We start from the raw sequence: 56622 nt of genomic DNA on the forward strand, positions 1-56622 counted from the left end.
GTCCCCCTCCCCACCCTCAGCCCCCCGGACGAGCCCCCCCAGGCCCGCCGTCGTGACCTCACAGCCCGGGGCCCTGTGGACCCGCGGCCCGTCAGGTCCCTCCGGCGTGTCAGGCGGAGTCCCGTCGGACCAGCGTGGTCGGGGTGATCACGGACGCCGGGGCCTCGTCGCCAGGCCGGTCCAGCAGCCGCATCAGGAGCCGCACCATCAGCCGTCCCATCCCCTCGATGTCCTGCCGCACGGTCGTCAGCGGAGGGTCGGTGACCCCCGTCACGGCGGCCATGTCGTCGAACCCGACCACGGCCACGTCCTGCGGCACCCGCGCGCCCCGCTCGCGCAGCGTGCGCAGCGCGCCCGCCGCCATCAGGTCGTTGGCCACGAAGACCCCGTCCAGGCCGGGACACCGGTCCAGCAGGCCGGCCATCGCGCGGGCGCCGCTCTCCTCGGTGAAGTCGCCCTGCCACAACAGCTCTTCGGGTGCGTCGACCAGCACGTCCCGGTACCCGTCGATGCGGTCGAGGGCGGCGATCTTGTCGCGCGGACCGGCGATGTGGGCGATCCGGCGGCGACCCAGCGACACCAGGTGACGCACCGCCTCGCGCGCGCCCCCGCGGTTGTCGCAGTCGACGAACGGCGCGACGGGCCCGGACCCGGGGGCGGGGCGGCCGCCGAAGACCGCCGGGATCCTGGTACGGGCTATCAGGGACGCCAGTTGGTCGTCCTTGTGCAGCGAGAAGGCCAGCGCGCCGTCCACGTGACCGCCCTCCAGGTAGCGGGCGATCCGCTCGTGCTCGCCGGCGCCCTCCACCCACAGCAGCACCAACTGGGCACTGTGCGCGCTCAGTTCGCGGCTGATGCCGCGGATCTGCTGCTCGAAGAACGGGTCGGAGAAGACCCGGAACTCGGGTTCCGCGATGATCACCGCGACCGCGCCGGTGCGCCGGGTCACCAGCGACCGGGCGGCGTGGTTGGGGACGTACCCCAGCTCCTCCACGGCCTTGCGGACCTTGTCGACGAGCGGCGGCCGCACCCCCACGGCCCCGTTGACCACGCGGGAGACCGTCGCCCGGGACACCCCGGCCCGCTCCGCGACCGCCTCGAGCGTCGGGCGGGGTCCCATGGTCTGCTCGGACAACGGTGCGCTCCTTGTCTGCGTCCGCGGGCTCCTTCGCCCGATGCCGCGCCGGTCACCCGGCGCGGACCAGGATAGGCGCTCCCGGTCCTCCCGCTGAGAGCGCTTGCACGACCGGCCGCCGAACCGTGACCCGGGGCGCCGGCATCCGGTCGCCCGGCCTTCACCGCCGCCCGTTGTCCGACCCGGGTGGCATGCTCCGCCGCCATGGACATACGACAGTTCTGGCACCTCGTCGAGACGGCCCGCGACCAGGCGCCCGACCCGGGCGACGGTGAAAACGTCGCCCGCCGGGCGGGCGCGGCGCTGGCCGCCCACCCCGCCGAGGCGATCGTCGCGGCGTCGCAGACCCTGTGGGACCTGATGGCCGTCTCCTACACGAATCCTCTGTGGGCCGCCGCCTATCTGATCAACGGCGGATGCTCCGACGACGGTTTCGACTACTTCCGGGGCTGGCTGATCGTCCAGGGACGCGAGACCTTCGAGCGCGTGGTCGCCGACCCCGACGCCCTGGCGGAGCTCCCGGCCGTGCGGAGAGCAGCGGCCGCCGGACACGACCTGTGGTGCGAGAACACGCTCGGCATCGCCTGGGACGCGCACATCGCGGCGACCGGCCGCGAGCTCCCCGACGACGCGTTCACCATCCGCTACCAGCGGCTGGACCCCGCCTGGAACTTCGATTTCGGCGACCACGCCGAGATGACGCGCCGGCTCCCCCGCCTGGCCGCCCTGTACCGGGAGTGAACGCAGGCGCCCCACCCCGCGGTCGCAGCGGCCGACCGGCACCGCCCGATCAGCCGTGCGTCTCGCGGAGTTCGATCTTGCGGACCTTGCCGGAGACCGTCATCGGGAAGGCGTCCAGCACCGCGAGGCGGCTGGGGACCTTGTAGTGGGCGAGCCGGCCCTCGCAGAAGGAGCGCACGTCCTCCAGGGCCGGCGGGTCCGCCGGGTCGCGAGGGATCACGCAGGCGAGCACCTCCTCGCCGTACCGCTCGTGCGGCACCCCGACGACCTGGACGTCCGCGATCTTCGGATGGCGGTAGAGGAACTCCTCGATCTCCCGGGGGTAGATGTTCTCGCCGCCCCTGATGATCATGTCCTTGATGCGGCCGACGATCTCCACGTACCCGTCCTCGCGCATCACCGCGAGGTCCCCGGTGTGCATCCAGCGGGCGGAGTCGATGGCCTCGGCGGTCCGCGCGGGGTCGTTCCAGTAGCCGAGCATCACGCTGTAGCCGCGGGTGCGCAGTTCGCCCGGCACGCCGCGTTCCACGGTCACCCCGGTCGCCGGGTCGACGATCTTCACCTCGATGTGCGGGAGCGCCCGGCCGACGGTGGCGGTGCGGTGCTCGAGATCGTCGTCCCTCCGCGTCTGGAGGGACACCGGCGAGGTCTCCGTCATGCCGTAGCAGATGGAGACCTCGGCCATGTGCATCTCGGCGACCACCCGCTTCATCACCTCCACCGGGCAGGGCGAGCCGGCCATGATGCCGGTGCGGAGGCTGGAGAGGTCGTAGGAGGCGAAGTCGGGCAGAGCCAGCTCGGCGATGAACATGGTGGGCACCCCGTAGAGGGAGGTGCAGCGCTCGGCCTCGACGGCGCGCAGGGTGGCCGCCGCGTCGAAGGAGGGCGCGGGGATCACCATGCAGGCGCCGTGCGAGGTGGCCGCCAGATTTCCCATGACCATGCCGAAGCAGTGGTAGAAGGGGACCGGGATGCAGATCCGGTCCTGCTCGTCGTACCCGACGGTGCGGCCCACCCAGTACCCGTTGTTGAGGATGTTGTGGTGCGAGAGGGTCGCGCCCTTGGGGAAGCCGGTGGTCCCGGAGGTGTACTGGATGTTCACCGGGTCGTCGCAGCTGAGCCCGGCCGCGATCTCGTCGAGCCGTTCCTCGGGCACCGAGGCGGCGCCGGCCGTCAGGGCGTCCCAGGAGGGGTCGCCGATGAAGACGGTCTCCCGCAGGGCCGAACAGCGGCCCCGGACCTCCTCGACCATGGCCCGGTAGTCGCTGGTGCGGTGGGCGAGCGAGGAGACCAGCACGCTCACGCCGGACTGTTCCAGCACGTACTCCAGCTCGTGCGTGCGGTAGGCCGGGTTGATGTTGACCATGATCGCGCCGATCCGGGCGGTCGCGAACTGGACGAGCACCCACTCCGGGCAGTTGACCGCCCAGATGCCGACGCGGTCCCCCGTCGTGACGCCCAGGGCCAGCAGTCCGCGGGCCACCTCGTCGACGGCTGCGCCGAACTGCGCGTAGGTCCACCGGCGTCCGGAGGCCACGTCGACCAGCGCCTCCCTGTCCGGATGGGCGGCGATCGTCCGGGCCAGGTCGGCGCCGATCGTGTCGCCGAGCAGCGGGGTGGCGCCGGTGCCGTGGGTGTACGACAGCGCGGCCGGGGTCCGCGTGGTCATGGCGTCCTCCAGGAACGGGTTCCGGCACCATTGCCGGACGGCTCCCCGCCATCGTGTAATCCGTGACACGGATCCCGCCACCCCCGAACGGGGGTAGCCAAGCGGGAGCGACGACGAAGGGCGGAGAGAGTGGCGCGGACGAACGGGACGGACCGTGCGGACGCCGGGCACGGTGGGGGCGCCGCGGACCGCGCCGCCGCGGCGGCGATCCGCACCGCGCTGACCCGCCTGGGCCGCACCAGCGGGCTGCCCGTCGTCTTCGGCGGGCTGGTGGAGTCGACGGGGCCGCGGATCCGGATCAGCGAGCTCAGCGGGACCCGCACCCCGGCACTGCGCGCCCTGGCCGTCTCCACCGGCACCGGCCTCGGCGGCAGGGCGGCCGTACTGCAACGCCCGTGCGCGGTCGCCGACTACGCGGCGTCCCGGCGGATCAGCCACGAGTACGACGCCGCCGTCGCGGCGGAGGGGCTCCGTTCGGTGCTCGCGGTGCCCGTGGTGGTGCGCCGCCGGGTGCGGGGCGTCCTGTACGGCGCCCTGCGCACCGCCGAGCCGCTGGGCGACCGCGCGCTGGGCGCGGCGGTGGAGGCCGCGCGCCGGGCGGCGCGGGGGCTGACCGCCGCCGAGGACGCGGGGGCGGCCGACGAGGGGGCGGGGCGGCCGCCCACCGGCCTGGCGGAGCCGCAGCGTGCGGACGAGGCCGACGGCCCGCTGCGGGAGCGGGCCAGGCAGGCGTACGCGGCGCTGCGGGCGCTGGCCCCGCACGTCGACGATCCTGCGGTGCGGGCCGGCCTCGACGAGGTGTGCGCACTGCTCGGCCCCGGTGGTGCGGGCGACGGCGGGCCGGTGCCACCGGTCGGCGCGCCGGTCGGCCTCACGCCGCGTGAACTCGACGTGCTGGCCTGCGTGGCGGTCGGCGACACCAACGCGGCCGCGGCCCGGCGGCTGGGGCTGCGGCAGGAGACCGTCAAGGCCTACCTGGGCTCCGCCGCCCGGAAGCTGGGGGCGCGAGGGCGGTGGGCCGCGGTGACGGCCGCCCGGCGGGCGGGGCTGATGCCCTGAGCCGTCCCGCTGCCGGGGCAGGCGTGCGGAAGGGCGCCCGTCCGCGTGTCCGCGGGGGGGCGCCCTCACTGTGCGGGGCTCAGGTCCCGGACCGCCGGTGAGATGCCGGCGGTCCGGGTCCGTCGGTCACGGTCCGTCAGGCGGCGGACCGCACGTGCCGGCACGGGGTGGCCCGGTCCGCCCCGTACCCGTCGTGGTGGCCCGGCTTGCCGTGGCCGCCCTTGCAGGGCTTGCCGTGACCGTGGCCGGGCCCGCAGTGCTTGCCCTCGCAGGGCTTGCGCTCGACCTGGACGGTCGCCGAGTCGCTGTCCGAGCGGACGCCCCCGGCGGCCACGGCGATCGCCGTGTTGGTGATCCGGCCGGCCTTCGCGTCCGCCACGGTGACCCGGTGGGTGCCGGTGCAGGTCATCTCCTGGCCCGGCGCCAGCGTGGTCGAGGGGCAGGTCACCCGGCCGAGGCGGTCGTCCTGGACGGCCACGCCCGTGAGCGGGGTGTCGCCGGTGTTCTCGACGACGTACTCGTAGGTGATGACGTCGCCGACCCGGTAGGTGCGGTCGTCGTCCACCCGCTTGTCGAGCCGCAGCCCGGACTCGCCACCGCCGCCGGCGACCGTGATCCGCGCGCTGTCCTCCTCGGAGCGGAACTGCTGCCCGCCGAAGGTGCCGGTCGCCGATGCGGTGTTGGTGACCGACCCGGCCTCGGCGTCGGACTCGCTGACCCGGTAGGAACCGGTGCAGGTCACCTCCTCGCCGGGCTCCAGGGTGGTGGGCCGGCATGCGATCCCCACGACCCGGTCGTCGGTGACCTGCACGTCGGTCAGCGTGGTCTCGCCCGTGTTCCGCACGACGTACTCGTAGTCGACGAGGTCGCCGACCTGGTAGGTCCGCTCCTCGTCGACCCGCTTGTCGATGGTCAGCGAGGAACGCTGGCCGACGACCTCGACCTTCTCGGTGGCGGGGTCGGACTCGACCGGGGTGGTGCCGGAGGTGCCGAAGGCCCGCGCCACGTTGACGACGAAGCCGTTCGCCGCGTCCTCGGGGGTGACGGTGTAGGTGCCGCGGCAGGTGGTGGCCTCGCCCGACGCCAGCGTCGTGTCGTCACAGGTCACCGGGTCAACCCGGTCGTCCTGCACCCGGACTCCGGTGATCTGCGTGTCACCGGTGTTGGTCACCGTGTACTCGTAGGTGACCGTCTCGCCGACGCGGTACTCACCGGCGCCCTCCACCTCCTTGACGATGGCCAGCCCGGGTGCGCCAGGAGTGAGGATCTGGATCGTCGCGCTGTCGGGCTCCGAGTCCGTCTCCCTGCCGCCGGACCGGCCCCGGGCGAAGGCGAGGTTGACGACCCTGCCGTCGGCGACGTCCTCCTGCCTGACGGTGTACGTCGCCCGGCAGATCGTGAACGCGTCCGGCGCCAGCGTGGTGTCGTCGCACTCGATGCCCGTGACGACGTCGTCGACGACGGCGAGGTCGGTGACCGCCACGTCACCGGCGTTGGTCACCCGGTACTCGTAGGCGACCGGGTCGCCCACCTCGTAGGCGCGGGAGTCGTCGACGGACTTGTCCAGCAGCAGCAGCAGCTCGTTGGCGACACCGACCGTCACGCGGTCCTCGTCCGACTCGACAGGCCGGCCGTCGGCCTGCCCCACGGCGGTGGCCACGTTCTCCACGTACCCTCTGTCGGCGTCTTCCGGCTGCACCGTGTAGGTACCGGTGCACTCGGTGGTGTCACCGTCCTGACCCTCCGGGGCGAGCGTCACGGCGGCGCACTCGATGTCCGTGACGCGGTCGTCCCTGATCGTGAGCCCGGTGATCGCCACCGGTCCGGTGTTGCTCACCGTGTACCGGTACTCGACCTTCTCACCGACCCGGTAGGCGACGTTGCCGTTGGCGGTCTTCTCGATCCGCAGACCCGGGCCACGCTGGACCGGCAGGGTGACCTCGGCCGGCGGGGCCTCGACCTCGGTGCCGTTCGACCTGCCCACGGCGTCGGCCACGTTGCGGACCTGGCCCGCCCTGGCGTCCGCGTCGGTCACCGCGTACGTCCCGGTGCAGGTCATCGACTCGCCGACGGCGAGCGTGGTCTTCGGGCAGGCGATCCTCGTGACGTGGTCGTCCGTCACCGTGACACCGGTCAGCGGGGTGTTGCCGCTGTTGGTGACCACGTACTGGTAGGGAACCTGCTGGCCCGGCTCCAGGGGCAACGGGACCTCGGGCTCCTTGGCCACCTGCTTGACCAGGTTGAGCCGCGGCAGCTGGGCCGCCGCGTGCACGCTCACGTTGCGGATCAGGTGCACGTCGGTCCACAGGCCCGTCGAGGCGGCGAAACCGAACTTGTAGCTGGAGGGCACCGGCTGCGGGGCCGGCGCGGTCAGCACCTGCTGGAGGTCGTCCACACCTCCGTCGAAGTCGATCCAGACGGTCACCACCGGATCGGGCCCGGGCGAGACCTCCACCCGCACGGTGCGACGCGACGGCTCCAGCAGCGCCTCGGCCTCCTCGGGGGTGGCGTCGGCGGGGATGTTCGTGGTCGGCCCGTGCAGGTTGCCCGGCAGGGTGCTGGGCCAGGGGCCGGTGGTGCTGTCCAGGTTCTGCGCGGTGGAGGTGAGGAAGCAGTAGCCCTCCGTGCCGTTGCCGGGGCCGCGCAGGGTGACCTTGTTGGGCTCGGACTCGCGGATGTGGGTGCCGGCCGGTGAGCGGGTGTCGCAGCCGTTGCCCCGGTGCTCCCAGTCGCCGAAGAAGTTGCCGAGAACGTCGAGACCGACACCCAGGTACCCGTGGTTGACGCCGGGCAGGAAGGGGTTCGCCGGGTTGTCGTCGGGCAGCTTCTGCGCGTACCCGAGGCTGCCGCCGAAGGCGCCGGGGGCGGTCAGCTCGGCGGCGCCGTCGATCAGGAAGAAGGAGATTCCGTCGGCGGGCCGGGCCGTGGTGCTGCCGTACTGCCACTGGTCGAAGGTGACCACCACGCCCTGGTTGGCAGGCAGGGCGTGGTTGTACAGCACGGCGGCGGACTGGTCGCGGTCCGCGGTGGTGAGGCGGAGGTAGCCGTGCGGATCGGCGCCGTTCGGCGGCAGCGGGCCCGCCCCGCCCGGCGGACAGCCCGTCAGCTCGTGCGGGCCCGTCGGCGGAGGGGCCGGCGCCTCCGGCGCTCCGGTCAGGCACGCGGGGCCGTAGCCGATGAACTCGGGGTCGGCCGTGGCATGGGTGAACGTCTCGTCGACCAGCGGGACACCGACCGGCTGCGCCTGGGCCACGGAGTTCATCCCGAGCCCGGTGGCCACCATGCCCGCCACGCCCAGTGCACACCCCACGCGGCGGCGGGTGCCACGACGCGCGGATGGCAGTCTGAAAAATGATCTCATGCTCGGAACATACGGCTATGACCGGTTTCGCGCCCTTCCGGTGCGCCGACAGGGAAGCGACACGCCGTCAGGTCGGGTGTCGGTGCTGCATCCGGGCGCTCACCTTCGTGTCGCACCGTCACCTGCTTGACTTCGGACGTGGCGCCGCGTCCGGCCTCCGTCGTCAGCGCCACGTCCGCCGCCTCAGAGCGCCGGCACGAAGGGGATGCCCGCCGGCTTCGCCTTCTCCAGGTGGGAGAGGTAACTGCTGTCCTTCAGGCCGAAGTTGGCGCTGCCCCAGTTCGCCTGGGCGAGCTTGTCGCGCAGTCCGGCCGGGTAGCCGCTCCAGCCGACGAGCGCCGGGTACTGCCAGGCGCCCCGGTGGTTCTCCGGCGGCTCGTCGTTCGCGGTGGCGGCCCGGAAGCAGTGCGTGCTGATGCCGTCCTTGTGGTAGACGACCTTGGGGTGGGCGCCCTCCCAGGGGATGCGGTCCCGGCCGTGCACGGTGAAGTCGCCGTGGTTCGAGGTGGCCACGTAGCGGGCGGTGTCGGTGGCCTGCTCGACCCAGACCACGATGTGCTCCCAGTCGTGCCGGTGGCCGCCGATGCTGGTGCCGGCGAGGGCCTGGTCCTTCTCGAAGTAGAGGCCGTAGAGCACCGCGCACCAGCCGTTGTTGCAGGTGGCCCGGGAGTAGGCGTTGGTGTTGCCCAGGTCGAAGTCTTCGCGGCAGTTGCCGTTGAGGGCGCCGGTCGGGTTGAGCCCGCCGTTGAGCGAGCCGTCGGGCCCGATGGCGGGGGTGGAGTAGCAGCCGTCCGTGTCGTAGTCGAGCGCGGGCTGGAACCGCAGCTCGAGCGAGGTGGCGTTCACCGGCAGGGCGGCGGGCGGGGCGGCCTGGGCGGGGCCGGCGACGGCGAGCAGCAGCACGAGGGCGCCGCCGAGGGTGCCGAGCGCCCGGCCGGCGCGGCGGGGGCGGGCGGAGCGGGGTCTGACCGGGGAGGTGCGTCGTCCTGGCAAGGCGTTCTCCTCAACTCGTCCGCTGGAGAGGGGATGTGACGCACCCGTGGGTGCGCGACGCGTGCACGGGACACTCTGCCGGTACCGGAGCCCGCGGGGAATGACGTGCTCATGAAGAACGACCCAATTCCGCCCCCGCCGTGCCGGGATCAGGCCTGTTCCAGCACCGCCATGGCCGCGTTGTGGCCGCCGAGCGCGGAGACCGCTCCGCCGCGGACCGCGCCGGAGCCGCAGAGCAGCACCGAGGGGTGGCGGGTGGCCACGCCCCAGCGGGCGGCCGGGGTGGACAGGTCGGCGTCGTCAGCGGCCCAGGGCCAGGCCAGGTCGCCGTGGAAGATGTGGCCGCCCGGCATGGCGACGTCCGCCTCCACGTCCTGCGGGATCTTGGCCTCGACGCAGGGCCGTCCGTCGCCGTCGCGGGCGATCACTGAGTCGAGCGGGTCGAGCAGGTGCCGGTCGAGGGAGGCGACGGCGCGGCGCACCGCCTCCGCCTTGCGTTCGGCGCGGGTGGCGGGGTCGGCGAAGAGGGTGGCGGGGAGGTGGAGGCCGAAGTAGGTGAGGGTGTGGGTGCCCTCGGGGACGTCGCCCAGGATCGACGGGTCGGTGAGCGAGTGGCAGTACACCTCGCCGGGTAGCCGCCGGGGCACCCGTCCGCCCGAGGCATCGGCGTACGCGGCGGCCAGGTCGTCCCAGTCCTCGTCCAGATGGAGGGTGCCCGCGAAGGCGACGCGGGGATCGGCCCCGGACTTCAGGCGCGGCAGCCGGTCGAGGAGGAAGTTGATCTTCAGCTGGGAGCCGACCGGCTTGTCGGCGGGGTCGCGGGTCTCGCCGAGCAGCCCGTCGAGCACCCAGGGCGCGGCGTTGGAGAGGACGAACCGCGCGCGCAGGGCGGGTCCTCCGGCGATCTCGACCTCGGCGCCGTCGGCGGCGGGCCGCACGGCGGTGACCTCGGCGCCCGTCACCAGCTCGGCGCCGGCCCGCAGCGCCGCGGCGGCCAGGGCGTCGGTGACCGCGCCCATCCCGCCGACGGGGACGCGCCATTCGCCGGTGCCGTTGCCGATCAGGTGGTAGAGGAAGCAGCGGTTCTGGATCAGCCGGGGGTCGTCGAGGGCCGCGAAGGTGCCGATCAGCGCGTCGGTGGCCACCACGCCGCGGACGGTGCCGTCGGCGAACCGCCTCTCCAGCGCCTCGCCGAGGGGCCGCCGCACGATCTCCTCCCAGAGGCCGGGATCCACGCGCCCCCGCAGGTCGCTCTCGCGCGGCAGCGGCTCGGTGAGGGTGGGCGCCAGCACCTCGGCGAGGCCGCCGAGGCGGGCGTAGAAGTCGCTCCACGCCTCGTACGCGGCGTCCGACCCGGTCAGCCGGCGGAAGCTCTCGCGGGTGGCCTCGCCCTCGGGCCGTTCCACCAGCAGCCCGCCGGGCCGTCCGTCCCGCAGGACGGGGGTGTAGGAGGCGGTGGAGCGGGAGGCCAGGCCGAGCTCCAGCCCCAGGTCCCGCATGATCCGCTCGGGCATCAGCGACACGAGGTAGGAGTAGCGGGAGAGCCGGGTGGGCCGCCCGGGGAAGGCCTGCGCGGAGACGGCGGCCCCGCCGGTGCGGTCGAGGCGCTCCAGGACGGCGACGGAGAGTCCGGCCCGGGCGAGGTAGGCGGCCGCGGCGAGCCCGTTGTGGCCGCCGCCGACCACGACGACGTCGTAGGCGGTGCGGCTCGTCATGATCGATGTCATGCGCCCACCCTCCCCCACCGGGTGCCCGAGGCCCAGGCCCGTGCATGGGTGGAGCTCCTGCGGTGACCCGGTAGGTGTACGCGGAGGGCGGCCGGCCCCCTCATCGGGGGGGAACCCGGCGGCCCCGGGACACGTTCGACCACTGCGGGTACTGTGAGCGCACGCCGCAAGGGGGAAGGACCATAAGATGATCATTTTCGGTACCAAGGGCTACCTGTACCAGCTGGCCATGCTGACGCTGGTCTGCGGGAACTGCGGCAACCCCTCCGCGCACGCGCTGCGCAAGCACGTCACGAAGTTCACGCTGTTCTTCGTGCCGCTCTTCCCCCTCTCGGTGAAGTACTCGACGCAGTGCACCTTCTGCGGGGCGCAGCGGCGGCTGAGCAGCGCGGAGGCGGACCAGCTGCAGGCGGGCGCGGCGGGCGGTCAGGGCAACCCGGTCCAGGGCAGCTCCCAGCAGCAGCCGTACCAGTCCTGACGCCGGGACGGCGGGCCGGGCCGTGGCCGGGCCCGCCTCCCGGGCGATCGGCGCGTCCTCGGGGACCGGGCGGTCCCCGAGGACCCGTGGGTCCCCGAGAAGCGTGCGCCCCGGGGACCGTGCGTCCCGGAGGTTCTACCGGTGGGACGCGAACTCGACGACCTGCTGGTAGGTGGGCCGGTTCTGCCAGCTGATCGGGGCGTGGGTGATGCCGCCCAGCGCCCGGTGGATCACCGCGTCGGCGCACCACTGGTCCCCCGCGGCGCAGTGCTCGTCGCCCGGGTAGACCTGTGCGGCGGTGCGGCCGGCCGCGTCCTTGAGGGTGCGGGCGAGCACGCCCCGGCACTCGGTGAGATCGCCGGCCCCGCAGTAGGAGCGGGCCAGGCCGCCCTCCACCTTCTCGCCGAGCACGGCGCGGACGTCCTTGTCGACGTAGCTCCACCAGCCGTACTGGAAGGCGCTGCCGGCGTGCCCGCCGGTGGGTCCGTGCGAGGCGCCCGGCGGTTCGTCGACTGGCAGGTTGTTCTCCAGGGCGGTGTAGAGGCCCTCGCCGAGGCCGGGCCCGAACTCGGCCTTCACCAGCAGCGGCCACCAGGCGTCCAGGATCCGGATCGCCTCGGCGTGCGCGTACCGCTTCGAGCCGCGTGAGGTCTCGGTGCGCAGGGAACCGGCCGAGTTCCAGGCCGACAGTTTGGCGATCGCGTCGGTGACGGCCGGATCGTCGACGGGGCCGCTGCGGAGCACCTTGAGGAGCTTGGGCAGCACCTGTTCGGCGCGCAGGTCGGCGAGGCCGGCCTGCGCCATGGCGCGGGTGAGCGAGGCCCGGGTGACGTCGCCGTTCTGGACGAGGGCCCGGACCCGGTCGTCGAGCAGGTCGCCGCGGTGGACCGAGCCGTCGCCCCAGGAGGCGACGGTGTAGCCGTGGGCCAGCTTGTTGTTCCAGGAGATGTAGTAGTCCTGGTCGAGCGACTGCGGGTGCTGGGCCGGCGGGGTGTAGGCGGCCCGGTTGTTCTCGGGGTTCCAGTCCCGCCACTCGTAGCGGGCGTCGGCCCAGGCGGGGAAGTCCGGGTCCACGCCGGCGGCCCGCACGGGGTTGTCGCCGCTGTTGTAGTAGGCGGTGCGGCTGGAGTCGGCGTAGAACCAGTTGAAGGTGAAGTTGATGTGCTGCGCCGCCTGCTGGAAGGTCTCCGGGCCGGTGACGTGGCCGGGGTCGTTGAGCATCTGGAAGCCGACGATGGAGTCGACCTCGTGCCGGTAGGAGGTGCGCAGGCTGGTGTAGGCGACCTTCTTGCCGCCGACGGTGGCGCGGTACTCGACCGGTCCGTACCTGGTGAGCCAGGCGCGCATCCGGTACGAGCCGGCGGCGGTGGAGTCGGCGACGGTGGGCTTCCAGGAGTTGGTGTGCTCCACCTTCTCCATGGCCACGCACTGCCCGTGGAACAGGTAGTGGTAGTCGTCCTGGCACAGTTCCACGGCGTAGGTGTCGACGATGTCCTGGGCCGAGGTGGTGGCGGACCAGGCGTAGTCCTGGCCGCGGCCGAGCTGGACGTACATCGACAGTCCGGCGAAGGAGGCGCCGCGGGCGCTGATGCCGGGGCCCTGGATCTCCTGGAGCATCAGCAGCTGGGGCGCGAAGTAGCCGGTCTGCGGGCCGAAGACGGCGACGGGGCGGCCGCTCGCGGTGTGCTCGCCGCTGACCACCAGCGCGTTGGACATGCCGCGCCGGGCGGATCCGACGGCGGCCGCGGCCGCGGCCTCGGCGGTGGCGTCCGCCTTGGCCGTGGCGGCGCTGCCGGTGCGGTCGTGGACCAGCGGCTCGCGGGTCACCGAGCCCGGGTCGGGCAGTGCCGTGCCCTGCGGGTCGGCGGGCCGGCCGGCGTAGGGGAAGCGGGCGCCGTGTACGGTGACCGCCGCCTCCGGGTCGTCGCGTTCGCGGAAGGACTCCCAGACCCGGGTGCCCTCCTGGACGCCGTAGCGGGACTGCGCGGCGAGCAGCGACAAGGCGTTGTCGACCTCGCCGCCGCCGCCGGAGCCGAAGAGCGCGCCGACGACGGAGGCCAGGGCCACCAGGTCGGTCAGTTTGAAGGGCTGGATCTTGCCCAGGTTGAGGATCGGGTCCTTGTGCCCGGTGAGCACGTACTCGCCGGGGAAGTAGCGGCCCTTGTCGGAGGCGGTGATGTAGGCGTTGATGCCGTCGATGTAGGCCTGCGCGTCGGCGAGGGCCTGGCGGCCGCGTTCGCCGTTCTCGGCGGCCACCCGGTCGATCTGGGCCTGGAGCTCCGCCTCCGTGTAGGGCGCGGCCCGCCAGAACTCCTGTTCCAGCGCCTGGTTGCCGGGCGCTCCGCCCGCGAAGGAGGTGAGCTCTCCCCGGCCGACGTGGCGGAAGACGTCCATCAGCCACAGCCGGTCCTCGCCGGCGGCGTACCCGGCGCCGAACTCGGTGCCGTAGCGGGTGGTGCCGGTGATGTGGGGGACGCCGGTGGCCTTGTCGCGGACGATGGTGACGTCCGTGCGGCCGGCGGGCTTCTTGGTGGAGGCGACCTGGTCGGCGGGGACGCCGAAGGAGGCGTCGTTGAAGAAGTCGCCGATGGTGGACTCGGTCAGCTCCGGATAGCCGCTCGCCAGGTTCGCGTAGGGGCCGAGCTGGTCGTCGCTGTGCGCGGGGACGGTGTTGACGGTCTGGTCGAGCAGGATCTCGGCGAGGGTGGCGGTGCCGTCCGCGCCGGGCGGCAGGATGTCCGAGCAGCCGTCGCCGCAGTGGTCGGTCACGGCGGCGGCCGCGACGGGTGTGGCGGGCGCCGCGGCGGAGGGGAAGGCGGGGGCGAGCAGGGCGGCGATCATGGCGCCGGTGAGCAGGACCGGGAGCCTGCGGGCGGTTCGTCTGTCAGGGGCGGTGCGTGGGGTGTGCCGTCTCACGGCAGCTCCTCCCGACGGGGACAGGGCCAGGAGGTTACCGCCGGTAGCCGCACAGTTGAAGATGCCGGTACGCCAACTTTCGCGCGGGGATCGCGGGGTTTGTGAGGAACGCATGGAGGGTATCCGCGCTCTCGGCAGCCGCCGCGGCCGCCGTCCTGCCCACGGACACCCTTCCGGGGACCACGGTCCTCGACGGACGTGTGCCCGCGGGAAGTTGCCCTCTCCCCGCCACCGAGGGGGTGGCTGACGACCGGGGCGGAAGGCCCGGGAAGCGGGTGCGGGCCGGGCGTCCGGGAACCCCCCGTAGGGTGTTCCGCATGGATCTTCGATTGCCCAGGTGGCCACGGAAGCGTGTGCTCGCGGCAGCGGCGGCCGCCGTCGTGCTGGCGGGCGCCGCTGCCGTCGGCACCGCGGCGGTGGCCTCCGGGGACGACGCGCCCCCGGTGCGGCACACTGCGCGGATGATGACGATGGACGGCGGGGTGCGGCTCGACACCTCCTTCTACACCTCCGGCCCGTCCGACCGGCGCCGCCCCGCGGTGCTCCTCGGGCACGGCTTCGGCGGCGACAAGGGAGAGGTCCGCGCGCAGGCCGAGGACTTCGCCCGGCACGGGTACGCGGTGCTGACCTGGTCGGCCCGCGGGTTCGGCCGGTCGACCGGGAAGATCGGGATCAACGGCCCGAAGTCCGAGGTCGCCGACGTCTCCCGGCTGATCGACTGGCTGGCCACCCGCCCCGAGGTGCGCCTGGACGGCAAGGGCGACCCCCGGGTGGGGGCCGCCGGCGCCTCCTACGGCGGGGCGATCGCCCTGCTGGCCGCCGGGCACGACGGCCGCATCGACGCGCTGGCCCCGGCGATCACCTATTGGAACCTGTCCGACGCGTTCTTCCCCAACGGCGTCTTCAAGAAGCTCTGGGCGGGCACCTTCATCAGCTCCGGCGGCGGCTGCTCGCACTTCGAGGACGAGCTGTGCCGCATGTACGAGCGGGTCGCGCAGTCCGGGAAGCCGGACGTCGAGGCCATGGAACTGCTGGCGGGCCGCAGTCCGGTGACCGTCGGCGACCGCATCAAGGCGCCGACGCTGCTGATGCAGGGCCAGAGCGACTCGCTCTTCCCGCTGGACCAGTCGGACGCGGCCGCCCGGGCCATCCGGGCGAACGGCGCTCCGGTGGCCGTGGACTGGCTGGCCGGCGGGCACGACGGCGGCAGCGCCGAGGGCGGGCGGGTCCAGGCCCGCACCGAGGCCTGGTTCGACCGCTATCTCAAGGGCGAGCGGAAGACCGACACCGGGCCCGCCTTCCGCGTCACCCGGGCCGGCGGGGTGGACTCCCGGGACGGCGACGTCCGGTACACCGGGGCGAGCAGCGCGGAGTACCCGGGGCTGAACGCCGGCCTGCTGCGGTTCCCGCTGACCGGGAAGGAACAGCGGGTCGAGAACCCGGCGGGCGCCGCGCCGCCCGCCGTCTCCTCGTTGCCCGGCCTCGCCGCGGGCGGGGGGATGGCCCAGCTCTCCTCGCTGGGCGTCGACACCTCCCTGGACATCCCCGGCCAGTTCGCGGCGTTCGAGTCGCGGCCTCTGACGGAGGACCTGCGGATCACCGGCTCCCCCACCGCGACCGTGCACGTCGAGTCGGACACCGACGACGCGGTGCTGTTCGCCAAGGTCTACGACGTCGGCCCCGACGGCAGGCGGCAGGTTCTGCCCTCCCAGCTGGTCACCCCGCTGCGGGTGCCCTCCGGGCAGGACGTCCGGATCCCGCTGCCGGTCATCGACCACGAGGTCAGCGCCGGGCACCGGCTGCGGCTGGTCCTGGCCTCCACCGACCTCGCCTACGCCTCGCCCGCCGCCCCGGCGACGTACTCGGTCTCCCTGCGGGGCGATCTGATGGTGCCGACCGCGAAGGACGTGCGGGCGGCCGAGGCCCCGCTGCCGGCCCGGGTCTGGTGGCTGCCGCTGGCGGGCCTGCTGATCGCGACGGCGCTGCTGTTCGCCGGCCGCCGCCGCACGGCCGTTCCGGCGCCGTCGCCGGAGCTCTCCGGGGTGCCGCTGGAGATCAGCGGGCTGAGCAAGCGGTACGCCGGCTCCGCCGACCGCTACGCGGTGCGGGACCTGTCCTTCCGCGTGGAGAAGGGGCAGGTGCTGGGCCTGCTCGGCCCCAACGGGGCCGGCAAGACCACGACGCTGCGGATGCTGATGGGGCTGATCCGGCCCGACGAGGGGGAGATCCGGGTCTTCGGCCACGCGATCCGGCCGGGCGCGCCGGTCCTCTCCCGGGTCGGCGCCTTCGTCGAGGGCGCCGGCTTCCTGCCGCACCTGTCCGGGCGGGAGAACCTGGAGCTGTACTGGCGGGCCACCGGCCGGCCGGCCGAGGACGCCCACCTGGAGGAGGCACTGGAGATCGCCGGCCTCGGCGGCGCGCTGGAACGCGCGGTGCGCACCTACTCGCAGGGCATGCGGCAGCGACTGGCGATCGCCCAGGCCATGCTGGGGCTGCCCGACCTGATGATCCTCGACGAGCCCACCAACGGGCTCGACCCGCCGCAGATCCGTGAGATGCGCGAGGTGATGATCCGGTACGCGGCCGCCGGCCGGACCGTGATCGTCTCCAGCCATCTGCTCGCCGAGGTGGAACAGACCTGCACGCATCTCGTGGTGATGGACCAGGGCCGGCTGGTGCAGGCCGGCCCGGTGGCGGAGATCGTCGGCACCGGCGACACCCTCCTGGTCGGCACCGGCGAGCCGGTGGCGGCTCCGCTGGCCGACAAGATCGCCGCGCTGCCCGAGGTGGACACGGCGGTGGTCACCGACGACGGCCTGGTGATCCGCCTGGTGGCGGGCACCGCTCCCGGGCGTCTGGTCGCCGAGCTGGTCCGGCTCGACGTCCCGGTGGAGTCGGTGGGCCCGCACCGCCGGCTGGAAGACGCCTTCCTCACCCTGATCGGAGAGTCCGCATGAGCCCGCAGAGCACGCTCGCCGGGTCCGGCCCGGAGCCGGCGGCCGACGGGGGGCCGGCCGCGACCGCGGTCTCGGCCGCGACCGCCGAGGGCTACCGGCCGGGGCGGACCCTGCCGCTGAGTGTCGAGTTCGTCCGGCAGCTCAAGCGGGGCCGGACGCTCGCCATGGGCGCCGTGCTGACCCTGCTGCCGGTGGTCATGGCGGTGGCCTTCGCGATCGGCGGCGACGACGGGGACGGGCCCGGCCGCCGGATCAACCTGATGGACACCGCGACCGCCTCGGGCGCCAACTTCGCCGCGACCTGCCTGTTCGTCTCGGCGAGCCTGCTGCTGGTGGTGCCGGTGGCGCTGTTCTGCGGCGACACGGTGGCCTCGGAGGCCAACTGGTCCTCGTTGCGCTACCTGCTGGCCGCCCCGGTGCCCCGGATGCGGCTGCTGTGGTCCAAGCTCGCCGTGGGGCTGGCCATGAGCCTGGCGGCGATGATCTGGCTGCCGCTGGTCGCCCTCGCGGTGGGCTCGGTCGTTTACGGCTGGGGCCCGCTGCGGATCCCCACCGGCGGCGCGCTGCCGCTCACCGACGCCCTGTGGCGGCTGGCGGTGGTGGTCGGCTACCTGTTCGTCTCCCAGCTGGTGACCGCCGGCCTGGCGTTCTGGCTCTCCACCCGGACCGACGCGCCGCTGGGCGCGGTGGGCGGGGCGGTGGGCCTGACCATCGCCGGCAGCGTGCTGGACCAGGTGGAGGCGCTCGGGCAGTGGCGTGAGTTCCTGCCCGCGCACTGGCAGTTCGCCTGGGCGGACGCCATCCAGCCGCAGGTGGACTGGGACGCGATGATCCAGGGCATGTCGGTGTCGGTCGCCTACGCGCTGGTGCTCTTCGCCCTGGCGTTCCGCGGGTTCGCCCGCAAGGACGTCGTGTCCTGACCGGCGCCGCCCCCTTTCCTCATGGCCTGGGGTCGGCGCCGGTCAGGCGGCGATGGTCAGGCGCGCCAGGTGTCGTTCAGCGTGACCCGGCCGTCGGCCGGCACGGTGAGGGTGCGGTTGGCGCCCGACTCCCAGGTGACGGCACCGGAGGCGTTCTTGCGCACGTACTTGTAGGCGCAGGTGGTGCCGGCGGGCAGTGCGACGTCCAGGCTCCACACCGGGTAGGCGGCCGGGTCGAGCTTCGGCGCCTTCGCGGTGTCCCAGCCGCCGAGCTGCGAGCAGTCGCCGGCGACGTGGATGTTCTCGCCGACGACGGTGGTCGCGTTCACCTTGAACGAGGCCCCGGCGGACGGCTGGACGGTGCCGGAGCAGGTGCGGGCCCCGGTGTGCAGCGCCACCGCGGTCTCGGCGGCGAGGGTGGCGGTGAACTGCCCGGAGGAGTTGACCGTGACGGCCCGGCCGGACTGCACGTCGCAGTAGTCCCCGGCGGCGAGTGAGGTCTGGAAGGTGCGCGACAGGGCGGTGCCGGTGTGGTTGATGGCCACGTAGGCCTTGCTGCCGCGGCCGAAGGCGATCCGGTCGCCGCCGTCGTCCCACCAGTTGGTCACCGTCTGGCCGCGCGCGGTGTTGCGCAGGGCCACCATGGAGGAGATCTCGCGCCAGGCGTGCTGGCACTTCCAGCCGTCGCTGTAACAGGCGTTCACCTGGCCGCCGTTGGGCGGGCCGGCGTCGTTGTCGCTGAACTCGTAGCCGGAGTGGACGTCCGGGGAGCCGTACGGCCAGGCCAGCATGAAGACGTTGGCCAGGGTGTAGGTGGCGCCGGCCTTGTAGTTGAGGGTCTCGCCGTTGCGCTCGGTGTCGTGGTTGTCGACGAAGACGCCGGCCTTGGAGGAGCCGAGGTAGCCCCAGGACTCCCCGTAGTTCTTCAGGTAGGCGAGGTTCTCGTTGGTGAAGACCCTCTTCAGGTCGCGGGCGTACCGGAACTCCTGGACGTCACCGGTGTTGAGGTACTCGTCGGGCTGGACGGCCTCGCCGGCGCCGTGGATCACCTCCTGCTTCCAGTAGGCGTTCGGGTTGGTCAGCCGGGACTTGATGTTCGCGAGGTCGGCCGCGGGCATGTGCTTGGCGGCGTCCACCCGGAAGCCGTCGGCGCCCAGGGAGAGCAGGTCGTTCATGTACCCGGCGATCCGGCCGCGGACGTAGTCCTCGCCGGTGTCCAGGTCCGCCAGGCCGACCAGTTCGCAGTTCTGCACGTTGGCCCGGTCGCCGTAGTTGCTGATCTGGGCGGTGCAGTTGTCGAAGTCCGGGGCGGAGTAGACGCCCGGGTAGTTGTACTTCGTGTAGGTGGAGCCGCCGGTGCCGGTGCCGGACCCTGCCGACATGTGGTTGATCACCGTGTCGACCACGACCTTGACGCCCGCCGCGTGGCAGGTGTCGATCATGCTCTTGAAGGCGGTGCGGTCACCGAGGCGGCCGGCGATCTTGTAGCTGACGGGCTGGTACGAGGTCCACCACTGGGAGCCCTGGATGTGCTCCTGCGGGGGCGAGACCTGGACGTAGCCGTAACCGGCCGGTCCGAGCTGGTCGGTGCACGCCTTGGCGACCGAGGCGAACTTCCACTCGAACAGGACGGCGGTGACGTCCTTGTCGCCGGGCGGGGCGGCCTGCGCCGTCGTCGGCGCCGCCACGACGGCCAGGGCGGCTCCCGCCACGAGGGCGAGAGTCGCGGCCATGGTCTTTTTGGCCATGTGTCCTCCACGGAGGGGAGAGGGCGAGGGGGGGAGATGCGCGCGTTGCAGGGGGGATTACAGGGGCACTTCAGCGGCCGCGTCCCGGTGCAAGAATCCGACGGGGCTTGCTGCAAGCTCTTGCAACTGGGCTGCGGTCGCGACCGTACGAGCGGCCCGACCAGGCGTCAACCCTTCGCGCAGCAACCGCTTCCAAGATCACCGGAGCAATGCGGGCGCTTCGCCCGCCGCCGCCCAGATCGCTCACTCCCGGGCCCCCAGGGCCCCGTCGGCGCTCCCGCGACAAGCCCACGGACGATCACCGACCCCTCCTCCGTCGCCTCTTGACAGCCCTTCGCGTGGCTGAATTACTGGCCTCTACGCACGATTACCGAATGTTCGGTCGGTAACTCACGGTGGTGGTTTCCCTTGACGCAGTCCCAGAGCCAGACCGCTCAGGACTCCCCCGGTCCGGCGGAGACGATGTTCGCCGCCGACGCGGCCTCGGCCGCCCTCGGCATCGAGCTGGTGGAGCACGGTCCGGGCACCGCGGTGTGCCGGATGCGGGTGACCCGCGCGATGGTGAACGGGCACGGCATCGCGCATGGCGGCTACCTGTTCCTCTTCGCCGACACGGCCTTCGCCTGCGCCTGCAACAGCCGCGGGCCGGTGACCGTCGCGGCGGGGGCCGACATCGACTTCGTCGCCCCGGTGCACGAGGACGACGTACTGGTGGCCACCGCCGAGGAGCGCACCAGCTTCGGGCGCAGCGGCATCTACGACGTCACGCTCCGTCGCGGTGACGAGGTGGTCGCGGAGTTCCGCGGCCGCAGCCGCGCGGTCGGCGGCGGAACCGTCCGTCCCCGCCCCACGGCGCACGAGGAGTCGCGATGACCCCCCGGACGCCGGAGCGGCCCGTCGGCACCCTGCAGCGGGTCAAGGTCCTGCGGACGGGACCGACCCGGAGGACCGCTCCCCACAGGTCCCGGCGGTCACCAGTCGCGCACGGCGTCGACGGCCACGGTCTCGATGAACGGCGTGCGCATGTCCAGCTCGTTGAGGCAGGCTGCCCCGAAGGCGTCACCGATCTTCGCGATGGAGCCAAGGTGCGGGGCGCACGTCACCCAGGTCCGCCACGGCCGCCGGTTCGGGGCCCGGACCAGTCCAGTTCACGCACGGCGGCACACCGCGTCGAGGCGTCGATGCCGGTGACCTGCGAGGCGGTCCAGGTGGTCGGACTCCAGCCGTACCCGGATGCCAGGTGCCGGGTCCGACAAGCCGGCCACGCCACGTGCACGGCGTCATCCGTGCAGCGGTTCCCCATGACTGACGTGGAAGTGCAGGTGCTTTGAGTCCTGGTAGTCGCCGAGGTTGGTCAGCACCCGGCACGCGCCGTGCTCGGCCGTGACCTGCCGGGCCACCTGACGGACGACGGACAGGACGTCGTGGACCGCCGAGATGTCGGCACCGCCCAGCTCCACCAGCGAGGGCACGTGCTGTTTGGGCACCACCACGACGTGGACCGGCCAGAACGGGCGGGTGTGGTGGAAAGCCAGGACGGTCCCGGTCTCGGCGACGACCTCGACGGGCGTCCGGCCGCTCAACGCCTCGTCACACTAGAAGTCCTCCGTCAGCGCTTCGGCCCCACCCCCGCCACCCGCCGGCTCAGCCGTCCGCGCACCCTGGGACGGCGCCGGGAGCGCCGCGGCTGCCAGGTACTCCTGTGCCGTCGTCACGTTGGAGTCCAGGTCGGTGACCGAGTCGAGCACGAGCCGCTGCCGGGTCCATGGCTCGTACTCGGCCCGCCGCTGCTCCACCGCTTCCCAGCCGAGTTCCCCGAAGCCCACGATGCCGCGCGAGCGGCTCTCCAGCCGCCGACGGTGCACCCGCCGGTCCGAGCACACCACCTCGATGAAGGCGACGGGCGTGCTGTGGCGTTCCGCCAGAACCCGCCACTGCGCGCGAGCCGCCTCCACCGCGTTGACGGCGTCGATGATCACGCTCTGCCCGAGGGACAACAGACCGTCGGCCACCGACTCGGCCACGAGGTAGGCCGCGAGGCCCGTGGGCTGACCGCGGTCCACACCGGCGCGCCACATCGCCGCCTCGACCGGGTCGACCGACACCACCGCCGCGGGCAGCACCCGCCCCAGGCGTTCGGCGACCGAGCTCTTGCCTGCCGCGGGCAGCCCCGCCATGACGATCAGCATGACGCCACGGTCGCACAACGGTGGGGCCGCCCGGAGCCCGTTCCGGTACCGTGCGGGCGGCACACGGCACGGCACGGCACACGGCGGACGAACGCGGGGGCGGCGGCGGGGTGCGGATCGACGGGCGGACGGTGCGGGCGGTCAACGGGCTGACGGCGCGATGGGCCCAGGAGGTGCCGGCGGACGGGACCGGCACGGCGTTCTCCGCGGTGGGCGTCTGGCCGCTGCTGGCGTTCCTCGCCGACGGAGCCGGCGGCCGCGCCCGGGAGGAACTGGCCGGTGCGGTGGGGCTGGACGCCTCCGAGGCGGCGGGCGCGGCGCGCGGGCTGCTGGCGGTCCTGGAGGGCGAACCGGCGCTGCGGCTCGCCCTCGGCCTGTGGACCCGCCGCACGCTCGAGGTCAGGTCCTCCTGGCTGGAACGTCTCGCACCCGGCACGCACGGGGTGCTCACCGGCGATCCCCGGGCCGACTCGGCCGCCCTGGACGCGTGGGCGGCCGGCCGCACCGGCGGCGGGATCGACCGCATGCCCGTGCCGGTCCGCGAGGACACCGAGATGGTCCTCGCCACCGCCCTCACGGTGGCCACCGAGTGGCACCGGCCCTTCGTGTCGGGCCACCTGTGCCCGGAGTCCGGCCCGTGGCGGGACCTGGAGGTCCCCGCGCTGTACCGCTCGGGCACGGTGCCGGAGCGGCTCGTCCTCGCGGACACCCCGCACGGCGCGGTGACCGGGCTGACCGTCATGGGCCGTGAGGGCGTGGACGTGCGCCTGCTCCTGGGCGAGGATTCGGCGGGGCCCGGACGGGTGCTCAGGAGCGGACTGGACGTACTGGAGCACCGCCGCCCGGTGGTCCGGGGCAGCGAGCTGCCGTTCGGCGAGCCCGGCCCGGGCATCGAGGTGCGCCACGCCCTGCGCACCGTCGCGGGCCCGCCCACGCTCGACGTCACGACCGTGCCGTTCGCCGTGACGGGCGACCACGACCTGACACGGCATCCTGGCCTCTTCGGCCTGACCGCCTTCCTGGACACCGGGCGCGGCCACCTGCCGGGCGTGAGCGACCAGCCGCTGGCGCTGAGTGCTGCCGCTCAGAAGGCCACCGCGGCCTTCGGCGAGCGCGGATTCCGGGCCTCGGCGGTCACGGCCTTCGCCATGACGGCGGGCGGCGCCCCTCCGGTCACGCGCCACCGTGTCACCGAGGTGCGCGTCCGCTTCGACCGGCCTTTCGGCTTCCTCGCCGTCCACCGCCGGAGCGGGCTCGTCCTGGCGGCGGGATGGGTGAACGCGCCGGGTGGGTGACACAATCCGCCCCATGTTCACGGCCTCCCGCGCCCACGGCTCGCACCCCGGCCGCGACCTGTCCGGCTCACCGGCGCTGACGCGCGTGACGTCGGAGCACGTCGCCGCGCTCACCGCCTTCCTCGGGGAGGCCGACCTCACGCTCAGCGGCCTGGACGCCCCCTCCGTGCGGCTGTGGATCGACCGGGCCCCGGACGGGACAGTCACCGGGAGCACCGGCTACGAGCTGAGCGCGGACGGCCGGCACGCGCTGGTCCGCAGCGTCGCGGTGAGCCCTGCCGCGCGGCGCTCCGGACACGGCAGCGAGCTGGCGCGCTTCGCCCTCGCCCGCGCCGTCGAGGAGGGCGCCGAACACGCCTGGCTGTTCAGCCGCCGCTCCGGCCCCTTCTGGCGGAAGCTCGGCTTCGTCCCGGCCGACCGGGACGCCCTGGCCGCCGCGCTGGCGGACACCGAGCAGGTCCGGCTCTTCACCGGGACGGGTCAGCTGGCCCGTGAGGTCGCCTGGGCTCTGCCTCTGCGATGACCTCGCGCGCCGCCCGGACGAGGGCGGCGTTGCCCGGGGCGGGCCTGCCGTCGGGCAGGAGGAGCGCGTCCTCCAGGCCGATCCGGGTGTCCGGACCGCGGGCGGCCGCGAGTCGCAGGACGGGCCAGGCGGCGGCGTCCTCGCCGTGCAGGAGGACCGGCGCGGCAGCCGGCGTCGACGGCCTGCCGGGCGGCGATCGACAACTCGGCGGGGGTGACCGGCAGATGAGGGCACTCGTCCCTGCTTCGCGCACCGTTCAGGCAGACCTGGAGCATGCCGCCGTCCTCGCAGCCCGGCCCCCGAGGCGTCTTCCGGCCGACGACCGGTCAGCCGGTCAGCCGGTTGGCCGGTTGGCCGGTTGGCCGGTTGGCCGGTTGGCCGGTTGGCCGGTTGGCCGGAACGTGGGGCCGAGGTGCCGCAAGTGTCCGGTCGGCAACCAGACGCGCCGACGAGGCCCGCACGCGCTCAGTCCAGGATCCCCGGAGACCCGCCCCGGAGACGGCGGCGGTGACGCTGACGGCTGAGCGGAGCGGCTCGCCACCAGCCCCGCACGGCACGCCGAAGCCCGGTGCCGCCGCTGCCGGTCCCGCCGCTGCCGGTGTCGCCGCTGCCGGTGTCGCCGCTGCCGGTGTCGCCGCTGCCGGTGTCGCCGCCCTCGCCGACGGCAGCCCACCACCGCATCACCCGGGCTGCCATCGCCGCCGGGCCGGACCGCACCGGGTCGAGACCGAAGTGCTGCTCCAGTTCGTCCCGCAGGAACCCGCGGATCTCCAGCGGGCCGGCCCCGCCGCCGAGTCGCCGCAGGAGAGGGCCGAGCATGCAGTCGTACTCGTCCGCCACCTCGTCGGCGACGCCGATCGGATCCCACTCGTTGAGCAGACGCCGCAGGTCGTCCTCCAGGGCGCGGGTCGCGGGTCGCGCAGCGCCGGCCCGCCGCCTGGAGGGGGCGGCCGTCATGCGGGCCCCTGCCGAGGGCGGCCGCCCGGCAGCGAAGCGATCGGCAGCTCGCACTCCCGCCCGGGCAGGGCCTGACTCACGGCACCTCGGGCAGCACCAGGGCCCTGGCGACGGGCATCCCGGTGCGCCCGGCGTACGCGAGCCGCTCCCGCACCTCCCGCATGGTGCGCGGACGGTAGCCCTGGCCACGGCCGCAGCAACCGGTCGCGTGGAACCGGACGCCCACGTTCAGCAACACTGTCAGCACCCGCCAGCCCTCGTCGTCGCGCCGCGCGGGCGCCGCGAAGACCGACCCGACGTGGGTCAGCGGACCCGCGCAGCGGGGGCAGATCCGCGCGCGGCCGTCATCGCCCTCCCGGCGGAACTCCTGTTTCCACGAAGCCCGGCACGGCAGGCACACGTACGACGTCCTGGCGATCCCCATGCGCCCACGGTAACGGCGGCCGGCCGCGGCCACGACAGCTTTTCACCCCACCCCGGTCCCCGTCCGGTCGGCACGCCTCCACCCCTGCACCCCGCGCCCCCGAAGCGTGGCGAAAACGGATGCCCGACGACGTCCCGCCCGGCATGCTGACCCGATGGGCGACAGAGCCAACGTGATCGTGGTCCACGAGAACGGCACACACGAGCTGTACCGCACCGGCTGGGCGGTCGGCATCGACCTCGACCTGCTGGAGGGGCCGGCGCCGGTTCTCGGCATGCTTCCCGAGCTGCGCCAGGACGGCTGGTGGCTGGACGACAGCATGGCTCAGGGCGGGATACTGCTCGACCTCGGACGGAAGGTGCTGCTGCTCTTCGCCTGGGAGGGGCCCAGCACCGAACTCCGCCACCGCGCGGCCACGTTCGAGCTGATCCGCGCCGCGTGGCCGGGCTGGGACGTCCGTTGGCTGTACGACGGCCCGGCGGAACTGCGTGCGCACGTCGGGCTGGACCCGGAGCACGTCCGCTGCCGCGACGCGAACCTCGGCCTGGCCCCGTTCCTCGCCCCCGGCGACGCGGACCTGGCCGGGCCCGACCCCGGCGGTGTGGTGATCACGGTCGGCACCGGCCATTGCCACATCGTCTCCGACGCCTTCGACCACCCCGTCCGCGAGGGCCCCGCCCTGCTCCACCGCCTGGCGACCGCCCCCCGGCACGAGAGCTGCCACCTGCACGTCAACTCCGGCATCCACCTCGATCCGGAGCGCCGCCACCTGGGCTGGTGGTCCCTCTCCTCCACGCCGCGGGCGTACCAGGTGCCAGAGGCGTGGCCGGGCTGGCCTGGCCCGGCGGGAGGAGGCCGACACGAGGCCGTGGAGTCGGCTCCCTGCCGCGGACCGCATCGCGTGACGCCGGCCTTCGGACCTACACGCTCTCCGCCTCGGCCACCGGCGCCGAGGCGGGGGCGGGTGCGGGGGCGGGAGCCGGGCTCGGCGGCGGGAACGTCTCCCGGAAGGTGAACGCCCGGGGCGTGGCACCGTGTTCACGCACCATCGCCACCCGCTCCATCGCCTCGGCGGTACTCGGCCGGTGCCCCGCCGGCACCCACCACAGCGCCTGGTGCGCCTCGCCCATCCGCCGGAACCACTCGCGCCGGCGGCTCAGCACCCGTAGGTGGTCCGAGTGGTAGGTGAAGTCCCGCAGTGCCTCCACCGACTCCCACACCGAGCAGTTGATGAGCAGCAGGTCGTCACCCTCCTCGGGCCGAAGGCCGGTGGAGTCCTCGCCCCCTTCGTCGACGAGCCGCCACACGAAACCCGGGCTGCGGTCGGCGAGGGCGTTGATCGTCGGCAACTCGGCCACGAAGCCGCTCAGTTCAGGGCCGTCCAGCGGGCCGACGATGCGGCCGACGTTGACCTGCGCGAGGTGAAAGGTCGTCATGGACCACAGACTGACCCACCCCGCCCTCTAACGTCAACCTCCATTATTTTTAGAGAGCGACACACAGCACCCACCCGGACAGGGATCCATCACCGCCCTCCACTCCTCGTCCGCCATGCCCTCCAGCAGCGCGAGGTTCATCCCGCAGACCAGGGCGGGGAACTCGTCCGCCAGCGCATGGAAGGGGCAGTTGCGCAGCCGCAGCGTCCCGCCGTCCCAGAACGGCTGATAACCGCGGCTCTCCAGCACGTCCACGAGTTCCCCGGAGGCGGCGTCCGGGTCGCCCGCGCCCGCCGCTCTCGCCGCGGCCTGCAACTCCCGGTCCAGACCCGCCTTCTCCACCACCTCGGCGAGCATCCGCCCCGCCGCGTCGTAGGAACGGGGAGGCACCGACACCGCGTGCTCACCCTCGGCACGCCGGTACAGCTTCGCCGGCCGTCCCGCCCCCGGCCCGGCCCGCCCGGACAGCCGCCGGAACGACACCTCCAGCAGCCCGGCCTCGACCAGCTTGTCCAGGTGATGCGCGGCCAACGACCGCGACACCCCCACCGCCTCCGCGGCGGCGTCCCGCCCCACCTCACCCGGGGCCGAGGCGACATGTCGATAGAGCCGTCGGCGCACGGGGTCTCCCAGCACACCCACCACGGCGAAGGCGGAGTCCTCAGCAGTCATCCACCGAGTCTATGACCAGTCCTGGTTGGCGAAAGAGGGCGACGGGATGCGGAGGCTCGCCTCTGCTGATGATCACCCCGCCTCGATGTCGCGGTGGGCCGCGGACTTCGCCGAGGCGGGCTTCCCCGTCGTCAGCGAAGGCGTCGGCTTCCGGCCCGCGGGCGGCGCGTCAGCGGCCCGGTAGCGGCATCAGGGTGTGTGCGAGCTGGACGCGTGAGTGCAGGCCGAGCTTCCGGTAGACGCGGGTGAGGGTCGCTTCGACGGTCTTGACGCTGACGGTCAACGCGATGGCGATGTCGCGGTTGCTCGCTCCGGCGGCGGCGAGTTCGGCGCAGCGTTGCTCGGCGGAGGTGAGGTTGGGGTGGGTGTCGGTGCCCGCGCGGACCCCTTCCAGCCTGCTGAGGGTGTGCGCTGCGGTCTGCGCCCAGGGGTGTGCCTGGTGGGCGGTGAAGAGGTCGGCGGCGGCCTGCGCGGCGGTGCGGGCGCCTGCGCGACGGCGTCCGCGCCGTTCGGTGTGGCTGAGGGCCAGCAGGGTCCTGCCGCGTTCGAGGGGGAGGTGGCGGAGGCGGTCGGCCGCGCCGGCGAGGCGCCGGGCCGCGGTGTCGTGGTCGCCGCGGGCGGCGTCCAGCAGCGCCTGCGAGCGTTCGAGTGCGGGCAGGACCGCCTCCCGGCCGAGGCCGCTCGCGGTGCGGCGGGTGTCGTCCAGCAGGCTCTGCGCCTGGTCGAGGCGGCCGAGGGCGACGAGGGTCTCGGCGAGTTCGGGGTGCCAGCGCAGGACGGACGGGTCGCGGACCTGCTGGAGCTCCTCCAGGACGCGGACCTCCTCCAGCGCCTCGAGGGCCTCCGTGAGGCGGCCGGCGGCGAGGAGGAGGTGGCCGAGGGCGAAGAGGTTCCGGGAGAGGAAGACCTTGTTGTCCTCCTGCCGAGCGGTGTCCACGCCACGGCGTGCGTGGACGAGGGCGAGGTCGGTGCTCCGTGCGGCGCCTTCCACGAGGGCGGAGGTGTAGCAGGCCGGCGCGGGTGACAGGGCGGTCCCGTCGGTCAGCGCCTGGGCACGGTGGGCGTGCTCGAGCGCCCTGGCGCACCGTCCGGCGCGCAGTTCCGCCTCGGCCAGTCCGCGCAGGATGTCCACCTGCGCCTCGGCGTCTCCCGTCCGCTCGGCCTCGACGAGCAGGGGCAGCAGCACGGTGCGGGCCTCGTCCGGGCGGTCGTCGAAGAGGGCGTGCCGGGCGGCGAGGTGCTGCGGCGTGCCGTTGACCGGGACGGGGGTGGTGCGTGGCAGGGCCAGGGCGCGGCTGAGCGTGGACGCGGCGTCGGGGTGGCCGAGGATGCGCTGGACGCGGGCCTGCATCGTGAGGGCCATGACGGCGGCCGTGGTGTCGCCGGCGGTGTCGGCGAGGGTGGTGGCCCGTCCGGCCAGGGCGCACGCCCGGTGGGGGTCGCCTTCGTTGACGTTGGCCCAGACGGCCTGGCGGATGAGGATCCGGGCGGTGAGGCCGGGGTGTCCGGCTGCCGCGTGGAGTGCGTCGGCGAACAGTTCGTCCGCGCCGTGCAGGTGCTGGCCGCTCGCGTCGATCAGGGCGATGAGGGCGTCGACCCGCTGGGCCGGGGTGGTGTCGTGGCCAAGGACGAGGCGGGCGGCGGCCCGGCCGCGGGGGAGGTCTCCGTAGTGGGCGGCGTCGCGGGCGGCGGTCAGGGCCCGTTCGGTGAGCAGGTCGCCGTCGTCGTGCGGGGTGCGCTGGGCGGCGAGGAGGGAGAGCTCTGCCGCGAGCGCGTGTTCGCCGCGCCGCCGGGCGCGGGCGGCGGCGCGGGCGGCGTGGTGGGCCGCGAGCGGGTCGGCGGCGTCGGACGCCAGCACGGTGTGCCGGTCGCGGCGGCCGCTGTCGCGGACGGCCTCGGCCAGGCGGGCGTGCAGGACTCTGCGCGCGTGGCCCGGCAGCCGGGCCACCAGTTCGGCGCCGATCGCGGAGGCGGTGAACCGCACCGTCCCGTCGGGCTGCCCGAGGTCGACGAGTCCGGCCGCCTCCGCCTCGGCCAGCAGGCTCTCGGCGGCCGGGCCGGCGAGGTCGCCCAGCAGGTCGAGGTCGGGCCGGTCGTCGAGTGCGGCGAGGGTCAGCAGTTCCTGGGCCTCCCTCGACACGGTGCCCAGCCATGCGCCCACCAACGGGCGGGCCGGAGGCCGAAGAACGAGGTCGTCCTCGGCGTACGGGGCGAGCGAGGCGTACGGGGCCTGCGGGGTGCGCGAGGCGATCGGCACGGAGGCGTGGCCGTGGTCGCGGGCCTGGGCGAGTGCCAGGGCCAGTGCCGGGTTGCCCCCGCTGTGGGCGTGGATGCGTGTGATCTCGCGGGGGGCGAGGCGGTACGAGGACAGCAGGGTCGCGACCTGCGGGGCCGTCAGGGCCGGGACGCGCACCGCGTACGCGTCCTCCCCGCACCAGTGTCCGCCGGTCCCCGGGCGCCAGGTGCGTTCGGCCGCGACGACGGGGAGGTCCGGGATCAGGCGCAGCGCCCAGCCCAGGACGTCCGCGCTGGCCGCGTCCAGCCACTGGGCGTTGTCCACCAGCAGCGTCATGGGTGGTGCCTCCCGCAGCATCGCGGCGGTCTGCCGACGCAGCCGCAGGGCCGAACCGGCGTCGTCCGGGGAGCTCTGCCGGTCGGCGATCTCGTCCAGTTCGGCCGCCAACTCCCGTGCGGCGGGCAGTTCCTGGAGGGCCAGCGCGAGTTCGAGCAGGCCGGCACAGGGCACCTGGGCGTCCCGCGGACGCGGGGCCAGCCGCAGGACGGGAAGGCCCAGCCGTCGCCCCAGCGCCTCGGCCGCGGTGGTCTTGCCGCTCCCGGGCGGCCCGAACAGGACCGTCCGGCGGGTGCCGTGCACGTCCTCCGGCACCACCGGCAGCACGGGACCGGCCCCGTGGAAGGCGCTCACCCGCGTCGCAGATTCTGGCATCGGGCCATGGTGCGCCCACCGGGCCTGTCGGGTCCAGGTCAAGGGGTTGCCCTGATGCCGGCCGCCTCACGCGTCCCTAGCCTCATGCCACAGCCGAGCCAACCGCTGCTGAACGCCTCCCGCACCCCAGATGACGTCCTGCGGCATTTCCCCGACACGGCTCGGCGGAGGGATCGTGATGAACCGCAAGAACGCCCTGGCAGTCACTTTCGCGGCAGCACTCGCCCTGGGCTCGGTGACCGTGGTGGCCACCCAGTCCACCGCGGCCGCCGACGGCTCCGCCGCCCGGTCCGGTGCCGGCTTCCGGCCGATGACGGCCGACGCACGCGGCGAGGCGATACGCACGGCAGACCGGAAGGCGGCCGCGACCGCCCGCGCGCTCGAACTGGGCCCCGGCGAGCGCCTGATGGCCAAGGACGTACTGCTCGACGCCGACGGCACCCGGCACGTGCGCTACGACCGCACCTACAGAGGCCTGTCCGTGATCGGCGGCGACCTGGTGGTGCACCTCGCCGAGGACGGCCGGATCACCGGCTCGGACCTGTCGCACCAGGGCGCGATCCGGGTCTCCGGCACGACGCCGAAGCTGACGGCGGCCGACGCCTCGGCCGCGGCCGTGAAGCACGCCCAGCACGTGCGGAAGCCGAAGGCGGGTCGCGAGGACAGCACCCTGGTGGTGTACGCGGTCGGCAAGGTGCCGGTTCTCGCCTACCGTTCGACGGTCACCGGTGCGGGCGAGGCGGGCCCGGCCTCGCGTCAGGCGGTGATCGTGGACGCCGGCGACGGCGCGCTGCTGGACCAGTACGAGCTGCACCAGAACGTCACCGGCACCGGCAACGGCGTCAACGTCGGCCAGGTGTCGCTGGAGACCACCCAGTCCGGCAGCACCTACACCCTGACCGACGCGGCGCACGGCGGCACGGTCGTTTACGACTCGTACAACAGCCCCCAGACGAACCCGAAGCAGAACGCACGGGCCTTCTCGAAGTCCACCAACTCCTGGGGCAACGGCTCCACCTCCAGCCGTGAGAGCGCCGCGGTCGACGCCGCCTACGGCCTGGCCGAGACCTGGGACTACTTCAAGGACACCTTCAACCGCAGCGGCATCCGCAACGACGGCCGCGGCGCCCCGGCGTACGTCCACGTGGGCACCAACCTGGTGAACGCCTTCTACGACGACGACTGCTTCTGCATGTCCTTCGGCGACGGCTCCTCCCAGAACAGCAACACCCCGCTCACCGCGCTCGACGTGGCCGGCCACGAGATGAGCCATGGCGTCACCGCCGCCACCGCGAACCTCAACTACTCCGGCGAGTCCGGCGGCCTGAACGAGGCCACCAGCGACATCTTCGGCACCATGGTCGAGTTCTACGCCGGCAACGCCGGCAACGCCGGCGACGCCGGCGACCCGGGCGACTACTACGTCGGCGAGAAGGTCAACATGTCCAACGGCTACCTGCGCCGCATGGACAACCCCGCCGCCGACGGGAGTTCGCTGTCCTGCTGGACCTCCGGCGCCGGTTCGGCGGACGTCCACTACTCCTCCGGCATCGGCAACCACTTCTTCTACCTGGCCTCCGAGGGCACCGGGGCGAAGACCATCGGCGGACGCTCACACAACGGCACCACCTGCAACAACGACACCTTCGCGGGCATCGGCAAGGACAAGGCCGCCGCCGTCTGGTACCGGGCGCTCAGCGCCTACATGACCTCCACCACCAACTACGCCGGCGCCCGCACCGCCACCCTGCAGGCCGCCGCCGACCTGTACGGCAGCAACTCCCAGGAGCGGTACCTGCTCTCCAAGGCCTGGGCAGCCGTCGGCGTCGGCACCGCACTGCCGGACCCCGGCACCGGCACCCCCTCCCCCTCGCCGTCCACCACGCCCCCGACCGGGAACGCGCTGACCAACGGCGGCTTCGAGCAGGGCACCGGCGGCTGGACCCAGAGCGACGACATCATCACCAACTCGTCGCTGCAGACCGCGCACGGCGGGTCCTGGTACGCCTGGATGATGGGCTACGGCGCCGCCGCCGTCGAGTCCGTGTCCCAGTCCGACATCGCGGTGCCCTCCACCGGCGCCCCGAAGCTCACCCTGTGGCTGAAGGTCAGCACCCAGGAGTCCGGCTCCACCGCCTACGACACCCTCAAGGTCAAGGTCAACGGCACCACCCTGGCCATCTGGTCCAACGCGAACGCGAGCTCCGGCTACGTGCAGAGGACCGTCGACCTGTCCGCCTACAAGGGCCGGACGGTGAACCTGGAGTTCGCCGGCACCGAGGACGCCTACCTGTCGACCGTCTTCCTGGTCGACGACATCGCCATCGGCTGACCCGCCCCGCCACCACCGGCGCTCCTGCGGCCGGAGCCCCTGCCGGGGTGCTCCGGCCGCGGGAGCCGCCCGTGTGCGACGACCCGGACGACGCGGCCGCCTTCGAGACGCGCGACGTCCTCCACCACCACGGCCCGGAGAAGCTGGTCATCGGCAGGTTCTGCGCCCTGGGGACGGGGATCCGGTTCACCATGAACGTGGGGAAGGGGAACGTCGAGGGGCCGTCCGTACGGTGGTTGGCGCCGGGGACACCGTCGTCGGCAACGCCGTCCGGTTCGGCCGCACCCGCTGCAGCGAGCAGGACGTCGCCCGGCTGCTCGCGGTGGCCTGGTGGGACTGACCCGTGGGACACATCACCGACCACGTGCGGACCATCATGTCGGGCAGCCTGGACGAGCTGGAGGCCGCCGGGCGGGTGCGCCCGGCCGTTGAACCCGGCCGTCGAACCGGGCCGTTAATTCGGCGGCGCGGCGGCGTCGTCCCGTGGTCGACTGTGGCGCCCACGGGACGGGCCGGCCGCGTCGTCCGCCCCTCACCACACCCCGCACCTCCTCCGGAGTCCCCTTGCCCCTGCGCGTCGCCGCCCTCGCCGATCCCGCCGCCACCCCGGCCGGTCACCGTCTCGCCTGGCTGGCCGAGGACGGGGACGGCAATCCGCTCGGCTCCGCCTTCCTCCGGGTGTTCGCCAAGGAGGGGCAGGACCACCTCGCCGAGCTGCGGGTGAACGTGCACCCGGCGGAGCGCCGCGGCGGGGTCGGGTCACGGCTGCTGGCGGAGGCGGTGGCTGCCGCCCGGGAGCACGGGCGGCGGTCGGTGATCGCGCCGGCCGACGCGGGCACCCCCGGGGACCGCTTCCTCGCGGCGAAGGGTTTCCGCAAGGTGCTCGCCCTGACCTACGCCCGGCTGGCCCTGGACGAGCTCACCGGCGAAGCCATGCGCGAACTCGACGCGATCGTCGACCGCCCGCACCCCGGCTACCGACTCGTCTCGTGGCACGGCGCCGTCCCCGCGGAACTGGTCGAGACCTTCGCCCGCTCGCGCCGGGCGATGGACGACATGCCGATGGACGACACCGACCACGGCGTCGTGACCTGGGACGTCGAGCGGGTGCTGGCCGCCGCGCAGGCCGTCGCCGACCGCGGCGACCTGCTGACCACGGTGGCCGTCGTCGACGAGTCGGACGGGTCGATAGCCGGCTTCACCGAACTCGTGGTGCCGGGCGACGGCAAGCGCGACGGGCAGCACTACGGCACCGGCGTGCTCCCCGAGCACCGCGGCCACGGCCTCGGCCGGTGGATGAAGGCCGAGTCGATTCGCCTGGCGCGCCGCGAACACCCCGAGCTCTCCGGTGTGGTCACCGACACGGCCGACAGCAACACGCACATGCGGCGGATCAACGACGCCCTCGGTTACGTCCCCACGCACAAGGCCCTGGAGTACCAGCTCGACCTGTGAAGCACCCCTTCGCGGGCCCGCGCCCGGGCGTGCCCGCGCTGAGGGCCCACGAAGGACACCCGACCCACGCAGCGAACCGGTCAGGCGGGCCGGAAGTGACGCAATACAACGTTGTCGCGACGTTGACATGTACGCAACCTTGGAATGGGAGCGCTCCCGCGCGCTCTCCCCATGCGACCGTCCCGCTCCCTCCGAGGAGGACCCCCATGACCCGTTCCGCACTCGCCGGCCGATTACGCCGCGGCCCGCTCCTCGTCCTCTCCCTCATCACCGCCGCGCTGTTCTCGCTGGTCCCCACGAGCGGCACCGCCTACGCCCACGGCTCGGTGGTCGACCCCGCGACCCGCAACTACGGCTGCTGGCTGCGCTGGGGAAGCGACTTCCAGAACCCGGCGATGCAGCAGCAGGACCCGATGTGCTGGCAGGCCTGGCAGGCCGACACCAACGCCATGTGGAACTGGAACGGCCTGTACCGCAACGGCTCCGCGGGCAACTTCCAGGCAGTCATCCCCAACGGCCAGCAGTGCAGCGGAGGCCGGACCGAGAGCGGCCGCTACAACGCCATGGACGCGGTCGGCAACTGGAAGGCCACGGACGTCGGTTCCAGCTTCACCCTCAAGCTGCACGACCAGGCCCGGCACGGTGCCGACTACATCCTCGTCTACGTCACCCGGCAGGGCTTCAACCCGCTCACCCAGGCGCTGACCTGGAACGACCTCCAGCTGGTCACCCGCACCAGCCGCTACGCCGCCGGCTCGGACTACAACGTCCCGCTGAGCATCTCCGGACGCAGCGGCCGGGCCGTGATCTACACCATCTGGCAGGCCTCGCACATGGACCAGACCTACTTCCTGTGCAGCGACGTCAACTTCCGCTAGCCCGGGAGACGTTCTGAAGCCCCGCCGGGCGCTGCCGTCCGGCGGGGAGCAGTTCCCCACGCCTACGACCGGTAGTCCGCCCAGTTGGCCTCCTTCACCGAGGGGACCCCGGCGGGCAGGTGGGTGTCGTTGGTGCAGCCGACCTGCTTCTCCACGTCCCGGGCCATCTGGAACAGGATGTCGAGCCCGGTCCGCCGAGCTTCCAGGGCGGACAGCCCGGCCTCCCGCATCGGCCGGGCGACGACCTCGACGGACAGGTACCTGTCGCGCTTGATGTGGCCCGGGGCGTCGGGCGGCAACTCCGTGTCGCACTCGAAGTAAATCTTCTGAGCATCTCGCAGGTAATAGGCGAGAACTCCGGCATCCATCCGCGTCGGGGCGTCCCCCGGGCGGTAGCTCACGGGATCGTCCTCGACCGGGTCGGCCGGGAGGTCTTCGTCCTCCCAGCTCACATTGATGTCAAGGACCTCCGCCACCCCGCTACCGTCGGTCTCGACGTCGTAGGCGCAGTAGCTCGGCCAGTGGTCGTCGGCCACGCGGAAGGCGCTCATCTCGCGATGGAACCGGTCCCCGGGGCCCAGTAGCTTCTGCATCGTGTCCTGCCGTGGTGTGCCGTTCCAGCAGGGCTTGACGGGTGCCTTGAGCGCCTCGGCCTCGTCGCGGGACCGGAACCACCACACCCCCAGCCCTGCCACAAGCAGCGCCAGCACGACCACGACACCGAGCACCGCCGTTCTGCCCGACATACTTCTGGCAGCCATCTCTTCCCCATCCCTTCCTCACCCGCCCGGCGGGAGAGGGCCGGTCATCACGGTCCTGTCACCACTGTCACTTCGGAGGGTTGCGCTGGTAGTGGTCCTTCGCCTGTCGCTGCAGGTCGCGGCCCTCGGCAAAGCCGCCACCTGCCTCTTCCGACACATCCATGCGCAGTTCGGACGGGTCCACACCTGCGGGGTCCCCCGCCGCCCTCAGGCCGGCAGCCGCTTGGTCCATGGCGTTCTGGCGTCCGTTGAAGGACGTCTGGCCGGCCTCGTGCGCTCCCTTGGCGGCGGTGTTGCGCTCAGCGCCCTCGACGGCCGCCCCGACGACGTGCTCGGTGACGCCGTTGATCACCTCACCGGCGATCGGTACCCGCTCGGTGGCAAGGCCGACCGTGGAGCCGAAGACCGAGTTGAACAGGTCGGCTTTCTTCTGCAGAGCCTCGTTGTAGTCCTTGTCGCTCTGCTGCTGGCCCGTGATGATTTCGTCGTGCCGGGCACCGGTCAGGATGCCCTCGATCGTTCCGGTGCCCCGTGCCACGTGCTTGAGGTTTTCGGCCGGGACTCCCGTGTGGCTCTCGGGGTGGGCCACCACGTCCTCCATCAGGCTCGCGGAGTAGTTCTCCGCGCCCAGCGTCGCCTCCGCGTATCCGTCCGGGTTGCGCCCGACCGCGTCGAGGAACTCCACGGTGGCAAGGGTGTCGGGGAACTTCCGGGGATTGCCGTACAGGTCGTCGAAGGCGTCGGACTGGCGCAGGGTCGCGTTGATTTCCGGCATGTACTCGCCTGCCATACGGCCGAAGCTGTCCGCCATGAGGTCGTCGGACAGGCTGGGGTCGGAGGCGACCTCCCGCACGATCTCCTGCATGATCGCCTGACGTTCGGGAGTGTGCTCCGGGTGCGTCCCCGTCCCCGCGTGGTCGTACGGGAGACCCGTGACCGCGGCTTCGAGGGCATGCCCCAGTGCGTCCTTACCGTGATAGACGATCTTGTCCTGGGCCATCGGGGCTGTCACGTCGGGGATCCACTGCCGCGCGCCGTCACGCTTGGGCTCGTTCCCGTCCGGGCCGCCGAGGTCTCCGAGGAGGTAATGAAGGTTGGTCATCTCCTCGCCCGGACCGGCGGCGTTGCGACCGAAGAAGTCCGTCGCGGCGTCGGGGTTGTGCCCGTAGGCCTCGAGCAGCCCGGTCATCGGATCCCAGCCGCGTCCGCCCTGGCCGGTGGCGTTGAGGCCGAAGTCCTTCATGCCTGAGTAGCTGCCGTCCGGCCGGCTCCAACTGCCGCCACCCCGCTCGTAGGCGATCATGTCGTCGGCGACCTTGTCGAGGAACTTCTTCGGATACTCGCCCTCGCGCAGCAGGTTGCCGAGGACCTGGTAGCCCATCGGGGCCACTCGGTTGCCGGACATCTGCAGGTCGAGTTCCGACTTGCCGAGCTTGATCAGGTCGTCGGTCCACTGGTCACCCAGGCCTGGGATGGCGGTGGCCAGTGCCGTGCCCATGCCGGTCTGGATGGTCCGTGCGAGCCGCATCTGCTCGCCGCCCTCGGCGGTGCCGTCGAGCGACAACTGCGCCTGGAAACGCAGCGCTCCCTCCGGCCCGAGGGAGCGATAGAGATCGGTCGCAAACTCCTTGTCGTCCGCGTTGTACTTGACGAGGGTCGCCAGCTCGCGGAGCTCGCCCTCCGAGAGCTCCTTCCCCTCCTTGTAGAGCCGCAGGCTCTTCTTCGCCAGCTCCTCGGCGCGCTGTGCCTGGGCATCGTCCAGCGAGGTGTAGGTGTCGTGGCCGAAGTTGTACGTGTCGCCCCGGTGGCTTCTGGCCAGTGCCATGGTCACCGAGTCGTCGATCTCCCGGGCGTGCGAGACGATCTCGGCGATGCGGTCTGCGAAGCCCTGCGCCACCTTCCGCTCGGCGTCGGTGTGCTGGTCGTTCGACGTACGGTCGCGGGGATAGAAGACACGCACACTGCCGTCGAAGTTGTCGGCGACCCTCAGCCCATGCTGGGCCGCGTCCTGGTTCACCGCCGCCAGTTTCTTCTGGAGGGCGAGCAGCTCGCTGTGCCCGTCCTCGATGACCTGGTAGATACTGTTCGCCTCGGCGTGGGCGTCCGAGAACTCCTTGGCGGTCTTGCGGACGAACGGCCGCGTGATGTCGGAGTTGACGCCGGCCCAACGCGCGGACTCCGACTTGGCCAGCATGCCCTTTTCGGCCCGTTCGGCCAGCGTCTTGAGGTCGTCGACGATTTTCTTCCAGTCGTCGACGGCGGTCTTCAGCTTCCCGAGGTCGACCTCGGTCAGGTCGGTCATGGTGATGCCGGACAACGCGATCCCCCGCCGCTACTTGAAGTACTTGTCCAGTTCCGAGACGGGCGCCCCCGAGCCGTCCCGCCCCCTGATCGACGCCTCCACCTGCGCGTCGTCGTTCGCGTGGAGCTTCTTCGAGAAGTCCAAGTGGTTCGAGATGTGGGCACACGCGTCGAGGAGCGACTTCAGCTGCCCCGTCCAGACCTCCACGGTCAGCGAGAGGCTGTCGCCCATGGCGAAGTTGGAGCTCTTCAGCTCGGTGGCGGCCCTCATGGACGAGCCGGACCCCTGGTCGTCGAGGCCCATCCCGGCGACGTCCGCCTTCTCGCGCAGGTCGGCGTGGAGCTCGAACGCCTCGTGGCCGACGGCACCCAGGTCGTCCTGGCGGACGACAAGGTCCTGGCCGCCCCCACTGCCGCCGCCCTCCGCAGGCAGCTGGTTCAACCGCATGTGGCCGCCGTCACCGTGGTGACCGGCGGCCTGCCGCTTGAGCTGATCCCATTCGTCCCATGCCACAGTGACCACCCCCGTGAGTCAACTTCGTTGTGCTCCGCTGCTATTCGAACCATTGCGCCTGGCACGAAGTCTCAACATAGAGCCGTCCACGGAGTATCACCATCCACTCCGGGAAACCAGGCGGGCCCGCGGCCGGTCAGCCGAGGCTGGCGTAGCCGAAGAGCGCGAAGCCCAGCAGTACCGGTGCGGCCAGCCACCAGGAGCGGACCGCCGCGTAGACGCCGGCGAAGACGGTGAAGACCAGGGTCAGGACGCCGGCGATGCCGGCCAGCAGGCGCAGGGCGTCGGAGAGCGGCATCTTGTCGGCGACCTGGACGCTGGTGACGATGAACGCGATCACCGCGGCGAGCAGGCCCAGCGTGCCCAGCGACTCCGAGCGCAGCTTGGCCAGTTCGCCCTCCTCGCGCTGCCGGATGGCCTCGGCCACCGCGGTGAGCCGCTGGTCCATCTCCTGCTCCAGCCGCCGCGTCGTCTCGTGCAGGGACTGCCGGATGCGGCCGGTCTCCGCGCGGAGGCGGACGTCGGCGCGCAGCCGCTGGTACTCGATGACCCGGATGGCGTAGCCGTTCAGGCTGGAGTCCTCGAGCTCCATGGCCCGCTGGATCGCGGCCTCGGCCTCCTCGTACCTGCCCAGCAGGGCGCACAGTTGGCCCTTGACCGCGCGGAACCTCGCCCGTTCCGGGTCCGCCTCGATCGAGCGCTCCACCCGTGCCAGCGCCTGTCAGGTCCGCCTCGGGGATCTCGACGCCGGACCAGCCCAGTTCCGCCAGCGTGCGCGCGTGATGGGCCACCAGGGGCTGGTTGTTGGGGTAGGCGTCCAGTGCCCGTGCGGCGAACTCGACCGAACTCGGCAGGTCCGGGCCGCCGGGGTGCAGCATGGCCATGTCGGAGTCGAGCACGGCCCGCATGGGCATGTCGTCGAAGTGTCCGGCGTGGCGCTCGTAGAGGCGGCGGAAGCGGTCGGAGTCCAGCGACCTGCGGTGGCGGGCGAGCAGGACGTACAGCGCGTCGAAGCCGCGCTTGCGGTTGCCGGGGGCGGTGACCAGCGTCTCGAGAGCCGTCATCTCCTCCTCGGTCAGCCGTCGCAGAGGGCGCCTGCCCGCGCCTGGTACTCCGACGAGGCATGCGGGGGCATGTCGTCGAGCGCCCCGGTGATGTCGGTGGAGAGCATGTCGTGGGTTCCTCCCGCCCCTGGCACGGGACCGGCGGCCGGCGTCCCCGCGCTGCTGCGGCCCTGCGGCCGCGACGCCCACAGCAGATCTCCCGAACTGAAGATCCACAAGCGGGCATCCGGACAAGGGCGTTGCCAGGCGGCGGAGTTGACCCGGTGGGCGCCTGCCACTCGGCATGGGTCAGGGCCGGTCCCCCTCGACCCGCCCGCGCGGCGGGGCGAGCGGGACGGGGCCTTCCATGTCCACGTCGGCGAACAGGTCCAGCATCCGGCCCAGGACCTTCAGGCAGGCGTCCACGTCCTCGTGGGTGAGGTCGCCGTCGACCTGGCGCAGCAGGGTGCGTTCGTGGGCGGTGACGGCGGCCACCGCCTGCGCCCCGGCGGGGGTGAGGGCGATCAGCGGGGAGCGCCGGTGCGCGGGGTTGGGCCGGCTCTCCGCGAAGCCGCGGGCGACGGCGTCGTTGACCATGCGCTGCACGAACTGGCGGCTGAGCGCCTGTGCGCGGCTCATCCGGGGGACGGTCAGCGGGCCGTGCCGGTCCAGGAGGTCGAGGACGGCGCGCACGCCGACGCTCACCCCGTCGACCGGGGTCTCCTGCTCCACCTTGCGGAACACCTTGTGGTACAGCGGGCCGACCAGGTCGAAGACCTCGGTCAGCCGGCGGGCCCGGGCGTCGGGGTCCATGGGGCCGGTCGTCGGCCGCTGCTCTTCACTCACGTCGTCCACGCCCCGATTATGACACCTCGGTTGTCAACTCCGCGAAACAATGACACCTTGGTTGTCATGAAGACGTTCCTCAGTGACGACGGTGAGCTCGCCTACACCGAAGCAGGCCCCGACGACGGCCCGATGGTCGTCCTCCTGCACTCCGGCTTCGCCGACCACACCGTCTGGCGGTGGCAGGTCCCCGAACTGGCCGAGCGCTTCCACGTGGTGGCGATGGACCTGCGCGGGCACGGCCGCTCGGCCAACGCGAGCCGTCCCTTCCGGGTGGCCGACGACGTGGCGGCCCTGATCCGCCACCTGGACGCCGGACCGGCCGTGGTGGTGGGGGTGTCCATGGGCTCGGGCATCGCCGTGGAGACCGCGCTGGAACACCCGGACACCGTGCGGGCGTTGGTGATCTCCGGCGGAGGGGTCATGCCGCTCCCGCCCGGCCACGACCCGAACGAGCCGCCGCCGATGCCGACCTTCCCGCCCGACTGGCCGCTCTCCTCGATGCACCGTCATGATCCCGAGGCGGTGGAACTGCTCCGGAAGGCGCTGGCGGGCACGATGGCCAAGCACACGCCGGACGAGCCCAACCTCCTGGTGATGGTCCCCGACGTGCCCGCGCGCCTCGGCGAGCTGGCGAAGGTCCCCGTGCTGGCGTTGGACGGCGAGCACGACTCCCCCGGTTTCCTCGCCGCGACGGCGGCGGTGACCGGTGCGGTCGAGCGGGGCGAGAGCGTCCGCGTCCCCGAGGCGATGCACCTGCCCAACCTGGAGAACCCGCGGGCCTACAACCAGGCCCTGCTGACCTTCCTCGCTTCCCTCTGAGGTCCGCTGCGAGTGGCCTACGGCCCGTGGGCCCGGGGCGGAAAGGCCGCCTCGGGGCTGAGGTTCCGCGTGCCTGGGAGTGATGGGGCGGTCCGGGACCGACCGACCCGCAGCGCCCGGCCGTCCCGGCCGAAGGAGCCTCAGCCCTCGGCCGGGAGCGACACCTCCCAGGTCAGCGCCGTGCCGCCCTCCGGCGGTGTGTCCAGCCGCAGCGCGCCGCCGCACTGTTCGGCGCGTTCGGTCATGTTGCGCAGGCCGCTGCGCCGTCCGCCCGGGGTGAGGCCGACGCCGTTGTCGGTGACCGTGAGGCGGACCGTGCGGCCGTCGGTCTCGACGATCACGTCGACCCGGTCCGCGTGGGCGTGGCGGGCGACGTTGGTCAGGGCCTCGGAGAGGACCGCCACCAGGTCGTCGGCCGTGCGGGCGGGGACGACCGTGTCCACCAGGCCCTCCATCCGCACGCCCGGCGCGAAGCCGAGGACGGGGGCGGCCTCGCCGGCGACGCCCACCAGGCGCGAGCGCAGGCCGGCGGTGCCCTCGTCGGCCCGGGCGCGCAGTCCGAAGATGGTGGACCTGATGATCTTGATGGTCTGGTCGAGGTCGTCGACCGCCCGCAGCACCCGGTCCGCCGCGACGGGGTGCTCGATGAACCGCCCCGCGCTCTGCAGCGTCATCCCGGTGGCGAAGAGCCGCTGGATCGCCAGGTCGTGCAGGTCGCGGGCGATGCGGTCGCGGTCCTGGAGCACCGCCATCTGTTCCGCGTCGCGGCGGCGTTCGGCGAGCTCCATGGCGATCGCCGCCTGCGCCGCGAAGGCTTGCAGTTGCTCGGTCTCCTCGCCGGTGAAGGCCGATCCGCCCGCCTGACGGGCCAGCAGCACGACGCCGCGGACGCCCTGACCGCCGTCCCCGATGGGCACGGCGACGGCCGGACCCCGGCCGGGCAGCAGCGAGACGTCGTCCGGGAGTCCCCCGCCGTCCGCCGGGCGGTCCGACCAGAAGGCCGGGGCGGCCGTCGAGAAGGAGCGGCCCAGCAGGCTCTCCCCCACCTTGAGGACCAGGCCGCCGAGTTCGTCCGCGCCCTCGCCGGTGGCCAGTTCCACCCGCAGGCAGCCGTCGTCGTCCAGTGGCACCGCGACCACGGCGCGGGCGGCGCCGGTGATCTCCCGGGCCCGCTCGGCCATCAGGCCGAGCACGTCGGAACGGCCGGTGCCGGACATCAGGCTGTGGGTGATCTCGGCGTTGGCCCGCAGCCAGCGCTCGCGCAGCCGTGACTCCTCGTACAGGCGGGCGTTGTCGATGGCGACGCCGGCCGCGACGGCCAGGGTGGACAGCACGGACTCGTCGTCCTCGTCGAACTGGGCGCCGCCCCGCTTCTCGGTGAGGTAGAGGTTGCCGAAGACCTGGTCGCGGACCCGGATCGGGACGCCCAGGAAGCTGTTCATCGGCGGGTGGTGGGGCGGGAAGCTGTACGAGGCGGGGTGTTCGGACAGCTTGGTGAGCCGCAGCGGTTCGGGGTGGCGGATCAGTTCGCCGAGGATGCCGTGCCCCTCCGGGAAGGGTCCGATCTCGGCGATCTGCTCGTCGCTCACGCCGATGGTGTGGAAGGCGGACAGGCGCCGTCCGTCCGGGCCGATCACGCCGAGCGCCGCGTACCGCGCGTCGACCAGGACGGCGGCGGCCTCCACGATGCCGTGCAGCGCCTGCTGCAGGTCGAGCTCCCTGCCGACCGACAGGACGGCCTCCAGGAGGCTGTGCACGCGGTCGCGGGTACCCCTGGCCGCGTCCAGCCGGGCCTGCACCTCGCCCAGCAGTTCGTCCAGCCTCAGCTGCGGCAGCCGCACCCGCGGCCCCGGGGATTCCTCAGCCACCGGTCGGCCCCCTCCACACTGTTTCTCCGACAACGGTCCGCGACCGTGAAGATTACGTGACGGCACGGCAGTTGTGGGGCGGGGGGCCGGAAACGCCGCCACCCCCGCGAGGTACGCGCGGGGGTGGCGGAACCGGTCGTACGACCGGCGGGGACCAGCGGGGCGGCGGCTGTCAGCGGCCGGCCTGGAGCGCTCCCCAGGTGCCGGAGCCCACGATGCCGTCGGCGGTCAGGCCGCGGCTCGTCTGGTAGTCGCGGACCGCGGTCGCCGTGCCCGAGCCGAAGACGCCGTCGGCGCTCACGGTCCGGCCGAGCGCCGCGGTCAGCCCGCGCTGCAGGCGCTGCACGTCGGCGCCCGAGCTGCCCTGCTGGAGGACCGGCTTGGTCCCCGCGGTGAGCAGCGCCGTCCAGGTGCGGGCGCCCACCACGCCGTCGGAGGTGAGGCCCTTGGCGGTCTGGAAGGACTTCACGGCGGCGGTGGTCCCGGAGCCGAAGATGCCGTCGACCGTGCCGGCGTTGTGACCCTGCTGGTTGAGCAGGTACTGGGCGGCGCGGACCAGGTCACCGGTGGAGCCGGCGCTGATCGAGGTGTAGGCCGGGAAGCTGAGCTGGACCTGGCCGCCGGTGTTGGTGCCGCCGACCAGCTGCATGTAGTAGGTCCAGTCCCAGTAGGGCCCGGGGTCGGTGTGGTCGTTGCCCGGCACCTCGACGTGGCCGACGATGTGCGTGCGGTCCTTGGGGATGTTGTACCGGTCGGCGAGGTGCTTGGTGAGGGCGGCCGACGAGCGGTACATGGCGTCGGTGAACCACTTGGGCTCGCTGATGTACCCCTCGTGCTCGATGCCCACGCTGTAGGGGTTGCCGGACCGGGCGTGCCAGGCGGTGTCCTTCTCCCGGACCGACTGGGTGACCTGGCCGTCCGAGGAGCGGATCGTGTAGTGCGCGCTCACGTCGGAGGACGGGTTCTGGAACCAGCTGATGGACCCCGCGTACGACCCCTGGGTGACGTGGATGACCACATGGGTGATGGAGGAGGTGCGTCCGACCGTGTAGTTGGAGGCGTCGGCGGGCACCCACAGGGCGGACGCGTAGTCGGTGCTCTGGACGCCGAACTCGCCGGTCGTCGAGCGCTCGAGCTTCCCCCGGTCGGGCTCGACCGCCCGGGGGGCGACCGTCACCGCCTCGCCGGTCTCGGCCCGGGCGGTCAGCCCCTGGCCGAGAAGGTCGTACACCGCGTCCGCGTAGAGCCGGGCGGCCCGGTCGTCCTTCGCGCCGCCGTATGCGGCCACCGTCTCGTACCAGGCGGCCGGGTCCCGGCGGTCCGCGGCGCCGAGGCCCCGCTCGTCGGCGAGGGCCCGCAGGACCGCGGCGCCGCCGCGGATGTTCGCGACGGTGTCCTCGCGCAGCCGCTCCGCGGACAGCCCGGTGAGGCCGGCCGCCCGCTCGAGGGTGCGCTGGTCGGGGTTGCTGACCAGGTGCATCACGCCGTAGCCGTTGGCCTGGCTGGGCTCGCCGTCGTGGCCGTCCAGGCGGCTCTCGCCGTAGGCGACGGCCACCAGCAGGTCGCGCGGCACCCCGTACTCGGCGGCGGACCGCGCGAAGGCACGCGCCACCGACCCGGCCGTCTCCTCGGCGGCCACCCCGCGGTCCGGGGCGGGTGCGGCGACGCCGGCAGGAGCGCTCGTCACCATCAGGGCGGCCGCCAGCAGCGCGCCCAGCGCGGGCACGGCGGTACGTCTGAAGCGGGCCGTGCGCGTGCGGAGCGCGGTTCGTGTGCTCAAGGGTTCCTCCAGGTCGCCGGAGCGGCCGCGGGGGCGGCCGTGTCATGAGGGCGCCCCCACTCCAACCGATCAGTCATGCACGCGTCAATAGCGCCTCGGTGTTTCGAGTCGCATGGGCACGCCTGCTGACGGGATGTCGGCGGGGATCCGCTCCAGGACCCCGCCCGCGAAGACGTCGTACAGGGGCAGCGTCTCGAGGTGGACGTAGCCGATGTGACAGTCGCAGGACGCGAGCGGGCAGGCACGGGGGCGCAAAGCCGTACGGAACGAATCGTCGTACAGATTGCCCAGTTCCGCACGGACGAAGTGGCAGCGGCGGACCGTTCCGTCACCGTCCACCGAGACCACCGACTCCCCCGTCCGGCAGGGCAGGCCCGCGCTGCGGTGCGGATGGCGGCTGTACGGGAACAGCGGGTCCAGCGCGGTCCACGGCTCGGCCTCCTCGTCCGTATAGGTGTGCTCTTCGGCCGCGTTGACCCACAGGTACACCCGTTCGGGCAGATCGGCGCGGAGCCGCCGGGCGTGGTCCAGGTGCTCCGGAAGTGCCACCACGCCCACGCTGAAGCGCACCCCGCGCGCCGTCAGGTCGTGCGTCTTGGCGAGGAAGCGCTCGTAGGGCGTCTGTCCGGGGTGGTAGGTGCACCAGAGGGCGACGGTGTCCGCGTCGGCCTCGGACAGCCAGTCCGTGCGGCAGCTGAGGTTGGTCTGGACGGCGACGCGGCGCACGTGCGGCAGCCGGGACAGCCGCACCACGGCCCGCCGGTACCAGGACCGCACCAGGCCTTCGCCCCACGGAGTGAACAGGATCGAGAGCGTGTCCTCCTTCCGGGCGGCCGCCCAGTCGGTGAAGCGTTCCAGGGCCGCCCGGTCGGCGCGCAGCTGGGCGGTGGTGTCGCGCCGCTTGGCGAAGGGGCAGTAGGGGCAGTCGTAGTCGCAGGAGGCCAGCGGCCCCCGGTACAGCAGCGTCAGATCCATCGCGGTCCGCTCACTTCAGGTCGTAGGCGGCCATGGCGGCGCGGACCGCCGGCGAGAACAGTTCGGGGCCGAGCGCGTCGGAGTGGGCCAGGCCCTCCTCGGAGAGCCGCAGCAGCCCGGCGGGCGCGGCCCCGTCCAGCCAGCCGCGGGCGGCGAAACGGGCCAGCTCCCCGGGGAAGTGCTCCTCGGGGCCCGCCCCGAACCGGGCGCGGTAGTCGGCCTCGTCCATGCCGTCGGCCTGCAGCACCGACTGGAGCAGGTGGCGGCGCCGGGCCTCGTCGGCGTCGATCTCCCGGCCGTACTCGGCGTACCCGAAGTCCTCGGCGGGGCGCGTGGTCCAGTCGTCGACGATGGCGCGGATCTCCCGCATGTCCACGGCGTAGTCGAACGAGTAGTGCAGGGCCCGGGTGTAGGAGCGGGCCCCGCAGCCCAGTCCGATCATGCCGTCGGTCTGGCAGGCGTAGTCCTCCTCCCCGGTCGCGGGGGCGTCGGCGCGGCGGAACATGCGCATGGACCGCTGCTCGTAACCGCGCTCGCGCAGGTGGTCGCGGCCCAGACGGTAGAGCGCGAGGCGCTGCCGGTCCCAGGCGGCGTCCGCGTCGGCGCCCAGCCGGCCGAGGCCGGTCAGCGGGCGGACGTAGAGCGGGTAGAGGTAGATCTCCTCCGGGTTCCAGGCGAGCGCCGCGTCCAGCGACTCGCGCCAGGTCCGCTCGGTCTGGCCGTCGATGCCGTAGATCAGGTCGATGTTCAGGACGGGTATCCGGGCGTCCCGGATCCGGCCGAGGGCGGCCTCCACGTCGGCCCGGCGCTGCGGGCGGACGGCGGCGCGCGCCTCGGAGTCGACGAAGCTCTGGACGCCCAGGCTGAGCCGGGTGGCGCCACGCTCCGCGAGGACGGCGAGCCGGTCGGCGGTGGCGGTCGCCGGGGAGGCCTCCACGGAAAGCGGGACGGCGCGCAGGTCCACGCCGGTGCGCCGCTCGGCGATGTCGCAGAGCCGCTCCAGCTCGGCGGCGGTCAAAAAGGTGGGGGTGCCGCCGCCGAACGCGGCGGTGGCGAACCGCACCGGCCCGTCCCCCAGGGCCTCGCGCACGGCGGAGGCCTGCCGGTCCATGGCGTCCAGGTAGGCGCCGGCCAGCCCTTCGGGTGCGCCGATCCGGGTGAACAGGTTGCAGAAGCCGCAGCGGACCTCGCAGAACGGGATGTGGAGGTAGAGCGAGAGCGCGTCCTTGGGCTCGCCGGCCCACAGGTCGCGCAGCGCGGGCCGGGGGTCCAGGCGCCGGTAGGCGGTCTTGTGGGGGTAGGCGTACACGTAATGGCTGTACGGGCGCGGGCCGGCAGGCGCCTCGAGGGCGACGGGGGTGCCGGCGGGAGCAGGGACCGGGGCTGGGGCCGGGGCGTTCATCGCGTTGCCTCGTCGTGGTCGAGGAAGAAGTGGGCGTAGGGCACGGTCCACACCACGGGGTGGCCGAGACGGTGACCCGTCCAGCCGTCGTCCCCGTAGGCGGTCCCGTGGTCGGAGCAGACGAGCGCGAAGCACCGGCGGCGGCTGCTCATGGCGGCGAAGAGACGGCCGATGTGCCGGTCCACGTACTCCAGGGCCGCCGCGTGGGTTGCCCGGGTGTCCCCGTCCTCCCGGGTCGCCCCGGGCAGGTGGAACCAGTTGGGCTGGTGCAGGGCCGAGACGTTGAGGAAGAGGAACAGCCGCCGCTCCCGCGGGAGCCGGGCCACCGCCTTCTCGGCGCAGGCCACCTGGGCCTCGAAGGAGGTGGGCGAGGGCACGCCGAACTCCGGCTCCCAGTGCGACTCCGCGAAGAGCCCCGGCAGCACGGAGCCCAGCGGGGCCTGCTTGTTGAAGAAGCCGACTCCGCCCACGCAGACCGTGTGGTACCCGACCCCGGCCAGCCCGGAGACCAGGTCGGGGGTGTCGTACACGAAGGTGCGCGGGGCCGTGGTCTCACTGCCCGCGAACCGGGCGGCGAAAAGCCGCGGATGAGGGCCGGGCCGGGCCGGGGTGGGGAGGAAACCGGCGAACATCGCCTGGTGGGAGGCGTAGGTGAAACTCCCCGGCGCGTGCCGCTCCTCCCACCGCCCGCCGGGCAGGTGGCGGGCGAGGTTCGGGATGCGCCCGGCCTCGGCCAGTTCGACGGCCACGTCGTACCGGAGGGTGTCCAGGGTGACCATCAGCAGGTCGTGACTGCCGACGATCTCGTTCATGTCCGGCTCAGCGAGGAGCGACGGTGGCTGCGGGGGCATGGAGGTTCCTCGTACTGTGCGGTGGCGCGAAGGGCGTCGTGTGCGGTGGTGCGGGGGGCGTCGTGTCCGGTGGCACCAGGGGCGTCGTGTGCGGTGGTGCGGGAGGCGTCGTGGCGCGCGGGGCGGCGCGTATCTGGGCGGCGTAGGTGTCCAGTCCCTCGGCGCCGCTGCCGGGCAGTCCGGTGAGGCGCGGCAGCAGGTCGCCGAAGGCGTTGACCTCGCCGACGGCGAAGCGCCGCCAGCCGACGGCGGGCAGCAGGTCGACGCCCACGCAGAGGGTGCGGGGGAAGCAGGCGGCGGCCCGCTCGCAGACGGCGAGCAGGCCGGCGAAGTCGCCGCCGGCGGCCTCGACGGCCGTACGGACGGCGGCCAGGTCACCGCGCTCGCCGCCGAGGTGCAGGTTGGTCAGGGGCGAGCGACTGGTGCGTACCACGGCGTGGGTGGCCCGTCCGGCGACGACCACCACCCTCAGGTCGCAGGTCCGGCCGTCGACGGCCGCCTTGGGCACCCAGCGCTCCAGGTGCAGTCCGTCGGGGGCCAGCGCGTCGGCCACGGCGGCGATCTCCCGCTCGGCGTCGTGGCGCCGCAGGTGCAGCGAGTTGAACAGCCGCCCGTCACCGGCGCGTTCCACCGAGGTGGTGGCGCGGATCCGGCCGCCGGAGGCGGTCTCGATCGCCAGCACCCCGGAGGCCGAGGAGCCGTGGGCGAGCTTGAGGAAGACCCTGGGCATGCCGTGCTCGCGCATCAGCGTCCGCACGTCGTCCCAGCCGCGGACCGGCGGCGCGTCCGGGCCGGAGGTCGGTGACACGGGCACCGGGACCCCGGCCTCGCGCAGCACGGCGTGGCAGCGGCGCTTGTCGAAGAGGACCGCGAGTTCGGCTGCGTCGTCGAGACGGCGGCCGCCGGTCAGCGTGCGGGCGGCGGCGGTGAAGTGCCGGTACCAGCGCGCGGATCCCTCGACCCGGGCGGGATCGTCGACGCCGCGCAGGATCCGGTCGACCTCGGGGTTCTCGCCGGGCGAGTCGATCCGGACGGTCTCCTCGGCGGAGAACCGCGCCCCGCCGTCGCGCAGGACGTCCAGCCACGGCACCACCCGCGGCGCGGGCAGCCCGGCCTCGCGTACCGCGGCCGCGAAGAGGGCGACCCGGCGGTTCTCCGGGTTGCCGACCACCGCGAACCGGGTGGGGCGGTCACTCGGCGACGGCGACATAACGCCCTCCCGGGCCGTGGGAGAGCGCACGGCCCATCAGCAGCCGCACGCCGTGCGGCTCCAGGGCGAAACGGAGCCGTGCGGCCATCGGGTCGCTGAGGTAGTGGTGGCTCAGGTCCAGGGTCCGCAGGTGGGTGAGCGGCTGCCCGGCCAGCAGCGCGGAGCCTCCCTCGTCGCCCAGGGTGCCCTTGGCCAGGCTGAGGGACTCCAGCTGCGGCACCACGGGCGCCCCGGCCACGGCGGAGGCGATCTCGTCCTGGATCTCGCTGTTCGCCAGGCCGAGGTGGCGCAGCGCGGGCAGCCGGCCCTCGGGGTGCAGCAGGGGCAGGACGTCCTCGACGGTGGTGTCCCCGCCGTAGTCCCGCGCTCCCAGCCAGATGTCGAGGTGCCCCAGCGCGGGCAGGTCGCATCCGCCGAGGCCCTGGACGATCTGCCGGGGCAGGTTCCCCGACTCGATGCGCAGGTCCCGCAGCGCCTCGTGGCGCGTCGGGGCGACGTCAAGGTGGTCGCCGCCGCGCACGCCGAGCTTCTCCAGCAGCGGGAAGGCCTTGAGCAGCGGGGTCAGGTCGCAGAGCTGGATCCAGGAGATCTCGACCTCCTCGCTCACCACGTCGGCGAGGTGAAGGGCGCGCAGGGCGGGGAAGCGGTGGCTCTCCTCGACGAGACGGTCGACGGTGGCGGTGATGGCGGTGCTGTGGTCGTCGTCCCACCAGGTGCCGATCACGAGGGCGGTGACCTCCTCGACCGCCACCTCGTCGAGGAACCGCCGCCAGACGGGGGTGAAGGGCTGGTCCCAGGCCGCTCCCGACAGGCGCCAGGCCACCGTCGCCGGGGAGGGGAAGGGCCCGTCTCCCTGCCCCGGGGCGGGGAGCGCGAAGACCGGCAGGCCGTGGAAGCGCTGAAGATGGCCGGAGCGGAAGTTCACGGCCGGGCTCATTCGGCCACGGCGATGTAGCGGTGGATCTCGCCCTCGTCCTCCCAGGACTCGGCGTCGTCCTCGTCGAGGTCGAGTTCGACACCGGCCGGTTCGAGCGTCCGCCGGAGACGGTCCCTCAGGTCCGCGCCCAGGTAGTGGTGGTGCAGGTCCAGCTTCCTGAGGTGGGTGAGCGGCTGGCCCGCCAGCAGCGCGGCCGCCCCCTCGTCCGTCAGGGTGCCCATGGAGAGGTCCAGTACGTCCAGCCGGGCCACGACCGGGGCGCCGGCCAGCGCCTCGGCGATCCCGTCCTGGATCACGCTGTTGCGCAGCGCGAGGTACCGCAGCGAGGGCAGCCGGGTGCCGGCCAGGATCGGTTCGAGGTCGCCGGGTTCGGCGTCACCGCCGTACATGTCGGACCCCAGCCACAGGTCCAGGTTCTCCAGCGCCGGGAAGTCGCTCGCCGCGATGCCACGCACCACTTCGGCGCCGAGGCCGCCGGTCTCCACCACCAGCGTCTCCAGCGCCTCGTGACGTACGGGCGGGAAGACGAGGCTGCTGCCGCCGCGTACACCGAACCAGCGCAGTCCGGGGAAGTTCTCCAGGAGCGGGGTGACGTCCGACTGAATGATCCAGGAGATCTCGGACTCCTCGCTCGTCATGTCGCCGAGGAAGAGGGCGCGCAGTGCGGGGAGCCGGTCGCGGGCCGCCACGATCGCCTCGACGATCTCCTTGCTGGACTTCTCGTAGGCGTCGTTCCACGCGCCGACGATCAGGGCGCGCACGCGGGCCAGATCCACGGCCCCGGCGAACCGGGCGAACACCTGCGCCCATTCCTCGTCCGAGTCGTACACGTCGACGGAGAGGCGCCAGGCGACGGTCTCCGGCTCGGGCAGCGCGCTCTCCTGTCCGGGCTCCGGGAAGGTGAACGAGGGCAGGCCGTACAGCTCGTCGAGGTGGTGGTTGACGGTCATGCGCGCGCTCTCCTGACGGTCCCCGGTTCGAACAGCTGAATTGCCGCTCCGTCGGAAGTTCTACCAAGCGCCACCGACAGTGACGACGGCGGGGACGTTCCGCGACGGTGCGTTGTCGGTGGCGGCTCCTACTGTCGAAGACGTGTCCGGGCGACGGCCCCGGCGCGGAGTCGAGGGGAGAGCTCTGTGTACCGGCAGGGAGACGTGCTGATCGTGCCCGTGGCCGCCGAGGCGGTGCCGCGTCAGGCGGTGGACGCGCCGGGCGAGGCGAGGGACGGCCGGGGGCGGCTGGTGCTCGCTCTGGGCGAGGTGACCGGCCATGCCCACGCTGTGGTCGGCGCGGGCCGACTGGTGCGCGACAGCGGCCCGTTCGGCCCGCTGCTGCTCCATCTCCCCGAGGGAGGACGGGTCGTGCACGAGGAGCACGCGGCGATGCCCCTGCCGAAGGGCTGGTACCGGGTGATCAGGCAGCGGGAGTACGTGCCGGGTTCCGTGCGGCTGGTGGCCGACTGAGGCGGGGCCGGGACCACCGGGCGGGACGGCAAGGCAAGTGGCGCGAGAGGGCGGGGAGATGACGATGACGAACGACGCGACGACGACCGGCGGGGTGATCACGGCCGGGGGTGTGGCGCGATGGCGCCGTGCGGCGGCACGGACGGGTCCGGCGGACCGCGCCGCGGCGGAGGAGGGCGTGCGCCTCGCCTACCGCAGGGCGGGACTGTCCGGACCGGAGCGGATCATATGGGCCGCCTCCCCCCGCGAGGCCGTGACCCTGCTGCCGGCCGCGGAGGGGCTGGGGCGCAGCGTCCGCGACGCCGTACGCACGGCGCCGTGGGCGGCCGAACGCGAGCGGCTGGGCGCCGCGTTGGGGCCGGCGGGCTGGGGCTCCCACTGGGCGGCGACGGGCGGACTGCTGTGGGAGACCACCCGCCTGCTCACCGAGCGGATCACCGCGGCGCTGACCGACGAACTGGCCGGGGACGACGCGGCGGCACGGACACGGATACGCCTGCTGCTCCTCGACGCGGTGCTCGGCCAGCACGACGCGGCCTGGCTGTGCGCCTTCGACACGGACCGCGCTCCGCTGGACGGGGCGGCGGCGGTGGCGGGCGCCGCCGGCTGGTGGTGGCCCTACGAGAACGTCGCGGTGATCTGCGAGCGTCCGGTGGAGCTGCATCGGGACGAGAACGGGCGGCTCGACCGCGGCGACGGCCCGGCGCTCGCCTACCCGGACGGGTTCGCGCTGTACGCCTGGCGCGGCATGCCGGTGCCCGCCGCGTTCCTGGCGGAGCTGCCGTCACTCACGCCGGAGCGGATACGCGGCGAGGAGAACGCGGAGCTGCGGCGGGTGATGCTGGAGCACTACGGCTACGACCGCTACCTCGCCGACTCCGGCGCGCGGCCGCTGCACCGGGACGAGGCGGGGGTGCTGTGGCGCATCGACCTGGTGGACGACGAGCCGGTGGTGATGGTCGAGGTGGTGAACTCGACGCCGGAGCCGGACGGGACGTTCCGCACGTACTGGCTGCGGGTTCCGCCGCGCACCCGGACCGCCCGCGAGGGCGTCGCCTGGACGTTCGGTCTCGCCGAGGAGGCGTACGAGCCACTCCGCGAGACCTGAGCCCCGGTGCCGCGCGTGCCGACGCGGCCCGGGCCCTCGTCGTCGCGAGCCGCACGGCGGGCCCACGCCGGGGCCGCACGGCGGACCCACGCCGGGGCCGGCGGGCCCCACGGCCCGAGCTTCCGCACGGACGGCGCGAGCCACGCGGCGGAGCCGCGCAGCCCGAGCTTCCGCACGCCGCGGGCGGCGCCCGGAGCACGCCCCGCACAGCCCGGGCTTCGCATGGCGCGCTCGCACAGCCCGAACTGCCTCACAGGGGCGGCCGCAGGCGGGGCCGCACGACGCACGCGGCGCCGGGCCCCCGCCACCCCGCCACCAGGGCGGTCAGCCCGCGCTGAGCGCCACCTTGAGGGCGCCGGTCTCCCCGGCGCGGGAGAAGACGTCGTAGGCCTCGTCCATCTCCTGCAGCCCGAACCGGTGGGTGATGAACCCGCCGACGTCCAGTCCGCCGGAGGCGACCATCTTCAGCAGGGTCGGCGTGGTGCTGGTGTCGACCAGGCCGGTGGTCATGGTGATGCCCTTGATCCACAGGTCCTCGAGGTGCAGCGTGACCGGTTCTCCGTGCACGCCCGCGTTGGCGATGTACCCGCCGGGCCGCACGAGTTCCGTGCACTGCTCGAAGGTCGCCGGGATGCCCACGGCCTCGATGGTGACGTCCGCGCCGAGGCCGTCGGTCAGCTCGAGGACCTTGGCCCTGACGTCGTCGTCCGGCGCGAGCGCGACGTCGGCCCCGTGCCGCAGGGCCGCCTCGCGCCGCTGCGCGGCAGGGTCGACGGCGATCACCTGGCGCGGGGAGAAGAGCTTGGCGGTGGTCATCGCCGCGAGGCCCACCGGCCCGGCGCCCACCACCACGACCACGTCGCCCGGCGAGACCCGGCCGTTGAGCACGCCGATCTCGTAGGAGGTCGGCAGGATGTCGGCGAGCAGCAGCGCGTCCTCGTTCGAGACGCTGTCGGGCAGCTTGTACGTGGAGGTGTCCGCGAACGGGACGCGGACGTACTCGGCCTGCACGCCGTCGATCATGTGCCCGAGGATCCAGCTCCCTCCGCCGGTGCACAGGCTGTAGCGGGACTCCCGGCAGAAGCGGCAGCGGCCGCATGAGGTGATGCAGGAGATCAGCACCCGGTCGCCGGGGGCGACGTTGGTGACCGAGTCGCCCACGCTCCGCACCGTGCCGACGGCCTCGTGGCCGAGGATCCGGCCGGGCGTCACCGCGGGGACGTCGCCCTTGAGGATGTGCAGGTCGGTGCCGCAGATGGTGACCGCGTCGACCTTGATCACCGCGTCGGTGGAGTCCTGGACTTCGGGGTCGGGGACGTCCTCCCAGGAGCGTTGTCCGGGTCCGTGGAACACGAGAGCCTTCATGGGTGTCGGCCTCCAGAGGTCGGGCGGGAACACCCCCCGCTCCAGGCTAGGGAGCGTTCCGCCCGCCCGCACCCGCGGGAGGTTCAGCCCTTCAGCGGGGCCCGCACCACCAGCCGGGCGCGGCGGTCGGCGACCTCACGGGTGAGCGAGCCGCCGAGCTCCTCGCTGCGCCGGACCGCCCCCCGCAGCCACTCGTCGCCGGGCTCGTCGCCGCCCGGGGCACCGTCGCCCCGCGCGCCGGGCGACGCCGGGTCCGCCCCGTCGTCGGTGACGGTGAGCGTGACCTCGCCGTCGGCCGTCTCCAGCACCACGTCGGCGCGCCCGGCCCGGCCGCGCCGGGCGACGTCGGCCAGCGCCTCGGAGAGGACGGCCACCACGTGGTCGCCGAGGGCCGCCGGGACGTCGTTGTCGATCAGGCCGTCGGTGCGGACGCTGGGGGTGAACCCGAGCTCCCGCGCCGCCTCGGCGACGGTCCGCACCACCCGGGAGCGCAGTCCGGCGCCGGTGAGGTCGTCGCGTGAGCGGAGCCCGAAGATCGTCGACCGGATGATCTTGATGGTCTCGTCCAGGTCGTCGACCGCCTGCATGACCCGCTCCGAGGCCTGCGGGTGGTCGATGAAGCGGCCGGCGCTCTGCAGCGTCATGCCGGTGGCGAAGAGCCGCTGGATGGCCAGGTCGTGCAGGTCGCGGGCGATCCGGTCGCGGTCCTGGAGCATCGCGATCTGCTCTGCCTCGCGGCGCCGGTCGGCGAGCTCCATGGCGACGGCCGCCTGGGCCGCGAAGCCCTGCAGCGGCTCGATCTCGGTCGCGTTGAACGCCGTCCGTCCGGTCTCGCGCACCAGCAGCACCACGCCGCGCACGTCGGCGACGCCGCTGCCGATGGGCAGCGCGACCGCGGGGCCCATGCCGGCCGTGCGGGGCAGCGCGGACAGCGCCTTCTCGTCCTTGGAGACGTCGTGCACCACCACCGGGTGCCCGGAGGCGAAGGCCCGGCCGATCAGGCTGTCGTCCTGGGCGAGCACCAGTCCGCGGTACTCCTCGGCGCCCTCGCCGAAGGCGAGCTCCAGCACGAGCGAGCCGGTGCCCTCCACCGGCACCGCCACCACCGCGATCTGCGCGCCGGTGACCTCGTGGGCCCGCTCGGCGATCAGCGCCAGCGCCTCGCCGCGGTCGCTGCCGGACATCAGGCTGCGGGTGATCTCCGCGCTGGCCCGCAGCAGCCGCTGGCGCAGCAGGGACTCCTCGTAGAGGCGCGCGTTCTCGATGGCCACCCCGGCCGCCACGGCCAGGGTGGAGAGCACGGCGACGTCCTCCTCGTCGAAGGCCTGGCCGTTGCCCTTCTCGGTCAGGTAGAGGTTGCCGAAGACCTGGTCGCGGACCCGGATCGGGACGCCGAGGAAGCTCTCCATCGGCGGGTGGTTGGTCGGGAACCCGAAGGACTCCGGGTGGTCGGAGAGCCGCTCCAGGCGCAGCGGCTCGGGGTGCCGGACGAGCTGGCCGAGGATGCCGTGCCCGGCCGGGAAGCTGGCGATCTGGGCGATCCGGTCCTCGTCGACGCCGACCATGTAGAACGAGGAGAGCCCCTCGCCGTCGGGGGTGAGGACGCCGAGGGCGCCGTAGCGGGCGTCGACGAGGACGGTGGCGGACTCCACGACCCCGCGCAGCACCTGCTCCAGGTCGAGCTCCCGGCCCACCGAGAGCACCGCCTCGAGCAGGCTGTGGATCCGGTCCCTGGTGCCGCGGGCCGCCTGGAGACGGCCCTGGAGCTCGTCCAGCAGGTCGTCCAGCCGCAGGTGCGGCAGACGCACCTCGCGGCGGGCCGGGTCGTCCGTGTCGTTCACCGGTGTCCTCCCGTAGACCTGCCGTTCACGCGCCGCGGCGCATATGCCAACGGTAGCGGCCGGACGGCCGCACACGGTACGGACCGGGGCGATCCACGGCGGGACGGTGCACGCCCGGGCAGGGGCCCGGCCCGCTACCGGTGCCCGTCGCGCACCTGGGTGGCGATGACGGCCGCCTGGACCCGGCGCTCCACGCCGAGCTTGGCCAGCAGGCGCGAGATGTGGTTCTTGACCGTCTTCTCCGCGAGGAACAGCCGCTCGCCGATCTGCCGGTTGGTGAGCCCCTCGCCGATCAGGTCCAGGATCTCCCGCTCGCGTTCGGTGAGGTCCGGGAGGCGGGCGGCGGCAGGGCGGCGGGTCTCCTCGCCTCGCAGCCGGCGCATCAGCCGGGCGGTCGCCGACGGGTCGAGCAGCGAGCGCCCGGCGGCCACCGCGCGGACCGCGGCGACCAGGTCGGAGCCCTGGATCTGCTTGAGCACGTAGCCCGCCGCCCCGGCCATCACGGAGTCCAGCAGCGCCTCGTCGTCATCGAACGAGGTGAGCATCAGGCAGGCGAGGTCCGGCATGCGGGAGCGCAGCTCCCGGCATACGCTCACCCCGTCGCCGTCGGGAAGCCGGACGTCCAGCACGGCCACGTCCGGGCGCAGCGCGGGAGCGCGGACGAGGGCCTGGGCCACCGTGGCTGCCTCACCGACCACGGTGACGTCCGGCTCGTCGTTCAGG

The 56622-nt window shown here is 73.2% G+C and carries 46 protein-coding genes and 2 pseudogenes (1 of these 48 only partly in view); 16 read left to right on the forward strand and 32 right to left on the reverse strand.

Annotation, left to right across the window (positions count from 1 at the left end):
* Positions 1–109: 109 nt before the first annotated feature.
* A complete protein-coding gene (locus ACFRAV_RS12295; RefSeq protein WP_382554391.1) occupies positions 110–1120 on the reverse strand; it encodes a LacI family DNA-binding transcriptional regulator in 1011 nt (336 codons plus the stop codon).
* A 219-nt stretch (positions 1121–1339) separates the two neighbouring features.
* Here ACFRAV_RS12295 and ACFRAV_RS12300 point away from each other — a divergent pair, with 219 nt between their 5' ends.
* The gene (locus ACFRAV_RS12300; RefSeq protein WP_382554230.1) at positions 1340–1876 is read left to right on the forward strand and encodes a DUF4240 domain-containing protein; all 537 of its coding nucleotides are present in this window, start codon (positions 1340–1342) and stop codon (positions 1874–1876) included.
* Between the two features lie 49 nt (positions 1877–1925).
* Here ACFRAV_RS12300 and ACFRAV_RS12305 read toward each other — a convergent pair whose 3' ends face one another.
* Positions 1926–3545 carry an AMP-binding protein gene (locus ACFRAV_RS12305; protein ID WP_382554232.1) on the reverse strand — a complete coding sequence of 540 codons (1620 nt, stop codon included), beginning with the start codon at positions 3543–3545 and terminating at the stop codon, positions 1926–1928.
* A gap of 129 nt (positions 3546–3674) precedes the next feature.
* Between ACFRAV_RS12305 and ACFRAV_RS12310 the strand changes: the two genes are divergently transcribed.
* A complete protein-coding gene (locus ACFRAV_RS12310; protein ID WP_382554234.1) occupies positions 3675–4604 on the forward strand; it encodes a response regulator transcription factor in 930 nt (309 codons plus the stop codon).
* A gap of 136 nt (positions 4605–4740) precedes the next feature.
* On the opposite strand, the gene ACFRAV_RS12315 is transcribed toward ACFRAV_RS12310, so the two are convergent.
* The 3 genes from ACFRAV_RS12315 to ACFRAV_RS12325 form a co-directional block, all read right to left on the reverse strand.
* Positions 4741–7914 (reverse strand): hypothetical protein, encoded by a 3174-nt coding sequence (locus ACFRAV_RS12315; RefSeq protein WP_382554237.1) that lies wholly within the window; start codon positions 7912–7914, stop codon positions 4741–4743.
* Between the two features lie 234 nt (positions 7915–8148).
* Complete coding sequence (locus tag ACFRAV_RS12320; RefSeq protein ID WP_382554240.1) at positions 8149–8958, reverse strand: NPP1 family protein; 810 nt, start codon at positions 8956–8958, stop codon at positions 8149–8151.
* Between the two features lie 149 nt (positions 8959–9107).
* Entirely contained in the window at positions 9108–10673 is a 1566-nt protein-coding gene (locus ACFRAV_RS12325) for a phytoene desaturase family protein (RefSeq protein ID WP_382554394.1), read from the reverse strand.
* A gap of 199 nt (positions 10674–10872) precedes the next feature.
* On the opposite strand from ACFRAV_RS12325, the gene ACFRAV_RS12330 reads away from it, so the two are divergent.
* Positions 10873–11163 (forward strand): zinc-ribbon domain-containing protein, encoded by a 291-nt coding sequence (locus ACFRAV_RS12330; protein ID WP_382554242.1) that lies wholly within the window; start codon positions 10873–10875, stop codon positions 11161–11163.
* Positions 11164–11298: 135 nt separating this feature from the next.
* Here ACFRAV_RS12330 and ACFRAV_RS12335 read toward each other — a convergent pair whose 3' ends face one another.
* Positions 11299–14079, reverse strand: coding sequence for a penicillin acylase family protein (locus ACFRAV_RS12335; RefSeq protein WP_382554244.1), 2781 nt, complete (start codon positions 14077–14079; stop codon positions 11299–11301).
* 317 nt (positions 14080–14396) lie between these two features.
* Here ACFRAV_RS12335 and ACFRAV_RS12340 point away from each other — a divergent pair, with 317 nt between their 5' ends.
* Together ACFRAV_RS12340 and ACFRAV_RS12345 are read left to right on the forward strand one after the other, a co-directional pair.
* The gene (locus tag ACFRAV_RS12340; protein WP_382554246.1) at positions 14397–17036 is read left to right on the forward strand and encodes an alpha/beta fold hydrolase; all 2640 of its coding nucleotides are present in this window, start codon (positions 14397–14399) and stop codon (positions 17034–17036) included.
* Entirely contained in the window at positions 17033–17956 is a 924-nt protein-coding gene (locus ACFRAV_RS12345) for an ABC transporter permease (protein ID WP_382554248.1), read from the forward strand. Before ACFRAV_RS12340 ends, ACFRAV_RS12345 begins: the two co-directional genes overlap by 4 nt.
* A gap of 56 nt (positions 17957–18012) precedes the next feature.
* On the opposite strand, the gene ACFRAV_RS12350 is transcribed toward ACFRAV_RS12345, so the two are convergent.
* Positions 18013–19704: a carbohydrate-binding module family 20 domain-containing protein gene (locus ACFRAV_RS12350; RefSeq protein WP_382554249.1), complete on the reverse strand. Its 1692-nt coding sequence runs from the start codon at positions 19702–19704 to the stop codon at positions 18013–18015.
* A gap of 462 nt (positions 19705–20166) precedes the next feature.
* Here ACFRAV_RS12350 and paaI point away from each other — a divergent pair, with 462 nt between their 5' ends.
* Positions 20167–20577: a hydroxyphenylacetyl-CoA thioesterase PaaI gene (gene paaI / locus ACFRAV_RS12355; protein WP_382554397.1), complete on the forward strand. Its 411-nt coding sequence runs from the start codon at positions 20167–20169 to the stop codon at positions 20575–20577.
* A gap of 98 nt (positions 20578–20675) precedes the next feature.
* Here the strand turns inward: paaI and ACFRAV_RS12360 are convergent, their stop codons facing one another.
* The 3 genes from ACFRAV_RS12360 to ACFRAV_RS12370 form a co-directional block, all read right to left on the reverse strand.
* Complete coding sequence (locus ACFRAV_RS12360) at positions 20676–20807, reverse strand: hypothetical protein (RefSeq protein ID WP_382554251.1); 132 nt, start codon at positions 20805–20807, stop codon at positions 20676–20678.
* A 177-nt stretch (positions 20808–20984) separates the two neighbouring features.
* On the reverse strand, positions 20985–21287 hold the full coding sequence (locus tag ACFRAV_RS12365; protein ID WP_382554253.1) for an HIT family protein: 303 nt from the start codon (positions 21285–21287) through the stop codon (positions 20985–20987).
* 12 nt (positions 21288–21299) lie between these two features.
* Positions 21300–21893: an AAA family ATPase gene (locus ACFRAV_RS12370; protein ID WP_382554256.1), complete on the reverse strand. Its 594-nt coding sequence runs from the start codon at positions 21891–21893 to the stop codon at positions 21300–21302.
* A 50-nt stretch (positions 21894–21943) separates the two neighbouring features.
* Here ACFRAV_RS12370 and ACFRAV_RS12375 point away from each other — a divergent pair, with 50 nt between their 5' ends.
* Together ACFRAV_RS12375 and ACFRAV_RS12380 are read left to right on the forward strand one after the other, a co-directional pair.
* Positions 21944–23188 (forward strand): serpin family protein, encoded by a 1245-nt coding sequence (locus ACFRAV_RS12375; RefSeq protein WP_382554258.1) that lies wholly within the window; start codon positions 21944–21946, stop codon positions 23186–23188.
* A gap of 13 nt (positions 23189–23201) precedes the next feature.
* Entirely contained in the window at positions 23202–23711 is a 510-nt protein-coding gene (locus ACFRAV_RS12380) for a GNAT family N-acetyltransferase (protein WP_382554260.1), read from the forward strand.
* Here the strand turns inward: ACFRAV_RS12380 and ACFRAV_RS12385 are convergent.
* The 3 genes and pseudogenes from ACFRAV_RS12385 to ACFRAV_RS12395 form a co-directional block, all read right to left on the reverse strand.
* Positions 23656–23880: pseudogene (locus ACFRAV_RS12385) on the reverse strand (3-keto-5-aminohexanoate cleavage protein); the annotation flags it as partial. The gene ACFRAV_RS12380 and the pseudogene ACFRAV_RS12385 overlap by 56 nt on opposite strands.
* Before the next feature lie 296 nt (positions 23881–24176).
* Complete coding sequence (locus ACFRAV_RS12390; RefSeq protein WP_382554262.1) at positions 24177–24668, reverse strand: hypothetical protein; 492 nt, start codon at positions 24666–24668, stop codon at positions 24177–24179.
* Positions 24669–24744: 76 nt separating this feature from the next.
* Positions 24745–25092, reverse strand: a complete 348-nt coding sequence (locus ACFRAV_RS12395) for a deoxyxylulose-5-phosphate synthase (protein WP_382554264.1) — start codon at positions 25090–25092, stop codon at positions 24745–24747.
* A gap of 154 nt (positions 25093–25246) precedes the next feature.
* Here ACFRAV_RS12395 and ACFRAV_RS12400 point away from each other — a divergent pair, with 154 nt between their 5' ends.
* On the forward strand, positions 25247–26107 hold the full coding sequence (locus tag ACFRAV_RS12400) for a hypothetical protein (RefSeq protein WP_382554266.1): 861 nt from the start codon (positions 25247–25249) through the stop codon (positions 26105–26107).
* Here the strand turns inward: ACFRAV_RS12400 and ACFRAV_RS12405 are convergent.
* From ACFRAV_RS12405 to ACFRAV_RS12415, 3 genes are all read right to left on the reverse strand, one after another.
* A complete protein-coding gene (locus tag ACFRAV_RS12405; protein WP_382554269.1) occupies positions 26013–26528 on the reverse strand; it encodes a DUF3291 domain-containing protein in 516 nt (171 codons plus the stop codon). The two genes, ACFRAV_RS12400 and ACFRAV_RS12405, sit on opposite strands and share 95 nt — an antisense overlap.
* 33 nt (positions 26529–26561) lie before the next feature.
* A complete protein-coding gene (locus ACFRAV_RS12410; RefSeq protein ID WP_382554271.1) occupies positions 26562–27200 on the reverse strand; it encodes a helix-turn-helix transcriptional regulator in 639 nt (212 codons plus the stop codon).
* Between the two features lie 169 nt (positions 27201–27369).
* Positions 27370–30147 carry a LuxR C-terminal-related transcriptional regulator gene (locus tag ACFRAV_RS12415; RefSeq protein WP_382554274.1) on the reverse strand — a complete coding sequence of 926 codons (2778 nt, stop codon included), beginning with the start codon at positions 30145–30147 and terminating at the stop codon, positions 27370–27372.
* A 178-nt stretch (positions 30148–30325) separates the two neighbouring features.
* On the opposite strand from ACFRAV_RS12415, the gene ACFRAV_RS12420 reads away from it, so the two are divergent.
* From ACFRAV_RS12420 to ACFRAV_RS12435, 4 genes and pseudogenes are all read left to right on the forward strand, one after another.
* Complete coding sequence (locus ACFRAV_RS12420; RefSeq protein ID WP_382554275.1) at positions 30326–32479, forward strand: M4 family metallopeptidase; 2154 nt, start codon at positions 30326–30328, stop codon at positions 32477–32479.
* 77 nt (positions 32480–32556) lie between these two features.
* A pseudogene (locus ACFRAV_RS12425) lies at positions 32557–32897 on the forward strand (antibiotic acetyltransferase); the annotation flags it as partial.
* A 146-nt stretch (positions 32898–33043) separates the two neighbouring features.
* The gene (locus ACFRAV_RS12430; RefSeq protein ID WP_382554276.1) at positions 33044–33934 is read left to right on the forward strand and encodes a GNAT family N-acetyltransferase; all 891 of its coding nucleotides are present in this window, start codon (positions 33044–33046) and stop codon (positions 33932–33934) included.
* Between the two features lie 206 nt (positions 33935–34140).
* On the forward strand, positions 34141–34812 hold the full coding sequence (locus ACFRAV_RS12435; protein WP_382554279.1) for a lytic polysaccharide monooxygenase: 672 nt from the start codon (positions 34141–34143) through the stop codon (positions 34810–34812).
* Between the two features lie 62 nt (positions 34813–34874).
* On the opposite strand, the gene ACFRAV_RS12440 is transcribed toward ACFRAV_RS12435, so the two are convergent.
* The 5 genes from ACFRAV_RS12440 to ACFRAV_RS12460 form a co-directional block, all read right to left on the reverse strand.
* A complete protein-coding gene (locus ACFRAV_RS12440; RefSeq protein WP_382554281.1) occupies positions 34875–35573 on the reverse strand; it encodes a hypothetical protein in 699 nt (232 codons plus the stop codon).
* Between the two features lie 67 nt (positions 35574–35640).
* Positions 35641–37875 carry a hypothetical protein gene (locus tag ACFRAV_RS12445; RefSeq protein WP_382554284.1) on the reverse strand — a complete coding sequence of 745 codons (2235 nt, stop codon included), beginning with the start codon at positions 37873–37875 and terminating at the stop codon, positions 35641–35643.
* A gap of 30 nt (positions 37876–37905) precedes the next feature.
* Positions 37906–38388 carry a hypothetical protein gene (locus ACFRAV_RS12450; protein WP_382554400.1) on the reverse strand — a complete coding sequence of 161 codons (483 nt, stop codon included), beginning with the start codon at positions 38386–38388 and terminating at the stop codon, positions 37906–37908.
* A 136-nt stretch (positions 38389–38524) separates the two neighbouring features.
* Positions 38525–39094 (reverse strand): hypothetical protein, encoded by a 570-nt coding sequence (locus tag ACFRAV_RS12455; RefSeq protein WP_382554287.1) that lies wholly within the window; start codon positions 39092–39094, stop codon positions 38525–38527.
* Positions 39095–39740: 646 nt separating this feature from the next.
* Positions 39741–40244 carry a MarR family winged helix-turn-helix transcriptional regulator gene (locus ACFRAV_RS12460; RefSeq protein WP_382554402.1) on the reverse strand — a complete coding sequence of 168 codons (504 nt, stop codon included), beginning with the start codon at positions 40242–40244 and terminating at the stop codon, positions 39741–39743.
* Positions 40245–40343: 99 nt separating this feature from the next.
* Here ACFRAV_RS12460 and ACFRAV_RS12465 point away from each other — a divergent pair, with 99 nt between their 5' ends.
* The gene (locus ACFRAV_RS12465) at positions 40344–41099 is read left to right on the forward strand and encodes an alpha/beta fold hydrolase (protein ID WP_382554288.1); all 756 of its coding nucleotides are present in this window, start codon (positions 40344–40346) and stop codon (positions 41097–41099) included.
* Positions 41100–41239: 140 nt separating this feature from the next.
* On the opposite strand, the gene ACFRAV_RS12470 is transcribed toward ACFRAV_RS12465, so the two are convergent.
* The 8 genes from ACFRAV_RS12470 to ACFRAV_RS12505 form a co-directional block, all read right to left on the reverse strand.
* Positions 41240–42967, reverse strand: a complete 1728-nt coding sequence (locus ACFRAV_RS12470; protein ID WP_382554291.1) for a GAF domain-containing protein — start codon at positions 42965–42967, stop codon at positions 41240–41242.
* A 172-nt stretch (positions 42968–43139) separates the two neighbouring features.
* Positions 43140–44657: a peptidoglycan-binding protein gene (locus ACFRAV_RS12475; protein ID WP_382554404.1), complete on the reverse strand. Its 1518-nt coding sequence runs from the start codon at positions 44655–44657 to the stop codon at positions 43140–43142.
* Positions 44658–44831: 174 nt separating this feature from the next.
* Positions 44832–45722: an STM4011 family radical SAM protein gene (locus ACFRAV_RS12480; protein ID WP_382554293.1), complete on the reverse strand. Its 891-nt coding sequence runs from the start codon at positions 45720–45722 to the stop codon at positions 44832–44834.
* A gap of 10 nt (positions 45723–45732) precedes the next feature.
* Positions 45733–47124, reverse strand: coding sequence for an STM4012 family radical SAM protein (locus tag ACFRAV_RS12485; protein WP_382554294.1), 1392 nt, complete (start codon positions 47122–47124; stop codon positions 45733–45735).
* Complete coding sequence (locus tag ACFRAV_RS12490) at positions 47121–47936, reverse strand: STM4013/SEN3800 family hydrolase (protein WP_382554406.1); 816 nt, start codon at positions 47934–47936, stop codon at positions 47121–47123. The genes ACFRAV_RS12485 and ACFRAV_RS12490 overlap by 4 nt, the downstream gene beginning before the upstream one ends.
* Before the next feature lie 7 nt (positions 47937–47943).
* Entirely contained in the window at positions 47944–49185 is a 1242-nt protein-coding gene (locus ACFRAV_RS12495; RefSeq protein ID WP_382554296.1) for an STM4014 family protein, read from the reverse strand.
* Positions 49166–50122: an STM4015 family protein gene (locus ACFRAV_RS12500; RefSeq protein WP_382554299.1), complete on the reverse strand. Its 957-nt coding sequence runs from the start codon at positions 50120–50122 to the stop codon at positions 49166–49168. Before ACFRAV_RS12500 ends, ACFRAV_RS12495 begins: the two co-directional genes overlap by 20 nt.
* Positions 50119–51072, reverse strand: a complete 954-nt coding sequence (locus tag ACFRAV_RS12505) for an STM4015 family protein (RefSeq protein ID WP_382554300.1) — start codon at positions 51070–51072, stop codon at positions 50119–50121. Before ACFRAV_RS12505 ends, ACFRAV_RS12500 begins: the two co-directional genes overlap by 4 nt.
* A 186-nt stretch (positions 51073–51258) precedes the next feature.
* Between ACFRAV_RS12505 and ACFRAV_RS12510 the strand changes: the two genes are divergently transcribed.
* Together ACFRAV_RS12510 and ACFRAV_RS12515 are read left to right on the forward strand one after the other, a co-directional pair.
* On the forward strand, positions 51259–51585 hold the full coding sequence (locus ACFRAV_RS12510; RefSeq protein ID WP_382554302.1) for a hypothetical protein: 327 nt from the start codon (positions 51259–51261) through the stop codon (positions 51583–51585).
* Positions 51586–51643: 58 nt separating this feature from the next.
* Positions 51644–52693 carry a DUF6745 domain-containing protein gene (locus tag ACFRAV_RS12515; protein ID WP_382554305.1) on the forward strand — a complete coding sequence of 350 codons (1050 nt, stop codon included), beginning with the start codon at positions 51644–51646 and terminating at the stop codon, positions 52691–52693.
* Between the two features lie 324 nt (positions 52694–53017).
* Here the strand turns inward: ACFRAV_RS12515 and ACFRAV_RS12520 are convergent, their stop codons facing one another.
* The 3 genes from ACFRAV_RS12520 to ACFRAV_RS12530 all read right to left on the reverse strand — a co-directional run.
* Complete coding sequence (locus ACFRAV_RS12520) at positions 53018–54058, reverse strand: alcohol dehydrogenase catalytic domain-containing protein (protein WP_382554307.1); 1041 nt, start codon at positions 54056–54058, stop codon at positions 53018–53020.
* Positions 54059–54141: 83 nt separating this feature from the next.
* Complete coding sequence (locus ACFRAV_RS12525) at positions 54142–55899, reverse strand: GAF domain-containing protein (protein WP_382554310.1); 1758 nt, start codon at positions 55897–55899, stop codon at positions 54142–54144.
* Between the two features lie 134 nt (positions 55900–56033).
* Positions 56034–56622, reverse strand: partial view of a response regulator transcription factor gene (locus ACFRAV_RS12530; RefSeq protein ID WP_351114075.1) — the 3' portion only. The gene runs 92 nt beyond the window's last position; the window shows 589 of its 681 coding nt (coding positions 93–681); its start codon lies off the right edge, out of view; its stop codon occupies positions 56034–56036.

It is taken from the genome of Streptomyces sp. NPDC056600, from assembly GCF_042792855.1.
Classification (GTDB): domain Bacteria; phylum Actinomycetota; class Actinomycetes; order Streptomycetales; family Streptomycetaceae; genus Streptomyces.

Excerpts from the sequence above, each read along its gene's own strand:
- ACFRAV_RS12295 (WP_382554391.1), bottom strand. The coding sequence starts at position 1,120 with ATGGGACCCCGCCCGACGCTCGAGGCGGTCGCGGAGCGGGCCGGGGTG.
- ACFRAV_RS12300 (WP_382554230.1), top strand. The coding sequence starts at position 1,340 with ATGGACATACGACAGTTCTGGCACCTCGTCGAGACGGCCCGCGACCAG.
- ACFRAV_RS12305 (WP_382554232.1), bottom strand. The coding sequence starts at position 3,545 with ATGACCACGCGGACCCCGGCCGCGCTGTCGTACACCCACGGCACCGGC.
- ACFRAV_RS12325 (WP_382554394.1), bottom strand. The coding sequence starts at position 10,673 with ATGACGAGCCGCACCGCCTACGACGTCGTCGTGGTCGGCGGCGGCCAC.
- ACFRAV_RS12330 (WP_382554242.1), top strand. The coding sequence starts at position 10,873 with ATGATCATTTTCGGTACCAAGGGCTACCTGTACCAGCTGGCCATGCTG.
- ACFRAV_RS12340 (WP_382554246.1), top strand. The coding sequence starts at position 14,397 with ATGGATCTTCGATTGCCCAGGTGGCCACGGAAGCGTGTGCTCGCGGCA.
- ACFRAV_RS12345 (WP_382554248.1), top strand. The coding sequence starts at position 17,033 with ATGAGCCCGCAGAGCACGCTCGCCGGGTCCGGCCCGGAGCCGGCGGCC.
- ACFRAV_RS12350 (WP_382554249.1), bottom strand. The coding sequence starts at position 19,704 with ATGGCCAAAAAGACCATGGCCGCGACTCTCGCCCTCGTGGCGGGAGCC.
- paaI (WP_382554397.1), top strand. The coding sequence starts at position 20,167 with ATGTTCGCCGCCGACGCGGCCTCGGCCGCCCTCGGCATCGAGCTGGTG.
- ACFRAV_RS12370 (WP_382554256.1), bottom strand. The coding sequence starts at position 21,893 with ATGCTGATCGTCATGGCGGGGCTGCCCGCGGCAGGCAAGAGCTCGGTC.
- ACFRAV_RS12380 (WP_382554260.1), top strand. The coding sequence starts at position 23,202 with ATGTTCACGGCCTCCCGCGCCCACGGCTCGCACCCCGGCCGCGACCTG.
- ACFRAV_RS12390 (WP_382554262.1), bottom strand. The coding sequence starts at position 24,668 with ATGACGGCCGCCCCCTCCAGGCGGCGGGCCGGCGCTGCGCGACCCGCG.
- ACFRAV_RS12395 (WP_382554264.1), bottom strand. The coding sequence starts at position 25,092 with ATGGGGATCGCCAGGACGTCGTACGTGTGCCTGCCGTGCCGGGCTTCG.
- ACFRAV_RS12400 (WP_382554266.1), top strand. The coding sequence starts at position 25,247 with ATGGGCGACAGAGCCAACGTGATCGTGGTCCACGAGAACGGCACACAC.
- ACFRAV_RS12405 (WP_382554269.1), bottom strand. The coding sequence starts at position 26,528 with ATGACGACCTTTCACCTCGCGCAGGTCAACGTCGGCCGCATCGTCGGC.
- ACFRAV_RS12410 (WP_382554271.1), bottom strand. The coding sequence starts at position 27,200 with ATGACTGCTGAGGACTCCGCCTTCGCCGTGGTGGGTGTGCTGGGAGAC.
- ACFRAV_RS12415 (WP_382554274.1), bottom strand. The coding sequence starts at position 30,147 with ATGCCAGAATCTGCGACGCGGGTGAGCGCCTTCCACGGGGCCGGTCCC.
- ACFRAV_RS12420 (WP_382554275.1), top strand. The coding sequence starts at position 30,326 with ATGAACCGCAAGAACGCCCTGGCAGTCACTTTCGCGGCAGCACTCGCC.
- ACFRAV_RS12435 (WP_382554279.1), top strand. The coding sequence starts at position 34,141 with ATGACCCGTTCCGCACTCGCCGGCCGATTACGCCGCGGCCCGCTCCTC.
- ACFRAV_RS12440 (WP_382554281.1), bottom strand. The coding sequence starts at position 35,573 with ATGGCTGCCAGAAGTATGTCGGGCAGAACGGCGGTGCTCGGTGTCGTG.
- ACFRAV_RS12445 (WP_382554284.1), bottom strand. The coding sequence starts at position 37,875 with ATGACCGACCTGACCGAGGTCGACCTCGGGAAGCTGAAGACCGCCGTC.
- ACFRAV_RS12460 (WP_382554402.1), bottom strand. The coding sequence starts at position 40,244 with ATGGACCCCGACGCCCGGGCCCGCCGGCTGACCGAGGTCTTCGACCTG.
- ACFRAV_RS12465 (WP_382554288.1), top strand. The coding sequence starts at position 40,344 with ATGAAGACGTTCCTCAGTGACGACGGTGAGCTCGCCTACACCGAAGCA.
- ACFRAV_RS12475 (WP_382554404.1), bottom strand. The coding sequence starts at position 44,657 with ATGGTGACGAGCGCTCCTGCCGGCGTCGCCGCACCCGCCCCGGACCGC.
- ACFRAV_RS12480 (WP_382554293.1), bottom strand. The coding sequence starts at position 45,722 with ATGGATCTGACGCTGCTGTACCGGGGGCCGCTGGCCTCCTGCGACTAC.
- ACFRAV_RS12485 (WP_382554294.1), bottom strand. The coding sequence starts at position 47,124 with ATGAACGCCCCGGCCCCAGCCCCGGTCCCTGCTCCCGCCGGCACCCCC.
- ACFRAV_RS12490 (WP_382554406.1), bottom strand. The coding sequence starts at position 47,936 with ATGAACGAGATCGTCGGCAGTCACGACCTGCTGATGGTCACCCTGGAC.
- ACFRAV_RS12495 (WP_382554296.1), bottom strand. The coding sequence starts at position 49,185 with ATGTCGCCGTCGCCGAGTGACCGCCCCACCCGGTTCGCGGTGGTCGGC.
- ACFRAV_RS12500 (WP_382554299.1), bottom strand. The coding sequence starts at position 50,122 with ATGAGCCCGGCCGTGAACTTCCGCTCCGGCCATCTTCAGCGCTTCCAC.
- ACFRAV_RS12505 (WP_382554300.1), bottom strand. The coding sequence starts at position 51,072 with ATGACCGTCAACCACCACCTCGACGAGCTGTACGGCCTGCCCTCGTTC.
- ACFRAV_RS12515 (WP_382554305.1), top strand. The coding sequence starts at position 51,644 with ATGACGATGACGAACGACGCGACGACGACCGGCGGGGTGATCACGGCC.
- ACFRAV_RS12520 (WP_382554307.1), bottom strand. The coding sequence starts at position 54,058 with ATGAAGGCTCTCGTGTTCCACGGACCCGGACAACGCTCCTGGGAGGAC.